The following is a 57,671-nucleotide window of genomic DNA, read 5'->3' on the forward strand; positions in this document are numbered from 1 at the left end:
TGCGGCGGTGTCGTCTTCTTCCACGCCATCGCCCAACACCCGACCGGGGAGACGGTGGTCCGGATCCTCGGCGGCGTCCAGGGCGACCTGCCGCTGTGGCTGGCCCTGCTGCGCACCCCGGTCTCCCTGTACGTTCCCGCCCTCGACCTGCCGGTGTGGGCCGGTATCACCCAGCTCTTCCTCGCCTTCGCCCTCGCCGAACTCGCCCTCGGCCGGCTCAGGACACTCGCCGTCGCCTACGCGGCCACCCTGGCCGGCACCCTCACCGTGCGGGTGATGATCGCGATGGGGCCCGGCTGGTGGGGGCTCGGACTGCCGCCCGAGGCGGGGCAGGTGCTCGACACCGGCCCGTCCGCGGCTGTCGTGGGGCTGTTCACCTATCTCTCGGTGGTGCGCCGCGCCCCCGTCGTGTTCTTCCTCACCGGCGGCTCGATGGTGGTCGAGTCGATCGCCAAGCCCAACCTGGCCGGCCGTGAGCATCTGATAGCCGTCGCCGCCGCCGTCGTTCTCGGTCTGTACCACGAACGCGCCCACGTCAGGCGGCTGTTCAGGGCTCCGGCGCTGCTGTCCGCCACGGCCCCGGAGGGCCCGCCGAGGCGCTCCACCTGAGATCTTGCTATGAATTCGTGCGTCGGTTGAACACTCCCGTGTCCCCCTGCGTATGGGGCGGGGGATTTCCATGTCCGGGCCGCCGACGGCGAATTCGTGTAGGAGCACTCCTTGGTACAGAACAGACGCAGACGCCCGACGGGCGGACGGTGGGCGACCCTCGCCGCGGTCGCCCTGATCCTCGGCGGCGGCGGGCTGATGGCGGTGAACGTCTACGCCTCGGCCACCTCCAACGGCGACACGGTGGAACTGACCGGCGGAGGCTCGGTCACCATCGACTGTCCCGACGTCGGCAACAGCCTCACCACCGTCCCCGACGGCGCCAGGTCCGAGGTCGACCGCGAACTCGCCGCCCTGGACCAGCAGATAGCCGCCGCCTACCAGCAACTCCAGGACCAGGCGCAGGCGGTACGGCAGGACTCCGGCTTCGCCGACAACGCGGTGATGAACCCGCTGAAGGAGAAGCGCGGCGCGACGATCGGCCGGATCGCGGAGGCCATCGACCGCGACGGCGACCGCCCGGACGGCCTGGACTCGCTCGCCGCCTGCTCCCTGCGCGTCACCGAGGAGCAGGAGCAGGGGCAGGGGCAGCAGGAGCAGGAGCAGGAGCAGCAGGAACAGGGCCAGGCGCAGGGGCAGAACGCAGGCCAGGGACAGGGCTCGGCTCAGGAGCCCGGTCAGAACGGCCAGCAGGGCAACGGCGGCCAGGCGGGCAACGGTCCCGTCGCCGGCGACTACGTCGACATCAGGACCGTCCCGGCCTCCCTCCGGCTCGACCCCCGCTCCGGCCCCTCCCGCGGCATCTTCGTCACGAGCTGCGGCGTGAACGAGAACGGCCTGTTCAACTCGGACAACGTCATCGTGGCCCCCGGTGTCGGCAACGGCGCCCACCACTTCCACGACTACATCGGCAACCAGTCGAACACCGCCTTCGCCTCCGACGAGGACCTGGCGAACGCCGAGACGAGCTGTGTGGACCAGGGCGACAGGTCCACGTACTACTGGCCGGTCCTGCGGCTGCAGAACGGCACCGAGGAGCAGGACGCCAAGAGCCCCGGTGGCGGTATCGAGGGCAACGCGGGCGAGATCGTCACCCCGAAGGACGTCACGCTGACCTTCGTCGGCAACCCGGTCTCCAAGGTCACCGAGATGCCCCGGCTGCTGCGCGTCATCACCGGTGACGCCAAGGCCTTCGTCAACGGCCCGGCCAACGCCAACGCCTCCTGGAGCTGCACCGGCTTCGAGGACCGGCAGCTGAAGGACAAGTACCCGCTGTGCCCGTCCGGCAGCGACGTGGTGCGCACCTTCCGCTTCCAGAGCTGCTGGGACGGCAGCAACATCGACAGCGCCAACCACCGCACGCACGTGGCCTTCGCCGCCCCGGACGGCACCTGCCCGGGCGGCTTCGAGGCCATTCCGCAGCTGGTGCAGCGCATCGTCTACGACGTCGACGCGCCGAGCCTCGCCGACGGGGGCCGTACGACGCCGCTGTTCGCGGTGGACTCGTTCCCCGAGCAGCTGCACAAGCCGGTGACGGACCACGGCGACTTCATCAACGTCTTCGACGAGGACCTGATGAATCAGATGGTCGACTGCATCAACGAGGGACGGACCTGCGGCGCCGGGACGGGCGACGACGGGGCCGGCGACGGCTCGGACAACGGTTCCGGCGACGGGGCCGGCCAGGGTGACGGGGCGAACGGCGGCGGTTCGGACGACAACCCGGGTGACGGTGGGCAGGAGCCCCCGGCCCAGTCCCAGGCCCCAGACTCCCCGGTGACCGAGTCCCCGGCGACCGAGCCCGCCGACACCGAGCCCGCCGACACCGAGCCCCAGAAGGGGAACACCGGCAACGGCGGCGCCTCGGCCGGCACGGACAGCCGCGACGACACCGAGCCCGACGCCGACGCGCCCAAGGCGGCCACCTCCGCCCCCGCCTCCAAGCCGGCCGGTGAGGTCGGCACCGCCGCGACGGCACCGGCCCAGTCCGAGGCCCAGGCCCCGACGGACCCGGACGACGACACCGGTACGCCGGCCCCGGCCGACCCCGGCGCCCAGGCCCCCGTCGACAGCGGCGCCCAGCCCCCGGCCGACACCGGCAACGTCACCGAGCCCCAGGCCGTCTCGGGCAGCCTCGCCGAGACCGGCGGCAACCTGTGGCCCGGGGCCGCCGGCGGCCTCCTGGTGGTCGCCGGGTTCGTCGTCCTCTGGAGGAACGTCCGCCGCACCCACTGAGACACCGGACCCACTGAGACACCGGACCCACTGAGAGACCGGACCCACTGAACCACCGGATCACGGCAGAGGGGCCCGTCGCAGCGCCGACGGGCCCCTCACCCCGTACGGGTGCTCCCGCCCCGAAGCCACCCGCCCGGCGCCGTCCCGCGCGGTATACGTCGCCCGAGCCGCCGACCGACGATGGGAGCACCATGGAATCCGTGGAGAACGTGCAGAACACGGACACGGACACGGACACGGACACGGGCACGGACGTGGATGGGGAAGCCGACGTCGACGTCGACTACTACGACCTCGGCAGCCACGGCCGGACCGTGACGACCCACTCCCCGGAGGCCCAGCTGTGGTTCGACCGCGGGCTGGTGTGGTCGTACGCCTTCCACCACGAGGAGGCCGTGGCCTGCTTCGAGACGGCGGCCCGGGCCGACCCCGACTGCGCCATGGCGTACTGGGGCATCGCGTACGCCCTCGGCCCCAACTACAACAAGCCGTGGGAGTTCTTCGACGACCACGACCTCGAGCGGACCGTGGCCCGCACCCACGCCGCCGTGGAGCTGGCCCACGAGAAGGCCGCCGGAGCCACCCCCGTGGAGCGGGCGCTGATCGGAGCCCTGCGCGCCCGCTATCCGCAGACCCGGCCCGCACCGGACTGCGCGGTGTGGAACGAGCCGTACGCCGACGCCATGCGCGCCGTCCACGAACTCGCCCCCGACGATCTCGACGTCGCCGCCCTCTACGCCGACGCCCTGATGAACCTGACCCCCTGGCAGCTGTGGGACGTGCGCACCGGCCGCCCCGCCGAGGGCGCCCGCACCCGGGAGGCCGAGGAGGTGCTCGACCGGGCGCTCGCCGACCCGGCGGCGGCCGTACACCCCGGCGTCCTGCACTTCTACGTTCACCTCATGGAGATGTCGCCCACCCCCGAGGCCGCCCTCCGGGTCGCCGACCGGCTGCGCGGGCTGGTGCCCGACGCCGGGCACCTCCAGCACATGCCCTCGCACCTGGACGTGCTCTGCGGCGACTACCGGCGGGTCGTCACCGACAACACCGCCGCGATCGCCGCCGACGAGAAGGTCCTGGCCCGCTCCGGCCCGATGAACTTCTACACGCTGTACCGGTGCCACGACCTCCACTTCAAGATCTACGGCGCGATGTTCCTCGGCCAGTGCGGCACGGCCCTGGAGACCGTGTACCGACTGGAGGCGACCATCCCGGAGGAGCTGCTGCGGGTGGAGAGCCCGCCCATGGCCGACTGGCTGGAGGCCTTCCTCGGCATGCGGTTCCACGTCCTGATCCGCTTCGGCCGCTGGGACGACATCCTCGCCCTGCCGCTCCCCGCCGACGCGGAACTCTACAGCTTCACCACCGCTCTGCTGCGCTACGCCCGCGGGGTCGCCCTCTCCGCCACCGGCCATGTTCCGGAGGCCGAGAGCGAACGCGGGCTGTTCCGGGCGGCGGCCGGACGGGTCCAGGAGACCCGCATGCTGTTCAACAACACCTGCGCCGACATCCTCGCGATCGCCTCCGCGATGCTGGACGGTGAGCTGGAGTACCGCAAGGGCCGCCACGACCTCGCCTTCGCCGCCCTGGAACGCTCGATCGCGCTGGACGACAACCTCCCGTACGACGAGCCGTGGGGCTGGATGCAGCCCACCCGGCACGCCTACGGCGCCCTGCTCCTCGAACAGGGCCGGGTCGCGGAGGCGGAGGCGGTCTACCGCGCCGACCTCGGGCTCGACGACACCCTGCCGCGCCCTTCCCAGCACCCGGGGAACGTCTGGTCCCTGCACGGCTTCCACGAGTGCCTGGTCCGCCGGGGCAAGGACGCGGAGGCCCTGATCGTCGCCCAGCAGCTGAAACTGGCGGCCGCACTGGCCGACGTACCCGTCCGGGCGTCCTGCTTCTGCCGTCTGGAGGCTTCCAACGACCCGGCGGTCACACCGGGTTGCTGTGCCATGGACAATTGACCGACTGCTGTCCACGGACGACGACGGACGACGACCTGTACGACAAGGGGACCCCGGAGCATGGCGGGCGCACGGTGAACGAGACGCTTTCGAAGTGGACCGCGGGGATGACGGCCAAGGACGCCGTCGCCCGCGCGCGCAGATGGGCCCGGCTCGCCCTGGCCCTGGTCCTCGGCTGTGCGGCGGTCGTCGCGGGCGGCGCCGGGTCCGGGGGCTGGGTGGTCCTGCTCATCGGCCTCGCCGGTCTCGCCCTCGCCGGGGCCGGCGTCTGGTGGACGCTGGCCCGCCGCGGCGGCGCCCGCATCCTCGGCGGGCTGCTCGCCGTCACCGCGCCCGTGGGCGTGCTGGTGCTGTACGCCACCTCGGGACTGTGGGTGGTCGCGGTCGGCGCGCTCGCCCTGTGGGGAGCCGCCCTCGCCTCGGCCCGCCAGTCGCTGCGCAGTCTGCGCCGCCCCAAGGGCACCCACGGCCGGCGCACCCCGCCGCCCCGTCGGCCGGTCCTCATCATGAACGTGCGGTCGGGCGGCGGGAAGGTCGCGAAGCACAACCTCGTCGCGCGCGCCGAGGCGCTGGGGGCCAAGGTGGTCCTGCTCGGCACCGGCGAGGGCTGGACCGACCCGGTCGCCGAGGCCCGCAAGGCCGTCGCCGAGGGCGCGGACCTGCTCGGCGTCGCGGGCGGCGACGGGACGCAGGCCCTCGTCGCGGCCGTCGCCGTCGAGCACGACGTGCCCTTCATGGTCATCGCCGCCGGCACCCGCAACCACTTCGCCATGGACCTCGGCCTGGACCGCACCGACCCCGCGCTCAGCCTCGACGCCCTCACCCAGGGCGTCGAACTCCGCGTGGACCTCGGGGACGTCGACGGGCGGGCCTTCGTCAACACCGTCTCCTTCGGGGCGTACGCGGAGATCGTGCAGAACCCCGAGTACCGCGACGCCAAGGCCGCCACCGCCCTGGAACACCTGCCCGACCTGCTGCAGGGCGCCACCGGACCGACCCTCGACGTCCGCGCGGACGACACCCTGCTCCACGCCCCGCAGGCCCTCCTGGTCAGCAACAACGCCTACGCCCGCGCAGATCCGTTCGGCGGCGGCCGCCGTCCGCGGCTGGACACCGGCCTCCTCGGAGTGATCGGCATCCGCGTGGAGGGCGCCGCCCAGGCCGCCGAACTCGCCCTCCTCGGCGAACGGGCCAGCGGCATCACCACGCTCACCCCCCACCGCGTGGTCGTCGAGTCCGACCGGGACCGTATCTCGGTGGCCGTCGACGGCGAGGCGCTGGAACTGCCCACCCCGGTGGTGTGCACCGTACGGCCCAGCGTGCTCCGGGTCCGGGTGCCCCGGCACCGCCCCGGCGCCGCCTACGCGCCACCGACGGTCGACTGGCGGCGCATCGTGCGCCTCGCCCTCGGCCATCACGACCCCCGGACGATCAAGGATGCCTACGATGTCTGACCGCCTGCCGAAGCTCACCACCCCGCCGCTGGTCCACGACCTCGCCACGCTGGACCAGGCGCTCTACGAGACGGTCACCATCACCAGAACCCCCACCCTGGACACCGCGCTGCGTCGGCTGTCCGCCGCCGCCGACCACTCCAAGCTGTCCTTCGCGGTCGCCGCCGGACTGACCCTGTGCGGCGGCCGCTCGCGCCGCGCGGCCGTACTGGGCGTCGCCGCGATCGGCGTGGCCTCGGCGACCGCGAACCTCGTCGGCAAACGGCTCGTACGGCGCCGGCGGCCGCACCGCTCCGAGGACTCGCCGTTCCCGGGCCGCCATGTGCCCATGCCGGAGTCCGCGTCCTTCCCGTCCGGGCACACCGCCTCGGCCGTCGCCTTCGCGGCCGCCGTCGGCCAGGCCCTCCCGGCCGCCGCCGTCCCGCTGGGCGTGCTCGCCTGCGCGGTCGGCTACTCCCGGGTCCACACCGGCGTGCACTACCCGGGCGACGTCATCGCGGGCGCGCTCCTGGGCACGGGTTCCGCGGCGCTGGTCCTGTCCCTCGCGGCCCGCACGGAACGCTGACGGGGGCTCGGGGTCCAGTACCTGCCGCAGTATTGCCGCAGTATGGGGGGCCTAGTTTCTGCCGCAGCAGAGGAAGAGGTGGGGTTCGGGCACGGCCTCCGGGTGGTCGGGGGTGAACAGTGTGTCCTCCTCGGCCAGCACGGTCAGGCCCGCCGCCCGGACCACCTCGACGAGATCCTCCCCGGCGAAGCTGGTGACCCGGACCGGTTGGCCCATGAACACCGCGTCCACGCCCTCCACGTCGAGCGGCACGGTGGCCAGCACCAGACTGCCGCCCGGCAGCAGCGCCCGCGCGAGACGGCCGATCAGCCGGGACTGCTCCGCACGGTCCATCTGGAGCAGCGAGAAGTACACACAGACCGCGTGGAACGAGCCCTCGTCCAGCGGAAGATCCCGTACGTCGACGCACTCGAAGCTCGCTCCGGGCACCTGCCGCCCGGCGATCCCGACCATGACCGGGGAGACGTCGACGCCCAGCACGTCGTGCCCCGAGGCCACGAGGGTCGCGGCCGTCGGCCGGCCCGTGCCGCTGCCGACGTCCAGCACGAAGCTGCCCGGCGCGAGCCGCCCGAGCAGCCACTCCAGGGACCTGCGATGCGCCTCCGAGTGCGCGAACGCCTTCTCGTATCCGGACCCCAGCGCGTCGAACACCGCCGCGGCGCGCCGCCCGTCGTCCTCGCCTGCCAAGTCGGCCCCCTTGCCTCGTGGTGAGCGGATCTCGGGCATTTTCTCAGGCCGTTGCCGAAACGGCTGGAATCCCATTTTCCGCTACCGTGAGTAACATGATCCACTTTCCCTCGTCGTGGGCCTACTCGCCAGTAGGTCCGTCGCCGCCCACCCGTCGTTTCGTTCGGAGGACCCCCCATGCCCTCTCCAGAGGACGCTCTGCACCAGGCCCGAGCCGCCTATGAGGAGCACACCCGCACCTGCCGTCAGTGCCACGTCGACAGGTCGCCCTGCGCGGTCTCCAAGCTTCTCCTGCGCGCCTACAACAACGCCCGCCGGGCGCAGGGGCGCACCGGCTCCGCGATGCGCTGAGGCGCCGGTCCGCGGTGAGGCGGTCCGCCCGGGCCGGGGCGGCCGTCGCGCGTCGGCCCGCGTCGTCACGCAGGGACGGTCACCGTGAGGTCCCGGATCTCGTAACCGCCGATCTCGTCCTTGAACGACACGCGTGGTACGCCGGTCGTCCGCAGTCCGTCGAGCGCGAACAGCCGGCTGAGCAGGACGTCAGCCTCCAGTACGGCGACGGAGGCGCCCGGGCAGCGATGGGCGCCGTCCCCGAACGCGAGCCCGGCCGCCCCCGGGCCCAGTCCCATCGTCCGGCCGGGACGCAGGCGACACGGCCCCTCGCCCACCACGCCCGGATCGGCGTTGGCCTCGTCCACATGCACCGTGATCAGCTCACCGGCCGCCACCGGCGTCCCGCCGACCGTCAGGGGCGCGGTCGTCCGGCGGGCCAGCCGCCCCACGACGGGCTCCAGCCGCAGGATCTCCTGCAGCAGCGCCAGCCGCTCCGGCTCCGCCGCCGCCCGGTAGCGCTCCAGCAGCCCCGGGTCGCCGAACAGATGCCAGGCGGCCACGCAGATGAACTCCCGGGTGGTGACCATGCCGGCCGCCGCGTACGTCAGGCACTCGCCGAGGATCTCGGCGTCCGAGCAGCCCTCGTCCAGCAGGTGCGAGATCAGGTCGTCCCGCTCCCGGCGGCGGTGCGCGCGGATCGCGGGGCGGACGTCGGCGAGGTGGATCGCCAGCCAGTTCGCGTTCCCCCGCACGGTCCAGTACAGGCCGCGCACGCTGGTCAGTCCCGGCCGCCCGAACTCCTCGGGGAAGAACCGCTCCAGCCGCCGCTTCAGGCCGGGGCGGCTGTGCGTGAGCCCGATGATCTCCCGCACCACCTCGATCGCCATGGTGAAGCTCAGGTCGGACAACTGCGCGGTCCCGGCCGCCCGCAGCGCCGCCACCTGCTCCACGGCGACCCGTGTCATGAGCGCGCGGTAGTGCTCGTCCACGCGCCGGGGCGTGAAGAACCGCGCGGTCTGCCGGCGCTGCTCCCGGTGCTCCGGCCCGTCCTGGTACAGCACCGGTCGACGGACGCGCCGCGGCAGCTTCTCCACCGTCTCGATCCCGAGACCCGCCTGGACCGTGTTCGTGCTGCGCAGCACCTCGCGAGCGGCCGCGTACCCGTGCACGACCCAACTCCCGTCCGCCGCACGGCTCATCGGACAGCCAGATGGCCCGGGCCCCCGGTCCACCTTCCGCACGCTCTCCCGCGCGTCCCCCACCGGACCGCCTCCCCTCACACCACAACGCCAGTGTGACGGCGACGTCCGGCCGCGCGATGCCCTTCTTTCGGCCAGGCGCGCCCGCTCGGCGGGACCCGTGGGCCCCGGCCGGTCACCTCACGAGGGCCGTACAGCGCCCCGGACCGTGCCCTCGCCGACGGCCATGATCGGCTCCTCGCGGATGGCCGCGCCGGGACCCGGGGCGTGGATCATCATGCCGCCGTCGGTGCACAGGCCGACATGGCTGAGGTCGTCGTGGAAGAACACGAGGTCACCGGGGCGGAGTGCGTCCAGACCGACCCGGGTGAAGGCCTTCGCCTGGTCGATCGCGGCCCGCGGCAGCATCACCCCGGCGGCCCGCCAGGCGGCCTGGGTGAGGCTGGAGCAGTCGTACGACTCCGGTCCCGTGGCGCCGGGAAGGCAGGGCCGCCCGATCTGCGCCCGCGCGAAGGCGAGTGCCTTGTCGGCCTTGCCGAGATAGGCCGTGCCGGTCCCGGCGAAGGTGGGGCCGGCGGGAGCGGGTGTAGGGGCCGGTGCGGGCATGGGCGCGGCGGCGGGCACGGGTGCCGGGGCGGGCATCGGCATCGGGGCGGCTGCGGGAGCGGCGAGCGGCTGCTGGGCGACCATGCCCATCGGCGGTGCCATCACGCCGGTCGCGGGTCCGGCCGTGCCCGGCACCGCGGCTGCTGCCATGCCCGGCATCGGAGCCGCCATGGCGGCCATGGGAGCGGCACCCACGAGGTCGGGGGTCGGGAAGCCCGCGGCGGCGGGCGCGGCCATGGCCGCTTCGGGCACGAGGACGCCGGACGGCGGGGTCATGGGGCCGGTCTGGGGCATGGGCGCACCCGGCGCGGGGGCGGCGTCGGGCATGGGGAAGGCGAACGAGCCGGTCATCGGGCCGGCTTGGGCCATCGGGGCAGCGACGGCGGGCCCGGCCGGAGCCGCTTCGGGGTACGGGAAGCTGAACGGCGGCTGCGCGACACCGAACTCGGAGGGCGGGAAGACCGCGCCGGGAGCACCGGCCCCCGGGACCGGCGTGCCGCCGGCGGGCGTGGAAGGGCCGGGAGCGGCGCCCGGCACGGGGAAGGTGAACGAACCGGTGCCGGGGCCGGTCTGGGGTATCGGGGTGCCGGGGGCCGGGGTGGCGGTGCCGGCGTCCGGCATCGGGAAGCTGAACGAGCCGCTCGCGGGGCCGCTTTGGGGCATGGGCGCACCCGGCGCGGGGGCGGGGGCGGCGGTGTCGGGCATGGGGAAGGTGAACGAGCCGGTGCCGGGGCCGGCCTGCGGCGCGGGGGCGGCCGCCGGTGCCGGTGTCGGTGCCGAGGGCGGGGCGTCGAAGTCGGGCAGGATGAACGTGCCGGTCGCGGGGTCGACTTCGGGCATCGGGAAGCTGAACGCGGGCTTCGGGGTGCCGAATTCGGACGTCGGGAAGGCGGGCGCGGGCCTGGCGCCCCGGGTCGCCGCCTTGCCGGCACCCGGGGTCATGATCTTGGCCTCGGGCATCTGGTCCGTGCCGCCCACGATCGGCTGCGGGCCCGTGTCGGAGCTCAGGACGGGCTGTGAGGACGTGCCCTGTCCCGCCCACGCGGCCGTGGCCTCGGCGCGGTACGCCTGCTGCGCCGCGGTGTCCCCGGGCCTCACCACGGGGGTGGCCGGAGGCCTCGCCGCCGGAGTCGCCATGGGCTGGGCGGCCATTGCCTGGGTGGGCATGCCGGGCTGCGGTGCCGTCGGCTGCTGCACCGTCATCTGCTGAGGTGCCATCTGCTGCGCCGTCACCTGCTGCGGCACCGTCGGCATCGCCATCGTCGCCGCGGGCGAGGGCTGAGGCGGCTGTGACGGCGCGGGCTCGAGGGCCGCGGGCGCCTGCTGAGGCACGGTGGGCGCCGGCGCGGGCGGCAGCGCGGCGACGGCCCGCGCGGGGAGTTCCGGCACCTGCCGTGCGGGCGCTTCGAGTTCGAGCCGTCGGCCCGACTCCAGCGCGAGCGGAGCGCGCTTCTCGAACGCCTCCTCCAGTTCCTTCGGCACCCTGGGGGCGGCCGGGCCGCCGAGGGGGCGGGCCGGCATGCGGTCGGCCGGGAGGACCGCGGCCACGGTGGGGCCGATGCTGTTGCGTGCCCCGTCGAACCACTTGCGGGACATGGCCTCGGTCGACGGGTCGGACCCGCGTCCGCCACGAGCGAGGGAGACACCGGAACGGCCGCCGCCGGCCTGGGCGCGCGTCACGTTGTACTTCCCGGTGTCGCTCTCGGCCCGGTCGTACAACGCGTTGACCGCCTGCTGGATCTCCGCCCGGCTCGGCTCGCCGACCTCCGTCGCCATGGAAGACGTACTCCTTCCGTGCTCCGCCGGGCCGTGCCCGCCCGCGGATCCGGACAACCCCGCGGAGGGGGTGCCCCAAGCTCAGTGCCCTGCCGGGCTGTTGGGCCGCCTGACCCGGTGGTGTTCGCCGGAGTCGATCGTGCGGTCTGGGCGTCAACCTAACCAACATGTGTGACTGGTGTGAAGATTGAAGCGTTAAATGTCCGATACGTATTCGTGACCTTCGTCTCTCATGTCTCCGAGCGGGCCCGCAATGACCGGTTCAACACCGTTCATGATCGCGCACGGGCGCCTTCATGACCAGCCCCGCGTTTCGACGCGACCCCTGGTGCGCCCATGCCGGCAGGCCCCGGCGGACACCTCGACCCACGCTCGATTCGAGCGTCATGACAGTCGAATCGAGCGTCGCGGCTTGCCGTCTCCGCGCTGACGACCGTAGATTCATCATATTCAGTCGCCCGATTCGACCCGGGATGTGCCATGGACCGTGCCCGACTCCGTCATCTCCTGGCCCGTGAGAGCGCGGACGCCGAGCGGCGCAACCCCCGCTCCCGGGACGCCTACGTGCGTGCCGGTCATCTCTTCGGCCGGGTGCCGATGACCTGGATGAACAAGACGGCCGGCGCCTTCCCCCGGTACCTGGAGTCCGCGCGGGGCGCCCGGGTCCGAGACGTCGACGGGCACGAGTACGTCGACTTCTGTCTCGGCGACACCGGCGCCATGGCGGGGCACTCGCCGGCCGCCGTCGCCGACGCCGTACAGCACCGCTTCACCACCCTCGGGGGCGCGACCGCGATGCTGCCCACCGAGGACGCCGAATGGGTCGGCGCCGAACTGACCCGCCGCTTCGGCCTGGCCCGCTGGAGTTTCGCGCTCACCGCCACCGACGCCAACCGCTGGGCGATCCGCCTTGCCCGGGCCGTCACCGCGCGCCCGAAGATCCTGTTCAACAGCTACTGCTACCACGGCAGCGTCGACGAGTCCCTGATCGTCACCGGCCCCGACGGCCACGGTGCCACCCGCCCCGGCAACGTCGGCGCCCCCTGCGATGTCACCCTCACCAGCCGGGTCGCCGAGTTCAACGACCTGGACCACCTGGAGCGCGAACTCGCCCACGGCGACGTGGCCGCCGTACTGATGGAACCCGCCCTCACCAACATCGGCATCGTCCTGCCCGAGCCCGGCTATCTGGAGGGCGTGCGCGAGCTGACCCGCCGGCACGGCACGCTGCTGATCAACGACGAGACGCACACCTTCTCCGCCGGACCGGGCGGCTGCACCGCCGTCTGGGGGCTGGAGCCGGACATGCTGACCATCGGCAAGGCCATCGCCGGCGGCATCCCCGCAGGCGCCTACGGTCTCTCCGCAGAGCTCGCCGACCGGCTGCTGGCCCGCGCCGACCTGGACCTCGTCGACATGGGCGGCGTCGGCGGCACCCTCGCCGGCAACGCGCTCTCCGTCGCCGCGACCCGCGCCACCCTCGAACACGTCCTCACCGACGAGGCGTTCGCCCACATGCACAAACTGTCCGAGCGCTTCGAGGCGGGCGTCCGCGCGGGCATCGACGCCCAGGCCCTGCCCTGGTCGGTCAGCCGCCTCGGCGCCCGCACCGAGTACCGCTTCACCGACCCCGCGCCCCGCACCGGCACCGAGGCCGCGGCCGCCGGCGACACCGAGCTGGAGGACTACCTCCACCTCTACCTCGCCAACCGGGGCATCCTCCTCACACCGTTCCACAACATGGCCCTGATGTGCCCCGACACCACCGAGCAGGACGTCGACACCCACACCGCACTGTTCGCCGCCGCCCTGGCCGAACTGGCCGGCTGACCACCGGGAAGGGACCACACGTGGACGACATCGACCGGGCCATCCTGCGCGAACTGCAGACCGACGGCCGTATCGCGTACGCCGAGCTCGGCCCCCGCGTCGGCCTGTCCGCGTCCGCCGCCCGCCAGCGGCTGCAGCGGCTGCTGGACTCGCGTGCCGTGCAGGTCGTCGGCGTCACCGACCCGATGGCCATGGGCGGCCAGGCCATGGCGCTCCTCGGCATCACCGTCGACGGCGATCCGCGCCCCGTCGCCGACGCGCTGGCCGCCCACCCCGAGGTGGTGTACTCGGTGCTCACCTCGGGCGGTTTCGACCTGTTCGCCGAGGTGGTCGGTCGCACCGCGAAGGACCTGCTCGACTTCGTCAACGACACCGTGCGGCCGACCGAGGGCGTCAGCGGCATCCAGTCCTTCCCCTACTTCGCCATCCACACCCACCGGTTCCTGTGGGAGGTGGGATGACCTGGGGCGACGACGGCATCGTAGGGTGGCCGGTATGCGCGTCGACATCGATCCCGAGACCCTGGGCGCGGGAGCCTTCTACCGGCTGCTCACCGCCGTCGTCGTACCCCGGCCGATCGCCTGGGTGTCGACCCTCTCGGCCGACGGCACGACCGCCAACCTCGCCCCGCACTCCTTCTTCACCGTCGCCTGCACCGACCCGCCGATCGTCCAGTTCACCTCCGTCGGCCGCAAGGACACCCTGCGCAACGTCGAGGCCACCGGTGAGTTCGTCGTCAACATCGCGCCCGAGCCGCTCTTCGAGCAGATCAACGCCACCGGCACCGACTTCCCCGCCGACGAGGGCGAGTTCGACGCCGTGGGCATCGAGCGGGAGCCCTCGCTGCGGGTGAAGCCGCCCCGCGTGGCCGCCTCACCCGTGGCGCTGGAGTGCCGGCTGCACTCCACCCTCGGTATCGGCAACTCCACCCTGGTCCTCGGCCAGGTGGTGCACGCCGCCGTACGCGAGGACGTCGTCGTCGACGGCCACCCCGACATACGGCGGCTGCGGCCGCTGGCCCGGCTGGGCCGCAACGAGTGGGGCACCGTCGGCGAACTCCACGACCTCGCCCGGATCGCCTACCGCGACTGGCCGCCCTCCTGACCGCTCCGGCCCTATCATCGGATCATGACGAGAGCGGTGGCGAAGCGTGACGGCGCGGACGGCTCCTGGCGTTCGCTGTGGTCGAGGAACTCGGCACTGTCGATCGGCTCGGTCGACTCCTTCCTCTCCATCGGCTCCGTGGGCAGTTCCCTGTCCGTCGCCTCCGTCGGCAGCTTCCTGTCGGTGGGATCCGTCGGCTCCGCCACGTCCATCGCCTCCGTGGGCTCCTGGCTCAGCGCCGGCTCGGCCCTGTCCGCCCAGTCCACCGGCGCGGTGCTGGCCTGGCGCTCCCGAGACGGCGGCGGCCGCGCGATCGGCGCGGCGGCGGCCACGCTCGCCGGAGTGGCGGTGCTCTACGCCTGGAAGGCGAGCCGCTCCTCGAAGTGAGGGCCGGCGGCCCTGGCAGAACACGATCCCACGCCCTCAGCCGACCGCCCCGGACCGCACCCACTCCCTCGGAGACCGTCCGTAGGCCGCCCGGAAGACCCGGCTGAAATGGGCCGGGTTGGCGAAACCCCAGCGCTGTGCGACGGCCGACACCGTGGGCGCCGCCGCGTCCCGCCGCGTCAGATCCCGGGCGCACTGCTCAAGCCGCCGCCGCTGGATGAGCCGGGCCACGGTGACCCCCTCCTCCTCGAACAGCCGGTGCAGATAGCGCACCGAGATGTGGTGCGCCGCCGCGATCGTCGCCGGGGACAGCCCGGGATCGGCGAGATACCGGTCGATGTGGTCCCGGATGCGGGGGACGAGAGGGTGGTTCACGTCGGCGGGGGAGGGCACGTCGACCGTCGTCCGCTCGTCCACCAGCGTGGCGAACAGGTCCACGACACTGGCCGCCAGCCTGGTCGCGACGGCCGGGGAGCACGCCGGCAGCGCTGCCGCGAGTCCGGTCAGGAAGGACCCGAGCAGCGCACCAGCCCCCTCCGCGCCCGCGATCGCGGTGCCGGTGACCCGCCGCAGCTCCTCCTCGGGCAGACCGAGCGCCCGCCGGGGCATGTGCAGCACCCGCGTCGAGAACCGCTGCGGATAGTCCAGGGCGTACGGGCGTGACGTGTCGTACACGACGAGGTCGCCCTCACCCACGCGCGCGTGCCGGCCGTCCTGGAGGAGCGTGGCCGTGCCCGCCGTCTGGACCCCGACGGCCACCCAGTCCGAGGCCGCGCGGGCGATCTGGGCGGGCGTGCGGCTCGCGCGCTGCGCGTCGGCCTCGACGGTGGCGATCCGCAGGGAACCGAGCCGTCGGGTGGAGATCCGGCCCGAGAAGGGGCCGTCCGCGGGGGCGGTGACGGTCATCGGCACCAGCGCTCTGCCCAGCGCGTCACGCCAGTACGAGAGCCGCTCCCCCTCGGGAACCCCATCCGTCGTCCACTCCCGGCCCACCCGGTTCTCCCTTCCAGCCGTACGAGGCACAGGAGAACGCGGAGCGGCGGCGGCCCGGTCTCCCCGCCTCCTGCAGCCAACCAGCGCGCCGGGACCGCCTCCAGGCAGGAAACAGGCAGGAACACTCCGGCCGCGGTCGTGCGCGCACGGAACAGTCCGGTGCGCTGCGGGACAAGACGCGGGGCAGCGGTGGCGACGAGGATGGGAACCACGGCGCGGGGACCTCGCCCGCCGGTGCCGCCTAGGGCGTGTCGAGGCGGGCGAGGGTGTCGCGGGCCGCCGCGACGCGCTGCGGGTCGGCGTCCGGGCCGAGACCGACACAACGGGCGAAGGCCTCCCGGGCCTCGGTCCGCCGCCCCGCGGACAGCAGAGTGTCGCCCAGATGGACGAGCTGGCGGCTCTCCATGGCCGTGTTGCCGCTGCTCCGCCAGATGGCCATGGCGCGGCGATGGTGCTCGACCGCGTCCGTCCAGCGCTCCATCAGGGCATTGCAGGAGCCCATGCCCGAGTGCATGCCGCCCCGGCTGAACTGGGCGATGTGCGGCGCCAGTCGGTCCTGGACCCGCTCCAGGAACGCCAGCGTCTCCTCGTACACCACCAGGGCCTCCTCGGGGCGGCCCGAGTCCATCAGGATCAGCGCGCGTCCGTGCCGCGCCTGGAGACTGCCGTGCAGATCGCCCGCGGCCTCGAACAGCGTGACCGCGCGGTGCATGTGGTCGGCGGCCGGGACGTGGTCGTCCAGTCGGCCGAACGCCAGCCCCCGATAGATGTGGGCCCAGGCATCCTGCCGTACGTCACCGGCCCGCCGTGCCGCCTCGAGCGCCTCCGCGGAGCGTTCCAGGCTGTCGTGCGGGCGTCCCTCGCAGGTGAGCAGCGCCCACGCGTGGTAGTTGAGGTGCGTCGCCTCCAGCAGCGGATCGCCCAGCTCGCGCGCGGAGCGGGCGGCCGTGCCGAAGACCTCGGGCCAGTGCCCCCAGAAGATCCACTGGTCGGAGAACCAGTGCAGCGCCTCCGCCACCTCCACCACGGTCGCGTGCGCCCCTCCGGCCGCCGCCGCGCGCAGGGCCGCCAGCCAGTTCGCTCCCTCGGCCTGCAGCCAGGCCCGGGCCCGGTCCGCGCTCGACAGATCGACCGCCCCGTCCCAGTCCGCCGGCGGCGCGCCGTGGTCCGGCTCGAACCAGCGCCCGGCCACGACCGTGGTCCCCAGCAGCCAGTCGTACAGGGCCGTACGCGCGCGTACGGCGTCCGGTGCGCTCTCCTCGGCCGCCAGCCGCGTACGGGCGTACAGGCGCAGCAGGTCGTGCAGCCGGTACCGCTCGCCGTACGCCCCGAGCAGCCCGGTCTCGACCAGCTCCTCCAGGGTGTCCTCGGCGTCGAACAGCGCCTGTCCGGTCAGCCGGGCGGCCCCGGCGGCCCCCGTGTCCGGGCCCGGGAGCAGCGCGAGCCGCCGGAACAACCGGGCGGCGGCGGGAGTGAGCTGACGGTACGACAGGTCGAAGGCGGCGGCGACACGCACGTCCCCCGCGGTCAGCGCGTCCAGGCGCCGGTCCTCGGCGGCCAGCCGGTCGGCGAGCCGGCGTACCGTCCAACCGGAGCGGGTGGCCAGCCAGTTGCCCGCCACCCGCAGCGCAAGCGGCAGATGCCCGCAGCGGTCGGCGACATCGGCGACGGCGTCCGGATCGGCCGCCGCCCGCTCGGCGCCGACCAGGGCGGTGAGGAACGCGGCGGCCTCCGCCGGGCTCAGTTCCCCCAGCGGCAGCCGGTGCACACTCTCCAGCCCGGTCAGCATGCGCCGGCTCGTCACGACCACCATGGCCGCGCCCGCCGCCGGCAGGAGCGGCCGTACCTGGGCCTCGTCGCGCGCGTCGTCCAGCACCAGCAGACAGCGCCGCTCGGCCAGCACCCGCCGGTACAGGGCAGGCTGGCCCTCCGGCCCGGCCTGGGCGAGATCCCGGTCGGCCACCCGGAGAGCCTTGAGCACCCTGAGGACGAGTTCCGAGGGGCCGGGCGGCTCGTCGTCCGTGCCGCACAGGTCGACGACCAACTGCCCGTCGGGGAACCGGTCGGCGAGCGCGCGTGCCGCGTGCAGCGCGAGGGTCGTCTTGCCCGCCCCCGGCGGCCCGGACACCGCCGCCACCACCGGCTGGACGGCGTCCCGCCGCTCAGCCAGTTCCGCCAGCAGTGTCAACTGCGGTTCCCGGCCCACGAAGTCGTCGATGCCGCGCGGGAACGCCCGTACACCCACCGGGCTGTATCCCGGCGCCCGCCCCGCCCGGGCGGCCGCGAGCAGCCGCTCCCGCAGCGCCGCGTCCAGCCCCAGACCGTCGGCGAGCGCCGCGACCGTACGCCGCTGCGGAGCCGCCCGCCGCCCCCGCTCCAGGTCCCCGATGCCCCGCACACTGACCCCCGACGCCTCCGCCAGCCCCTCGATGGTCTGCGACGCGGCCAGCCTCAACTCCCGCAGCAGCGGCCCGAACGCCGCACCCTCCCCGCTCAATCCCGTCCCTTCCGCCCGCCGGGCTGCCCGCACCCCGACCGTGATCATCCGGATTCTACGAGAGCCGACCGTTTGCGATGCGATCCCGACCGGGATGCGGACGGGCACGGCGCTGCACCCCGGACCGCACGGCCCGGAACTTCCCGCGGAGCCGCCGGGATTCGTTACCGGGCGCTGTTTCCGCAGGTCGGACGCGTTGTCAGTGGTCGCCGATAAGTTCATTGGTGTCGCGCCGCTCGGGTGCGGCGAATCCCCCTGTGCTGCGCCGATCCGGCGTGTGCAGCCGTGTGCCGCAAAGGAGATGGTGAGTTGTCGGACTGGGAGAACTGGGAGAGGGCGAGCACGGCCCGAGTGGTGCCGCCCGCCCGGCCGCGCAAGCTCGCCAAGGTCCCCTTCGTCGAACTGGCCGAGGGACGCCTGCAAGGGGTCGTCTCCAGCGGCTCGGACATCGAGCGGGTGTACGTCTCGTCGATCGCGGCCGGGACCTACGCCTTCGCGTGCAGCACCAACAACAACCGGCCCTGCGGCGGCGCACGCGGCTCGTTCTGCAACCACATCCGCGCCCTCGTCACCGAGGCGGTCCTGCAGTACGGCGCTCAGCGCGTCGCCCGCTATCTGCGCGTCGAGCCGACGGGCGGCGAGCCCGACGCCGCCGCGCTCACCGCCGCGATGACCGGCACCCGCCCGCAGCAGGCGGACGGCAAGGCGGCCGCCGCCCCCGTCTTCAGCCGGTTCCTGCGCCACCTCGCCTACCTCGAACAGGCGCCGGTCACGGACCCGTTGCCGGAGATGCAGTGGTTCGCGCCGACGCGTGCGGAGAGCATGGGGGAGTCCATCTCCGGGGCCGCGCGTCCCGGAGTCGAGGGCGCGGGGGAGTCCACCGGCGTGCTCGGCGCCCCGGTGGACGGGCTGGAGGAGGCCCTGGCCGCGGCCGACGCCTTCGACCGGTGTCTCGTCGCCGGGCTGCTGCGGCCCCGGGCCGAACAGGCCGCCGGTCTTGCGGAGCTCGCCCGCGCCGTCGCCGGCAGCCCGCTGGCCGCCCCGGTCACCGAGGCAGTCGAGAAGGCCGCCGCGGGCACCGCGGGCGAGGACCACCTCCTCGTCCTGGCCGCCGCCCGCACCGCACTTCTCGGCGCCGTCCACGACGCGCTCACCGTGCGCACCGACGCGTCCACGGGCCGCACCCGCACCGACGACACGGCCCCGGCCACAGGCGACCCGCAGCAGGTCAACCTGCTCGCCGCCGCCCGGACCTGGCTCGCCGACCTCGCCCGCGCCGGCTGGCAGGGCATCGACCACGAACTCGTCGGCGGCGCCGCCCAGATCGTCTCCGCGATGCTGCCCCGGCCCGAACTGCGCCGCCTGGCCGCCCTGCTCGACGGCTTCGCCGCCGAACTCGCCGCCTCCTGCCCCGGATCCGCCCTGGAGCGGATCCCGGCCCGCCGCTGGGGCGACCTCTGGGCGCGCGCCCTGCTGCTCACCCAGCCCGGCGCCACCCACCGGCCCACCCCGGGCACCGCCACCGGCCGGCTGCTGCCGCTCGGCATCGACCTGCACGAACACGCGACCGCCGCCCAGGCCCAGGTCCACGCCGTGTTCGAACCCGACGACGGCACGGCGCCCCGGCTGGTCCGCGCGAGCGTCTCGGTGCCCAAGCCGGACTCCGTGGTCGCGGCCGGCGTCTGGCAGCTGCTGCGACCGCATCTCTCGCTGCTCGCGGCCCTCGGCGAGGGCCGGGCGATGCACCTGGACGCCATGCCGCTCACCGCGGAGGGCGACCTCCTCTGGGACGGCACCCGGGCCCGTCCGGGCGACCCGGCCGACGCCTTCGCCACCGCCCGCGTCGCCCTGCCGACCGCCACCGCCGCAGCCACCGCGCCCCTGGACCGCCATCCCGCCCGCCTCGCCGAACCGGTGTTCCTGGAGGGCTACACCACCCGGCAGGACGGCGACGCCCTCGTGCTCACCAGCGCGGGCGACGACCTCGTCGTCGACACCGACCGCATCCCGGTCGCGGGCCCGCTCACCCCCGAGACCGTCGCGGCCTCCGGCGCCTGCATCGGTCTGCTCCGCTGGGACGGCGGCGCGTTCCGCCTCCAGCCGCTGGCCGTCGAGACCACCGTGCGCAAGAAGACCGTCGCCCTCCAGGCGGGCGCCTGGGCCGGCGGCACCACCGACAAGGCGGGCGTCAGGGCCGAGAAGGCCGCCACCGACGCGGTGACCGTCCTGCGGGAGCGAGCGGGAAGGCTGCTGCGCAAATGACCGACCCGACATTCGAGCCGACATCCGACCCGACATCCGAGCCGACCCCGGACGACAACCGTCGGCAGGTCCTGTACTGGCGGCTTCTCGCCCGCCTCTTCGACCCCGAGGAGCAGGCCGCCCTGGAGTCGGCGAGCCTCGCCGTCGTCGAGGACATCGGCCTGCCGCCCGCCCTGCTGGACCCGCAGGCCTCCGTCGACTCGATCGTGCAGCGCCATCCGCACCTGGCGGACGAGTTCGACGGCCTGATGGTGGCCGACGACGACGCGGCCGACGCCGACGGGCGTGACGGTGCCGCGGAAGTGCGCCGCGCGGCCCTCGTGTCCAAGGTGCTGCTCAACGTGTTCGCCACCGGCAACGGCGCCGTCACCGCGGGGCAGCTGTCCCGGTGGCAGTCCGACGCGGGCTGGCTGGAGCGGGCCCTGGGCTGCTCACCCGGCGACCTGCGGGGCGGACGCGGCGGACGCGGCGCGGGCCGGGGCGTGAGCCCCACCGGGACCGGCGGCCACCGCGCCACCCCCGACCTGGACAACCTCATCCCGGCGATCGGACCGGAACTGGGCGCCCTGGAGGGCGACCTCGTCCGCCGTATGCGGCTGCGCGAGGTGCTCGCCGACCCCGCGCTCGCCGCCCGCCTCACCCCGAGCATGTCGCTCATCGAGCAACTGCTGCGTGACAAGAACAACCTCTCCGGCGTGGCCCTCGCCAACGCGAAGTCGCTGATCCGACGGTTCGTCGACGAGGTCGCGGAGGTCCTGCGCACCCAGGTCGAGAAGTCCACCGTCGGAGCGATCGACCGCTCGATCCCGCCCAAGCGCGTCTTCCGCAACCTCGACCTCGACCGGACCATCTGGAAGAACCTCACCAACTACAGCCCCGAGGAGGAGCGGCTCTACGTCGACCGCCTCTACTACCGGCACACCGCCCGCAAGACGACTCCCCAGCGGCTGATCGTGGTCGTCGACCAGTCGGGTTCGATGGTCGACTCGATGGTCAACTGCACCATCCTGGCGTCGATCTTCGCCGGACTGCCGAAGGTGGACGTCCACCTCGTCGCGTACGACACCCGGGCCGTCGACCTCACCCCCTGGGTCCACGACCCCTTCGAGACCCTGCTGCGCACCCAGCTCGGCGGCGGCACCGACGGCACCGTCGCGATGGCCCTGGCCCAGCCGAAGATCGCCGAGCCGCGCAACACCGTCGTGGTGTGGATCTCCGACTTCTACGAATGGCACCACCAGCCGTTGTTCGACAGCATGGCCGCCCTCCACCGCTCCGGGGTCAAGTTCATCCCCGTCGGCTCGGTGACCAGCTCCGGGCGCGGCAGCGTCAACCCCTGGTTCCGGGAGCGGTTCAAGGACCAGGGCACACCGGTGATCTCCGGTCACATCCGCAAGCTCGTCCACGAACTCAAGACGTTCCTCGCCTAGAACCCCTCACCTGGAAACCCCTCACTCCTTTGAAAGGCACCGTGATGACCGACCTGTTGCGCGCCCCCGCCGAGATCAAGTTCGCCGAGGAGCTGGACTGGCTGGAGTCGATCGACGACAACCCCAAGCCGTTCTCGTGGAGGCTGTCGCCGAAGATGATCCGGGTGTTCATCCTGGGCTCCGAGCGCGCCGACGGTTTCGACCGGGAGATCGACCAGAAGTGGTTCGGCGACCGCAGTTTCGTCGAGCGGTCCATCGTGACCCTGGCCTCCGACCGCGGTCTGCTGCTCATCGGCGACCCCGGCACCGGCAAGAGCTGGCTCGCCGAACTGCTGTCGGCGGCGATCTGCCGCAACTCCACCCAGGTCGTGCAGGGTACGGCGGGCACCACCGAGGACCACATCAAGTACTCGTGGAACGTGTCCATGGTGATCGCCAAGGGCCAGTCGCGGGAGTCGATGATCCCCTCGCCGATCATGACCGCGATGGAGACCGGCACCATCGGCCGCTTCGAGGAACTCACCCGCTCCACCAGCGACGTCCAGGACGCGCTGATCTCGATCCTCTCCGAGAAGTACATCTCCGTCCCCGAACTGGACGGCGCCGGCGGGGAGAACATCGTCTTCGCCAAGCCCGGCTTCTCGATCATCGCCACCGCCAACAGCCGCGACCGGGGCGTCAACGACCTGTCCTCCGCGCTCAAGCGCCGCTTCAACTTCGTCCGCATCCCGGTCGTGACGAACAAGAAGAGCGAGGCGGAGATCGTCCGCTTCCGCACCGAGGAACTCCTGCGCCGCCACCAGATCGAACTCGACGTCCCGCCGACCCTGCTGGACGTGCTGCTGCAGAGCTTCGCCGACCTGCGCGCCTCCGCGGCCGCCGCCGGCAGCGACGACGAGAAACTGGAGTCCGCCCTGTCCACCGCCGAGCAGATCGGCGTCCTGGAGGACGCCATCCTGCACAGCAACTTCTTCGGCGAGCGCGCCCTGAACGCCCGTACCCTCGCCTCCTCCCTCGTCGGCTCCCTCGCCCGGCGCGAACCCGAGGACCTCGCCATCCTCAACAAGTACCTGCACGGTGTCGTCGAGCCGCGCAGCAAGGAAGAGGGCGGCTCCTGGCCGGAGTTCCTCGAAGGCGGCCGCGACGCGATCGCGACCCTGTCATGAGCGGCGGCACCTTCGAGGCCCTGCGCGGCCAACTGCACGAGGCCGCGACGGCGTTCGCCGACGGGCCAGGCGCCCTGGAGGGCATCCTGCGCGGCATCGTCGACGACGTCGAACGCGCGGTGCGCGAGCCGCTGGAGATCTTCCCGGTCTGCCACCACTCACCGGCCTCGGCGATCGCCATGGCCCGCCGGCTGCGCGAGAAGCAGCCGAAGGTCGTGTATCTGGAGCTGTGCGAGGACATGGCCCCCCTCCTCACCGAACTGCGCAACTGCCGTCTCCCGGTGGCCGTGCAGGCGTTCGCGTCGGAGGTCGAGGGCTTCCCCGCCGACTGGTCACCCCTGTCGGTCGTCGCCCCGATCACGGAGGCCTCCGCCGAGTACCAGGCCATCGCCTACGCCCTGGACACCCCCGGGGTCGAACTGGTCCTCGTCGACCGCTCCTCGGACCACGTCTTCCAGTGGGAGATCCGGGACGAACCCACCCCCTCGGACTCCGACGCACCGGCAGCCGGCGAGGAGAGCGCCCTGCACGGCGACGCCGTCGGCGTGGAGATCGGCGACCTGCGCCCCCGCTTCGCCGAACTGGAGGAACACCTCCTGCGCCACGGCCGGGTCCGGCACTGGTCCGAGTGGTGGCACCAGTACGTGGAGCTGCCCCTCGGCGACAGCGACCACGACACCTACCGCCAGGTGATGCTGCTCATCGGCAGCCTCTTCCGGCGCCTCGCGCCGGGCGCGGAGCACAGGGTCCGCGTCGACGAGGACCGCGAGCGCCATATGTGGACCCGGATGCGTGAGCACCTCGCCGCCACCGGCACCGACCCCGCCGACTGCCTCTACGTCTGCGGAGCGTTCCACGCGGCCAGCCGGGTCGCCGAGTTCGGCGTGCACGGCAGCGACACCTTCACCATCAGCCCGCCCAGCGGCACCACGTGGCGGCACGGCCTGATCCCGTCCAGCCACGCCGCGATCGAGGCCCAGTTCGGTCTGGCCGCCGGCTCGGTCTCGATCGCGGCGACGGAGTGGGCCAAGAACCTCAAGCGCACCCGCGTACGGCCGTACCGGCTGGCGGGCCAGGCGGGCGCGAAGCCGAAGAAGAGCCTCGCCGCCCCGATGCCCGCCACCACCCCGGCGCCGCCCGCCGACAAGCTCACGGGCTTCCTCCAGCGGCCCCCGGTCCTCGACTCCCTCGACGAGGCCGAACTGCTCGGCTGGTCGGTGGAGATCGTGCGCGCCGCCCGTCGCAACGGCTATCTCGCCTCCACCGCCGACGCCATCGCCGTCTTCGAGACGTCGATCCTGCTGGCCGGCATGCGCGACCGCGCCAAGCCGACGCCGTACGACTTCCAGGACGCGGCCGTCACCTGCATCGAGAAGGACCGCATGCCGGGACGGCGGGACGTGGGCCGACTGGTCGAGATCATGATGGGCGGCGACCGCGTCGGCCAGGTCGGCTACGACGCGCTGCCGCCGCTGGCCCGTGACGTCCACGACCGGCTCGCCCCGCTGAACCTGAAACTCCAGCAGCGCGGAGTGCAGCGGGCCCTGCTGGACATCGCCGCCCAGCCCGAACTCGCCCACTGCTCCGACGTGTTGTGGATGCTGCGCCGACTGCTGCCCGAGGGCGCCGCCCGGCCCATCATGGGCGACCGCAGCCTAGGCGAGCGCCCCATCCAGGAGTCCTGGGACCTCTCCCTCGGCACCCACCAGCGGTCGCTCATCGAGCTCGGCTACGAGGGCGTCAGCATCGAGCAGGTCCTGGAGCAGCGGCTGCGCCGCACGGCGTACGCACAGCAGGCCACGGCGGCGACCGTCCTCGCCACGGTCGAGGACGCGATCCTCTATCTGCGCAGCCGCAGGCTCGCCGACGAACTGGGCACCCGCGCCCTGGAGGTCCTGGCGGCCGAGCGCAGCGTCGACGGCGCCCCGGAGGTGCTGGGCCGCGTCCGCCGGCTGCTGGCGTACTACCGCACGGGCGAACCGGTCCTGCCGTCCTGGATCGAGTCCTTCGTCAAGACCGGCTACGCGCACTACTGCACGCTGCTGCCGACCGCGTTCACCGACGAGGACGCGACCGTCCGTCAGGTCGCCGCGATGCTGGGCTTCCTGTTCAGCATGGAGAGCCTCGCCCTCTCCCTCGGCTGCGACCGCACCCAGCTCGAACTGGCCCTGGCCCAGTCCCACCCGGCCGACCCCGCGCGCACCGCCCTGCTGTGGGCGGCCCAGACCCACCTGGGCACCCTGCCCCGGACGGCCCTGCGGGAACGCTGCGACGAACTGCTCGCCAACCCGCTGGTGGTCCCGGCCTATCCCCGCTACCTCAGCGGCTTCGTCCACGCCCTCGAACCGGTGCCGGCCCTGGCCGACTTCGTCGTCGAGGCGGTGTCGAACGCCTTCGCCCGCCTCCCCGACCGGGTCCTGCTGCCCTGGCTGCCGACTCTCATCACCACCCTGCGCGCGGGCGGCACCGAACTGGCCCCGCTGATCGTCCGCGAGGCCGGCCGGATCTTCCCGGCACGCCTCGCGGAACTGGACACGTGGGTGCCGCCGTGGCGGCTCCCGGAGGCACCGCCCCTGGCCATACCGTCCGCGCACAGCGGCGGTGGCGTGGCACTCCTCGCCACCCACCCCGCGACCTGCGACGCGCTGGCCGGACTGCTGGGCTGCGAGGGCAGCTGGGAGACGGCGGAACCGGGCGGCGCGGAACTGCTCACGCGCCACCCGGGAACCGCGCGGGCACTCGAAGCCCTGCTGGCCGTCAGCTGACCGGCAGCGCCGCCGCCACCAGCCGCCGGATGGCCTCCACGCCCAGCGCCGGGTTGGCGGCGGCGTGCTGCACCAGCTCCTCGTCGTCGAGCAACTCGGCCAGCCGGGCGGACGGAAGATTCGGATGCCGGGCGAGAGCGGCCCGTACACCGGGATCCGGGTCCCGGGTCAGCCGCTCCACGACCTCCGGCGGGGTCCGGGGATCGCGGGCGGCCAGGGCACGGACCGCCGGATCCTCGTGGTCGGCGTACACGGCCAGCCCGTCGGTCGGGAAGCGCGGCCGGGTGAGGAGGTGGTCGCGTTCCCAGCCGGTGTACTCCAGGAAGCTGCGGAGCACGAGGTCCGCCGGGGCGTCCGGGTGGTTCTGCGCGAGGAGCACACGCACGCCGAGATCGTCGTCGACGGCCAGACGGCCCACCAGGTCCGGCGGCAGCTCGTGTTCCTTCGCCGCCCTCCGGCGCAGCATCGGATGACCGGAGAGAGCGTCCTGCCGGACGGCCTCGGGATCGCGGGGCCACAACCGCTTGGGGTAGAACCCGAACGCCTCGTCCATGGGCACCTCGTAGTCGATCCCCGCCCGTTCCTCCTCGCTCCACGCGGGGTGGACGGACACGGCGAGCCGTACCTTCGGCTCGGGGTCGACGGCGAGCGCCCGGAGCTGCTCGGGCCGGAGATCCTCCCGGCAGGCGATCGACTTCCGCACCTCCGGGTCCGGATCCGACGCGAGGAGCACCACGACGTCGGAAGGCAGCGAGGGGTTGTCCGCGATCATCGAGCGCTCCTCCGGCCCCGCCGGAGCGGTGAGGACGCCGTCGACGACCGCCCTGGTGAGGGGCAGGTTCATCAGGGTGAAGGTCCGCGCATGGCAAGGGCGGTCCGGCAGGTTGCTCTCCACCCACACCGGATCCTTGAACTTCTCGTCCCGGGCGCCGCCCCAGACGCGGACCCTGGGGTCGGGGTGCGTGGGCAGGGCCCGCCGCAGTTCGTCGGAGAACTGCCTGTAGACAGAGTTGCCCAGCTCTTCGTTGGTGTAGGTCGTGAGCATGTGGACGACCGTCTCGTCCGGCAGGGGCCTGGGCCGGAGAAAACCGGTGGTCCGGGGCCCCTCGGAGAGGTGTGCGCGGACGAACCAGTCCTCGTCGTCCACCAACCGGGCCCGTTGGGCGGGGTCGACGTGAGGATTGCGGGCGAGGAAGCTACGGGTGCAGGTGTCCGGATGGTCGATCACCGCGTCGACGACCGCCCCGGGCAGATCACGGTCCCGGCACAGCACCATCCGCGCCGCGAGCGGGGCGTCGGCGAGCAGCCGGAGCAGGACGTCCTCGGACGTGGCCGGGTTGAGCGCCAGCCCGGCCAGTCGGCGGGTGGGCAGATCGGCTTCGTCCCAAATCGCCTCGGGTGTGGGCATGCTGTTATCTCCCCCTGAACACAGCGCGTGGGCCCCCTGCGACGCAGGGGGCCCACGACCTTAACCCGGTACTAGCGGCGGTGCGTGCCGATCGTCACGGTGCCGGGCTTCACCCCCGCCCCCGTGTCGAGGACGACCGTGCCGTCGGACTTCTTCCAGATCCGGATGGCGAACGTGTCGGGATCGTCCGTGGCCGTGACCCGGAAGCCGTAGCCCTTCTTGCCGTCGACCGTGCCCGAGCCCTCGAGGACGGCCTGGGAGCCGGTCACGACGAGCCAGTCCAGGCCGGTGGAGCGGAACTTCACCCGGGCCGGGACGGAGTCGAAGGTGACCAGGCCGACCGGGGTGACCGCCTGCGGGAGGTAGCCGGCGGCGAGGGTGAAGAAGCCCTGGGTGCCGACGACACCCGTGCCGGCCACCGGACCCGCCGTGCGGTCGTACACGATCAGCTCGGGCAGCGTCCTGCTGTCCGACGCGCCGTCGTCGTCCGTCACCGTGACCACCGGCCGGCGGATGCCCGCCGAGGTGTAGGTGTGCTCGGCGCGGCAGCCGGTCGCGGTGACCGTGCCGGCGGCCGGGTCGGTGCCGTCCTTCCAGTCGATGGCGCAGGTGTGGGTGTCGGCGGTGCCCGGGTCGGTGAAGGAGGCCGTGACGGCCGTACGGCGGCCGGCCGGGACCGGGCCCGTCGGGCCGGTGGCGGAGGTGACCGCCGGGGCCGCGTTCCTCACCGTCACGACGGCCGTGTCGGTGCTGCGCCCGCCGGTCAGGGTGAGGGTGAACGTGCCGTTGTCGGCGCAGGTGACCGTGGTCCGGGCGGCAGCCGGGTCGGCGACCGTGCAGGGCGCGTCCTCCTCGACCGTCCACTTCGGGCTTCCCGCCCCGGAGAGCGTGCCGTTCAGGGCGATCGCGTCGCCCTCCGTGCCCTCGGCGTCCGGCCCGGCGTGCACGATGCTGACCGGGTCGATGCTGGTCAGCGTGGGCACGACCTTCTCGATCAGGCCGTCCGCGTCGAACTCCATCGTGTCGATGGTGGTCTCACGGTGGGTGCCGTCACCGCCGGGGATCGCGAAGCGGTGGTAGGCGATGTACCAGTCGTCCGTGCCCGGCACGTGGACGACCGAGTGGTGTCCGGTGCCCAGGATGCCCTGGGAGGCGTCCTTCTCCAGGATCACGCCCCGCTTGGTCCAGGGGCCGGTGGGGGAGGAGCCGGTGGCGTAGGCGACGCGGTAGTTCTCGTCGCGGGTGTCGTTCTCCGACCACATGAAGTAGTAGGTGCCCTTGCGCTTCACCACGAAGGAGCCCTCGTTGTAGCCGCTCGGGGTGATGTCCTTGATCTGCGCGGTGTCGATCGAGGTCATGTCGTCGTTCAGCGGCGCCACGTACGCGTGGCCGTTGCCCCAGTAGAGGTACGACTTCCCGTCGTCGTCGGTGAACACGGCCGGGTCGATCATCTGGCCGCTCAGCCGGCCCGCCTTGAGCAGCGGCTGGCCGAGCGCGTCCGTGAAGGGACCCGTGGGCGAGTCGGAGACGGCGACGCCGATGTTCGCGTCGGCGCAGAAGTAGAAGTAGTACTTGCCGTCCTTCTCGGCCGTCGTCGGCGCCCAGGCCCTGCTGTCCGCCCAGCTCACGTCGGGACCGAGGTCGAGGATGACGCCGTGGTCCGTCCAGTGCACCAGGTCGGTCGAGGAGTACGCCTTGAACTGCGTACCGCTCCAGCCGGCGAAGCCGTCGGTCGTCGGATACATGTAGAAGGTGTCGCCGAAGCGGACGATGTTCGGGTCGGCGTTGAGCCCCGGCAGCACCGGGCTCTTCATCTCCAGCGCCGAGACCGTCCAGGTGCGCTTCTTGCCGTCGGAGCCGGTCACCTCGTACGTCACGGGCTCGGTGAAGTCCTGCACACTGCCCGAGGCGGGGCTGATCGCCGCGCCGTGGGCGAGGGTGAACTCCGGTGCGAGCGCGGTGAGGTCGGTGCCCTCGCTGAGGGGCAGGGTGATGCGGCTCTTCGCGTTGTCGATCAGGGCGTCGACCTTGAGCGCCGGGTGGGTGGCGCGCGCGATGCCCGTGGTGTTGCCGCTGAGCTCCATCACCTCGGTGGCCGAGAGCGCGCGGTCGTAGATCCGGAAGTCGTCGACCTCACCGCCGAAGTAGGGGTCGGCCGCGTACAGGGAGCGGCCGATGTAGCCGCTGTAGTCCTTGTCGGCGTCGTACAGCTCGGACGGCATGACGGTGACGCCGGTCGCCCGGGCCGCCTCGACACCGTCCACGTACAGGATCATCGTGTCGGTCGAGTCGTCGAGGGTGACGGTCACGTGCCGCCACTCGCCGGCGGTGAGCTGCGAGCCCGCCGTCAGCTTCGACTCCGCCGACCAGCTGGCCTTGGTGATGGCCGAGTACAGCTTCGAGGAGCCGTTGGAGGGGCTGGCGAAGAGGTACTTGTTGCTGTCCGGACCCAGTCCGAACAGCCACTGCCAGTTGCTGCCGCCCTTCCACTTCGCGTACGTGGAGACGGTCACGCTGTCGGCGTTCTTCAGGACGCCGTTCGGGATCTTCACATACGGCGAGTCGCTCGCGCCGGACATGCTGAACGATCCGCCGTCCACGCCGGTGCCGAAGGCGGGCGTACGGGCGTACGTGCCGTGGTAGCCGTGGCCGCTGGAGTCGACGGCGATGTTGCCGGACGTCTCGTCGAAGCCGTAGTGCAGCAGCAGGTCGGCGGGCACGTCGGCGCCCTCCTCGGAGACCGTCACCTTCGCCTGCACGGGGATCGCGGCGCCGTCGGGCAGGCTGCCCGTCACCGTGAACTCACCGGCCTGCGCGTACGCCGACTCCGGGACGTCCTCCCAGCTCACCGCCACGGGCCGCTCGATGCCGTCGGCGTAGGTGGCGATCACGGTCGCGGGCAGCACCGGCGCCTCGCCGATCCGCGTCTTCACCGAGACGTCCTCGACGCCGGTGACGAGCTGGTCGGGCTGGTAGGCGGTCAGCAGCCGGTCGTACTCGGCCTGGGTGACCGGCAGGACGGTGCCGTGGCGGGGCCGCGAGGGCAGGTCGTAGTCGGCGACCGGCGTCCAGTTCCCGGAGGCGAGGTCGGTGGTCTCGAACGGGATGTAGCCGCGGCCGCCGAACTCGTCGAGGAACGCGTACCACTTGTCCGCGGTGTTCGACTTGAACACCAGCGGGCCCTCGGCCGCGCTCATCGCGCCCTTGCCGATGCCCTCGGCGACCGCGTCCCAGGACAGGTTCAGCAGCGAGTCGCTCTTCTCCTCGAAGATGAACTTGCTGTTGGGCGTGGAGGAGGTGTTGTTCCGCTCGTCCTTGGAGAGGCGGAAGTAGGTGCCGTCGTGCTGGATGACCGTGGAGTCGATGACCGAGTAGCCGCGGTCGATCCAGACCTTCGGCTCGCTGAAGGTGTAGAAGTCACGGGTGGTGGCGTACATCATCCGGTTGTAGGTGTCACCGGAGTGCGCCTCGTTGTCGTACAGCTTCGACGCCCAGAACACCACGTACTCGCCGAGGTCGCTGTCGTAGTACGCCTCGGGCGCCCAGGTGTTGCCGGCGCTGTCGGGGGAGACCTTCACCAGGCGCTGGTTCGTCCAGTGCACGAGGTCGGTGGACTCCCAGACCATGATGGACTTGCTGCCGGTGCGCTGGGCGGCGTCCCAGTCGCCGTTGCCGTAGATCCTCAGGTCGGTGGCGATCTGGTAGAACTTGTCGCCCTCGGGGGAGCGGATGATGAACGGGTCGCGCAGGCCCTGCTCGCCGAGCGTCGAGGTCAGCACGGGCTCGCCGTCGTTCAGCTCACGCCAGTGCAGCGGGTCGTTGCCCTTGCTGAGCGCGGCGTAGAGCTGCTCGCCGTTCGCGGTGCCCTCGCCGGTGAAGTAGCTGAACATGTAGCCCTTGAGGGCTTCCTTCTCGGGGAGTTCGGGGACCTTCGCGGTGAACACCCGGGTCGTCTTCGCGTCGCCCTTGGTGACCGTCGCCGTCAGGTCGACCGTGGTGGCGCCCGCGCCGTGCGCGGGGCGGTGGACCACGCCGTCGGCCGAGACGACGTCCGGGTCGGCGGACGACCAGGTGACGTCCGTGCCGTACGTGCCGGAGGACGGCAGGGTGAGGTTGCCGCGCGCGTCGTCGAGGTTGTGGACGGTCAGCGCCTCGGCGGCCTGTTCGGTCGCGGTCTGGTCGTCGAACGCCGCGAGGACCGTGACGTCGAAGGACTTGGTGGCGGTGACCGTGCCCTTCTTCAGGGTCGCGGTGAGCGTGGCGTGTCCGTCGGGCTGACCGGCGGTGGGGCGGGTCACCTTGCCCGCGTCCGTCACCACGTCGGTGTTGTCACTGGCCCAGGTGATGGTGGAGCCGCCGGCCGAACCGGTCCTGGGGAGCGTCAGATCGGCGGTGACCGCGCTCGTGTCGCCCAGGTCGAGAGCCGTCTTGTCGTCCTCGACGCCCTGGGTGGCGACGGGGAGCGAGAGCTGCTCGACCTCGGACGCGGCCAGGGCGCGATCGTACACCCGGAAGTCGCGCATGCTGCCCTTGAACAGCTTGTCGCCCGAGTAGACCGACTTGCCGACGTAGTTGGCGGTGGTCGTGCCGGAGCCGATCGCGCCCGGGGTGATGGTCACCGAGGTGTTGCGGGCGACCTCGACGCCGTCCTCGTACAGGACACCGGTGGTGCCCGTCTGGGTGTAGGTGACGTTCTTCCACACCGAGCGGGTCAGATTGCGCGAGTCGGAGGGCTTGGTGGTCTGCTCCGTCGACCAGTTGCCGGTGGCGATCGAGGTGCGCAGGGAGTTGCCGGTGGCGAAGAGGTAGCCGTTGCCGGTGCCGCTGCTGGTGTTGCCGAAGCCGTAGAGGAAGTACGGGGTGGTCTGCGCGGCGTCGATCTTCACGTCGAACGCGACGCTGATCGACGTCAGCCCCTTCATCACGTCGTTCGGCACCTTGACGTAGGTGTCCGAGCCGTTGAAGGCGAGCCCCTGACCGGACCAGTCGGCGGTGCCGTTGAGGGTGCCGTCCAGGCCATGGCCGGAGGCGTCGGGCACGGTCGTCGTGCCGGAGGCGCCGTCGAGCTTGTACCAGAGGGCGAGTCCGTCGGTGATCTCGTCCGCGGCCTGTGCCGGGGCGGCCGTCGTGGTGAGACCCATGAGGAGCGATACGGCGGTCAGTGCGGCCAGTCGGCCCGCCCCGCGTCTCGCACGGAAGCGGAAGCGTTTTCTATGCGTCATAGGGGACCGCCCGTTTCAGCCGTGTGACGTGATGTTGCGAGAGTGTCAAACGGTGTACCGGGTCGCGTCAAGACTTCTCGAACAATGTCCGACAGGTCGAACAAAAAGGCGCCGGATGCCAAGCCCGCCTGTTCAGTGGTGTGTTGCCGACTCCAGCCACGCGGTGAGAGCCCACCACCAGTGCAGCGCGGCGAGCGGGCCGCCGTCACCGTCGGTGAGTGAGGCGGAGGTGATCTGGCGGAGCCGGCCGAGGCGGTAGCGGACGGTGTTGGGGTGGGTGAACAAGGCAGCCGCGGTCTGGTCGATCCGGCGCCCGTTGTCCAGGAACGCCAGTGCGGTGAGGGCGAGTTGGCGGTGGAAGGAGTCCGCCGGATCCAGGCCTTGGAGGAGCCGTCGGCTCAACAGCACACCCAGGTAGGGCTGTTCGGCGAGAGCGATCCGGCCGGCGAAGTCCGTCACGTCGTACAGGCCGTGCAGACCCTGCTGCCGACCGAGGTCCACGGCGCGCACCAACAGCCGGTACAGTCCCGGCAGTTCGGGCAGGGCGGCGGAGGGCGCGACCACCACCAACGCCTCCGGCGCGACCTCCCCGGGCTCCGGTGGACGCGGGCCGAGGCCCGCCGTGCGGCCGTCGAGCGGCACGGTCACCACATGCGCCGACCGCACCGCCCGGGCGCGCGCGGGCGCGGCGACCAGACAGTGGTAACGCCCTTCGGTGTCCGCCCGGATTCCCGCCCGCGCCAGCTCCTCCTCCCGTGGCGCGACGTCACCGAGCAGGGCCTGGTGCAGTAGCCGGGTGCGTACGGCACCCAGCGCGCGCGGCGCGTCGTGCTCGGCGGCGCGATAGCCGTGGATCACCTGCCGTTCCACCGCGGCGCCGTACTCCTGCAGCCGCAGCACCAGCGACAGCAGGGCCCGGTCCGGCACACCCGCCGAGCGGCAGCGGTCCACGACGATCTCGGCCACCCGCGCCAGCGCCGCCTGTACGCCCCGCAGCACGACCGTCATCGGCACACCCTGCACGGCCCGGTCGGCGCCCAGCAGCAGGGCGGCCGTGAAGTCCTGCTCGTCGACCGGCCCGGCCTGCTCGGGTGCCGTGAACCAGGGGGCCGCCGCCCGCAGCACCGCCGTCACATGCGACCGGGTCGCCTCCTCCGTCAGCCGGGACAGCTCGGGGGAGCGGCTGCGGGCCGCGCGCGCGAGCTCGCCGTACACGTCCGGGTCGTCGGCCATGCCGCGCAGCACCGCCGAGACCGGTTCCGATCCGCGCACGACCGCCATGGTCCCCTCTCCGCCCGGCCGCTGTCTGCGGGCCACAAGCAAGCGCTTGTCACGTTGGCGCCCACGCACTACCGCACCGCTGTGACGACCTGGTTTCCTGTTGGGCTACCGACGGTAACAGTGCAGCCGTCCCCGGCGCACCCCTTCTCGCGCCACCCAGTGGACCGACCAAGGCTTTCCCAAGCACCGCCCAAGTACGGCTTCGAGTACCGCCTCAAGTACCGCCCCACCACGTACCCCCCACGTACCACGCCCCCACCTACTGCCCCCAGTGACGCCTCCAGGAGGGCCGCTCATGGACACCCCCGAAGTCGCCGGAATCACCCGCCGCCGTGCCCTCACCGTGGCCGGCGGGGTCGTCGCGGGCGCGACCCTCGCCGCCCACGCCTTCCCGGCCTTCGCCGCCGAGTCGCAGGACGCGGACGCCATCGTCGTGGGCCACGGGCTCGCCGGACTGGTCGCCACCGCCGAACTCGCCGCCGCCGGACGCAAGGTGCTCCTCCTCGACCAGGAACCCGAGGCGAGCCTCGGCGGCCAGGCCTTCTGGTCCTTCGGCGGACTGTTCTTCGTCAACTCCGACGAACAGCGTCTGATGGGCGTCAAGGACACCTACGACCTGGCCTGGCAGGACTGGCAGGGCACGGCCGGCTTCGACCGGGGCGTCGACGACCCCACGGGCCAGGACTACTGGGCCTACCAATGGGCCAAGGCGTACGTCGAGTTCGCCTCCGGCGAGAAGCGGTCCTGGCTGTCCGGGCTCGGCGTGCAGTGGTTCCCGATCGTCGGCTGGGCCGAGCGCGGCGGCGGCCTCGCGACCGGACACGGCAACTCCGTGCCCCGCTTCCATGTCACCTGGGGCACCGGACCGGCCGTGATCGAGCCCTTCGAGAAGAAGGTGCGGGCAGCGGTCGACGCGTCCAAGGTCACCTTCAAGTTCCGCCACCGCGTGGACGAGATCGTCACCACCGGCGGAGTCGTCACCGGGGTGCGCGGCGCGGTCCTGGAGCCCAGCGACGTGGCCCGCGGCAAGCCCAGCTCCCGCACGGTGACCGGCGACTTCGAACTGCGCGCGCCGGTCGTCGTCGTCACCTCCGGCGGCATCGGAGCCAACCACGACCTGGTCCGCCAGAACTGGCCCGCCCGGATGGGCACCCCGCCGACGTACATGGTCACCGGCGTCCCCGCGCACGTCGACGGCCGTATGCTCGCCATCACCGAGAAGGCGGGCGGCCGGATCGTCAACCCGGACCGCATGTGGCACTACACGGAGGGCCTGAGGAACTACGACCCGATCTGGCCCGGCCACGGCATCCGCATCCTGCCCGGCCCCTCCTCGATGTGGTTCGACGCGACCGGCAAACGCTTCGACACACCCGACATCCCGGGCTACGACACCCTGCACACCCTGCGGACCATCACCGCCTCCGGCTACGACTACTCCTGGTTCGTCACCACCCAGAAGATCATCGCCAAGGAGTTCGCGCTCTCCGGTTCCGAACAGAACCCGGACCTCACCAACAAGAACGTCTGGCAGTTGCTGTCCCGCATCTGGCAGACCCCCGAGCCGATCGAGAAGTTCAAGAAAAACGGCGAGGACTTCGTCGTCGCCACCTCGCTCGCCGACCTCGTCACCGGGATGAACAAGCTGACCGGCGACAACCTCATCGACTACGCCGACCTCAAGCGGCAGATCGAGGCCCGCGACCGCGAGATCGACAACCCGTACACCAAGGACGTCCAGGTCATGGGCATCCGCAACGCCCTCAACTACCCCGGCGACACCCTCAGCCGTACGGCGTCCGTCCACCGGATCCTGGACTCGAGCGCCGGACCGCTGATCGCCGTACGCCTCAACGTCCTCACCCGCAAGACCCTCGGCGGCCTCCAGACCGACCTCTCCGGCCGGGTCCTGGACGCCTCCGGCAACCCCGTGCCCGGGCTGTACGCGGCCGGAGAGGTCGCCGGCTTCGGCGGCGGCGGGATCCACGGCTACCGCTCCCTGGAGGGCACCTTCCTCGGCGGCTGTCTGTTCTCCGGACGCCAGGCGGGCCGGGCCGCCGCCGAGGCCACCGCCACCTGACTCGCTGTGCGGAACACGTCTCATTGGGCGAGACATGCCGATGAGTGGCCCGACTCACATGGCGAACACGGTCGGTGACCGACACCATGGGTCCCGTCAACGGCAGGCCGAAGGGGTCCAGGATGTTCCGCAAGGTGCTGGTCGCCAACCGTGGTGAGATCGCGATCCGTGCGTTCCGCGCCGGCTATGAGCTGGGCGCGCGCACGGTCGCCGTCTTCCCGCACGAGGACCGCAACTCACTTCACCGGCTGAAGGCCGACGAAGCCTACGAGATCGGCGAACCCGGGCATCCGGTGCGCGCCTACCTCTCAGTGGAGGAGATCGTGGGCGCCGCCCGCCGCGCGGGCGCCGACGCCGTCTACCCGGGCTACGGGTTCCTCTCCGAGAACCCCGAACTCGCGCGCGCCTGCGAGGAGGCGGGCATCACCTTCGTCGGCCCCGACGCGCACACCCTGACGCTGACGGGCAACAAGGCCAGCGCCGTGGCCGCGGCCCGCGCGGCGGGCGTCCCCGTCCTCGGCTCCTCCGCGCCCTCCACGGACGTCGACGAACTGGTCCGGGCCGCCGAGGAGATCGGCTTCCCCGTCTTCGTGAAGGCGGTCGCGGGCGGCGGCGGGCGCGGTATGCGCCGGGTCGAGGACCCGGCCGCGCTGCGCGAGTCCATCGAGGCGGCCTCCCGCGAGGCGGCGTCCGCGTTCGGCGACCCGACCGTCTTCCTGGAGAAGGCCGTCGTCGACCCCCGCCACATCGAGGTGCAGATCCTCGCCGACGGCGAGGGCAACGTCATCCATCTCTTCGAGCGCGACTGCTCCCTCCAGCGTCGCCACCAGAAGGTCATCGAGCTGGCCCCCGCGCCCAACCTGGACCCGGAGCTGCGCGAGCGGATCTGCGCCGACGCCGTCCGCTTCGCCCAGCAGATCGGCTACCGCAACGCGGGCACCGTCGAGTTCCTCCTCGACCGAGAAGGCAACCACGTCTTCATCGAGATGAACCCCCGCATCCAGGTCGAGCACACGGTCACCGAGGAGGTCACCGACGTCGACCTCGTCCAGGCCCAGCTGCGCATCGCCTCCGGCGAGACCCTCGCCGAACTCGGCCTCTCCCAGGACACGGTCACCCTGCGCGGCGCGGCCCTGCAGTGCCGTATCACCACCGAGGACCCCGCCAACGGCTTCCGCCCCGACACCGGCCGCATCAGCGCCTACCGCTCCCCGGGCGGCTCCGGCATCCGTCTCGACGGCGGAACCACCCACGCCGGTACGGAGATCAGCGCCCACTTCGACTCCATGCTGGTGAAGCTCACCTGCCGGGGCCGGGACCTCGAGGCCGCCATCCGGCGCGCCCGGCGTGCCGTCGCCGAGTTCCGCATCCGCGGCGTGGCCACCAACATCCCGTTCCTCCAGGCCGTCCTTGACGACGCCGACTTCCAGGCGGGGCGGGTCACCACCTCGTTCATCGAGGAGCGCCCGCACCTGCTGACGGCCCGCTCCTCCGCCGACCGCGGCACCAAGCTGCTCACCTACCTCGCCGACGTCACCGTCAACAAGCCGCACGGCGAGCGGCCCGAGCTGATCGAGCCGACCACCAAGCTGCCCCCGCTGCCCGCCGGTGAGCCGCCGGCCGGTTCCCGGCAGCGGCTGGTCCGGCTCGGCCCCGACGGCTTCGCCCGCCGGCTGCGCGAGTCCCCGACCATCGGCGTCACCGACACCACCTTCCGCGACGCCCACCAGTCGCTGCTGGCCACCCGGGTACGCACCAAGGACCTCCTCGCCTCCGCCCCGCTGGTCGCCCGCACCCTGCCGAACCTGCTCTCCCTGGAATGCTGGGGCGGCGCCACCTACGACGTGGCCCTGCGGTTCCTCGCCGAGGATCCCTGGGAGCGGCTGGCCGCCCTGCGCGAGACCGTGCCCAACATCTGTCTGCAGATGCTGCTGCGCGGCCGCAACACCGTCGGCTACACCCCGTACCCGACCGAGGTCACCGACGCCTTCGTGCAGGAGGCCGCCGCCACCGGCATCGACATCTTCCGCATCTTCGACGCCCTCAACGACGTCGGCCAGATGCGCCCCGCCATCGACGCCGTACGCGAGACGGGCACCGCGGTCGCCGAGGTCGCCCTCTGCTACACCTCCGACCTGTCCGACCCGAACGAGCGCCTCTACACCCTCGACTACTACCTGCGGCTCGCCGAGCAGATCGTCGAGGCCGGCGCCCACGTCCTGGCCGTCAAGGACATGGCGGGCCTGCTGCGCGCCCCCGCCGCCGCCACGCTGGTCTCCGCGCTGCGCCGTGAGTTCGACCTGCCGGTGCACCTGCACACCCACGACACCGCGGGCGGCCAGCTCGCCACCTACCTCGCCGCGATCCAGGCGGGCGCGGACGCCGTCGACGGCGCGGTGGCCTCCATGGCCGGTACGACCTCCCAGCCCTCGCTGTCGGCGATCGTCGCCGCCACCGACCACTCCGGGCGCCCCACCGGCCTCGACCTCCAGGCCGTCGGCGACCTGGAGCCGTACTGGGAGAGCGTCCGCCGCATCTACGCCCCGTTCGAGGCGGGCCTCGCCTCCCCCACCGGGCGCGTCTACCACCACGAGATCCCCGGCGGCCAGCTCTCCAACCTGCGCACCCAGGCCGTCGCGCTCGGCCTCGGCGACCGCTTCGAGGACATCGAGGCGATGTACGCCGCCGCCGACCGCATCCTCGGTCACCTGGTCAAGGTCACCCCCTCCTCCAAGGTGGTCGGCGACCTCGCACTGCACCTGGTCGGCGCCGGGGTCTCCCCGGCGGACTTCGAGGCGGCCCCGAACCGCTACGACATCCCCGACTCGGTCATCGGGTTCCTGCGCGGCGAGCTCGGCACCCCGCCCGGCGGCTGGCCCGAGCCCTTCCGCAGCAAGGCCCTCGAAGGCCGCGCCGACGCCAAGCCGGTCAAGGACCTCACCGCCGAGGACCGCGACGGCCTGGAGAAGAACCGCCGAGCCACCCTCAACCAGCTGCTGTTCCCGGCTCCGACCCGCGAGTTCGAGGCACACCGCCAGGCGTTCGGCGACACCAGCGTCCTGGACAGCAAGGACTTCTTCTACGGGCTGCGCCCAGGCAAGGAGTACTCCGTCGACCTGGAACCCGGCGTCCGGCTGCTGATCGAGCTCCAGGCGGTCGGCGAGGCCGACGAGCGCGGACTGCGCACGGTGATGTCGACCCTCAACGGCCAGCTGCGGCCCATCCAGGTCCGCGACCGGGCGGCGGCCTCCGACATCCCGGTCACCGAGAAGGCCGACCGCGCCAACCCCGGCCATGTCGCCGCCCCGTTCGCGGGCGTGGTGACGCTCGCCGTCGCCGAGGGCGACCAGGTCGCGGCCGGGGCCACCGTCGCCACCATCGAGGCGATGAAGATGGAGGCCACCATCACCGCGCCCAAGGCCGGACGCGTGAGCAGGCTCGCCATCAACCGGATCCAGCAGGTGGAGGGCGGCGACCTGCTGGTGGTCGTCGACTGAGCCGGCCGGGCCGGGCGGCCGCCGGCGGTGGGCTCACTCGCCGGCGGCCACGTACCGGCTCTCGTCCTCCTCCAGCTCCACCTTTTCGGACACGTCGACCTTCACCCCGTGCGGCTCCAGCGTCTGCCGCACCCGTTCCGCCATCTCGTCGGACAGATAGTGGTGGTGCAGGTCCAGTTCCTTCAGATGCGTCAGCGGCTGACCGGTCAGCAGCGCCTCGGCCCCGTCGTCCGTGAGGGTGCCGCGGCCCAGGTGCAGGGCGGTCAGCCGGGCCACCACCGGGGCCGAGGCGACGGCGGCGGCCACCTCGTCCTGGATGTCGGCGTTCTGAAGGCCCAGCCGGCGCAGCGCGGGCAGTCCTGAGCCGTCCAGGAACGGCGCCAGGTCCTCGACGGTCGCGCTACGGCCGTACCACTCGGCGCCCAGCCAGATGTCCAGGTGCTCCAGGGCGGGCAGCTCCGAGGCGGCGAGCCCGTGCAGCACGTGCGCGGGCAGCCCGCCGTTCTCGAAGCGCAGGACACGCAGCCCGTCATGGCTGATCGGCTTGAACTCCAGGCCCGGACCGTCGCCGAAGCCGTCGGTCGAACCGCGTACCGCCAGCTCCCGCAGCCGGGGATAGGCCTGGAGGATCGGGCTGACGTCACCCTGGACGATCCAGGACAGCTCCGACTCCTCGAACATGAGGTCGGCGAGATAGAGGGCCTGAAGACCGGTCAGCCGGTCGGCGGCTCCGGCGAGCAGCTCCGCCGTCTCCCCGGGGTCGCAGCCGTCCAGGTCACCGCCGTAGGCGCCGCCGCCGAGGACCAGGGCGCGCACCCCCGCCAGGTCCACGGTGTCCAGGAAGCGCTGCCAGTACTCGTCGAAGTCCTCCTCGTCGGTACGCAGGCCGCTCACCAGCTTCCAGGCGACCGTCCCGGCCTCCGGCAGCGGCTGTTGCCCGGCGCCGGCCTGCGGGAAGACGTGCACGGGCAGGCCGTGCAGCTGGGAGATGTGGGCGAGGGACACGACGGGATCCTTCCGAGCGCGGACGACGGCCGGCACCCGAGGTCCAGGCCTGTGGCGGCTCTTTCTACCAAGACCCCCGGCAGGACACCGCCGACCGGTTCTGCCCCTGCGGGCAGCGGTTGTGCCCTCGCGTCCGCTGACACCGGCCCCGCCACGGGCTACCGTCCGCCCGTGAACAACTGCACACTCCCCGCTGAGCTCTCCGCGTGAGCGAAGAGCACGCCGTCGACACCCCCGTGCGGGACACCGGGCCCGGAGCACCGGCGCAGACCCCGCCGCCCCCCTCGCCCCGCCGGCGCGGTCCCGGCCCCGTCGTCTTCCTGGTCCTTCCCGGACTGCTCACCCTCTCCGCCGTGGCCGGAGTCCTGGCCCTGACCGGCGGGCTCCCCGACGACTGGACCCCGGGCGGCGGCACCCAGCAGGACGCGGTGTCCGGCGTCAACGACACCTACGGCCCCTGGCTGCGCAAGGCCGCCGACGCCTGCAACGTCGTCACCCCGTCCGTGCTCGCCGCCCAGATCGACCAGCTCACCGGCTGGGACAACGCCACGGCCGGCGCCTCCGGCGGACAGGGCATCGCCGCCTTCACCGACGCCCAGTGGCGGACCTGGGGCAAGGACGACGACGGCAACGGCAGCTCCTCGCCCGGCGATCCGGCCGACGCGATCATGGCGCTCGGCCGCCAGGACTGTTCCCTCGCCCGAAAGGTCACCGACCTCAGAACCGACGGAACCGTCAACGGGGACCTGGTCGACCTCACCCTCGCCGCCTACGCCGTCGGCACGGACGCGGTGGAGGAGGCCGGCCGCGTCCCCGCCGACGCGAAGACCTACCTCACCGAGGTCAAGTCCCTGTTCGCGAAGTACGCGGAGTTCGACAGGGAGGACCCCGCCGGGGGCAGTGCGGGTGCCCAGGCGGACGCCATCCTCTCCCCACCCGTCACCACCCTCACCATCACCTCCCCCTACGGCTCCCGCAAGCACCCCCTCACCGGCGTCACCAAGCTCCACACCGGCGTGGACTTCGGCGCACCCCAGGGCGCCCAGGTCTCCGCGGCCCGCGCGGGCACGGTCGTCTTCGCGGCCATGACCAAGGCCTACGGCAACCGGGTCGTCGTCGACCACGGCACCATCGAGGGCAAGCGGCTGCAGACGACGTACAGCCATCTCTCCCGTATCGACGTCACCGCGGGCCAGAGCGTGCAGACCGGCACCCCGGTCGGACGGGTCGGCTCCACCGGTCTGTCCACCGGCCCGCACCTGCACTTCGAGGTGATCTACGACGGCTACTACACCGATCCGCAGCCCTGGCTGGCACCCTCCTGACGGGATCTCGGCCGTGAGCCGGCTCAGACCGTGAGCCGGCTGCCGATCGACCGGGCGACCTCGGTGTGGGAGAGGTACTCCACGATGCTGTGGGCCCGGTCGCGGGCGTTGAGGACGGCGAGGTCGACGAGGCCGTCCGCCCAGTCGTCGCCCAGGGGGCAGCCGATGGCGACCGCGTCCGTCGGGCACCAGGCGTTGAGCCAGTCCGCCACCTTGTCGGGACGCTTCGGCCCGCCGACCAGCAGCCTGCTGTACACGCCGTCCAGACCGAGCGGACTGCCCGCCGTGGTCAGATGGACCGCGTTCACGCCGGGCGACAGCCGGGTGACGAGATCGAGGCCGACGACCGTGCCGAGGCTGTGACCGACGAGGACCACGTCTCCCGAGTCCGGCACCGTCTCCAGCACGCAGTTCAGGACCTCGTCCCGGACGGGCCGCTCCGCGTCGAGATACGCGGCCACGTCACGGAAGACCAGGGCGATGGCCCAGGCGTCGAGATCGCTCCTGGCGGCGAGCCAGCTCAGCCGTTTCTGCAGCGCCCCGAGGACGTCTCCGAAGCCGATCCGCTCGGTGGCGAGCTGATGCTCCTGCGGCATGTCCCACTTGGCGGCCGCCTCGCCGAGGATCTCCTCGTACACCGTGCGGGCGGACGGCGAGGAGGGGGCGACCACCTCCGCCGCCGTGGCGCTCGGCGCCTCCACCGTGTGGGGCACGGCCTCGTGCGTGGTCAGGGACTGCACGAGGGTGTCGCCGTAGTACGGGAACCAGATGTCCTCCGGGTCGACGGGCGCGAGCCCGGCCCGCACGAGCCCCTGGTTGAGACCGGCCGCCCATTCCCGGCGCAGCTTCTCGGGGTCCTTCTTCTCCTGGGACCGGCCGTGCAGGAAGACCAGATGCCGGTGGCCGCCGAAGGCTCCCGCCCGGGCGCGCAGCCCGGTGAGCACGGGTGTCCGCTCGGTCGCCGGAAGCGGCGTGACCGAGGGCGCCGCGGTGGCAGCGGCAGCGGGCGCGGCGGTGGGCGTGGCGGTGGCGGGGGCCGCGGCCTGCGTCTGGACCAGGCCCGACTCGGTGCCCATCTCGTCCAGCGGCGACGGCCGGGCGGTACGCGGCAGCGCGGCGAGATGCCGGAGGACGGAGGTGATGCGGACGCCTTCGTTGGCGACCCAGTCGATGGCGTCGTCGCCGTCCCCCGGCCGCCAGACCTGACCGTCGGTGCGCAGCACACGGCCCTGCTCGTCCGTTCTGGGCACCCCGCTGTGGTGCAGCGCGACCACCTCCCACTGGTCGTTGTAGACGGGGGAACCCGAGTTCCCGGGCTCGGTGTCCGTCTTGTAGTGGAGGAAGTCGTCCAGGCGCACCTGGAGCGTGTTGTCGCGTACCGCGATCTCCTTCAGCCGGCCCATCGGGTGGCCGACGACATTGACGGGTTCGCCGATCACCAGCTTTCCCGTCTGCGCGCTCAGCCGGTTCCAGCCGAACGTCTCCCCGGGCGGCCGCCCGTCCGGGCCCGGGGGCACGAGCACCAGGGCGAAGTCGAGGCGTTCGTCCGCAGTGAAGAACCCGTCGGGATCGAGGGGCAGCCGGGTCGCCGCCTGGGGCGTGTTGTCGACGCTCACCTGGGCCTCGAACTCCACGAAGCACTGCCGGGCGGTGTCCGCGTCGGGCAGGACGTGATGGTTGGTCATCAGCAGCCGCGGCGACACGAGGAAGCCGGTGCCGAGCGGAAGCTCGCGGCCGTTCTCCCGCACCGAGATCCGGGCCACGGTACGGGCCGCCCGGGCGCCGCGCGGCAGGAAGCTCCAGGCCTGCAGTTCGGTGGACGCCCCGAGGATGCGTTCGTACGCGGCTGTCGCGGCCAGCGGTTCGGCGCGGACGGCCTCCACCGCCAGCGTGGGGGACACCGCGTGCCGGTCGAGCAGCCGGGCCGCGCGGGCGGCGAGCGCCTGCTCCGAGTCCGGGAAGGTGACACCGGCGTCCTGCCGCCGCTCGACGGCCTGCCGCTCCTGCGTGGTCTCGTCGTACCGCGCGGCGGCCGCCTCGGTCTGGCGCTGCCGCTCCTCGCGGGTCCTGTCCGCCGTCAGCATGTCAGTCCACCGTCCTTCCAGCGGTGTGCCACGGCTCGAAGGCGTTCTTCAGCCCCGCCAGAGCCGTGCGCAGCTCGGGGTGGTGGCGCAGCAGCACCGTGATCATGCTGTTGTCGTCGATCCAGGCCATGCCGGCCCTGGAGTACACCTCGGGCGTGTAGTACTCGGTGAAGAAGCGGTCGCTGTTCAGCCGGCGCGAGGCCATCAGGATGAAGATGCGGAACGCCGTGTCGCTGAAGGCGAAACCGGCCGGCAGCTTCTCCGCGTACAGCCCGACCGTGAGGTCGACCTTCTCGATGTCGCCGTCGTAGACCTGCTCGATCTGCCGCGCCCACTCCTCGTCGGGCGTCAGCTCGGTGAAGGTGGCGGCCGGCTTCAGGCGCAGCAGCCGCCGGAACTCGTTGTAGCGGGGGACGCCCAGCTCGCGGGAGCGCAGGATGTCGGTCGCCGCGAGGTCCTGGAGATGGCCGTCCGGGCGTTCGAACTCCTGGAGGAACCTGGGGAAGTTGTGCAGGGTGACCAGACCGGGGTGCAGGGTGCCGAAGCTGTAGAGCAGATCGGCCATCCCGGTGGTCTCCAGGACCTTCAGTGCCCCGGGCCCCGAGATGTCCCGCAGGGTGCAGTGGCGCAGCGTCCCGTCGTCCTCGGCGGAGCGCAGATGCCACTCGTCCCGGATCAGCGGATGCATGCGGTACACCGCGACGAACTCCTCGGTGAGGGAGTACGGGACGCCGTAGTGGTCGGTCTCAGCGCCGGGGATTCCGCTGATCACCTCGCTGTCGCTGATCCGGCCGAACAGCTTGTGGACGCGTTCGCCCGCGATGCCCCACCAGTTGGCGCGCAGGGCCTTCACGGTGGTGGGGTGGCTGATCACGGCCGGGGTCCACTCGACAGTGTGGATCTTGGCCAGCAGCGCGGCGTTGACCAGCCTGGCCCGCTGGAACAGCTCCTCGTCGCTCCACGACGGGTACGCCACGTGGAGGTGGTCGCAGATCGCGTTGTGCTCCCGGGCGAACAGGCTCTGCATCATCGCCAGCCCCAGCCAGAAGCCGGGCACCTGGGAGGGATCGTGGGCGGGCTCCGAGGGGAACGGGGACTGCTCGTCGTCCCACAGATGCAGCTTGCCCAGCTCACCGGTGCGCATCAGCCGCTGTTCCGACTCGTTCGTGCCGTAGATCTGCGAGGCGTCCCACCAGTGCGAGGAGACGTTGACCCGGGTGTCGGGCGTCCCGGCGGGCGCCGACGGGTCGCGGGTCGGGTCGTCGGGCGTCCGCATGATCCGCATGGGCTGTTCCGGCCACGGGTCGTCGTCCATGAGGGGCACTTCCCAGGGCCGGTCCGTGGGGCTCGTCCCGTGACTGAACCAGTCGCGGACCATGAACTGCAGCCAGGCGGCGACCAGCGAGTTGACCGACTCGGCCGGTGTCATCGCCTCCCGGGTGAGCAGGGCGCGGCTGACCTCGCGGGGGCTCGGCTCGGCCAGGACGTCCTCGGGCGTCGTCGGCGCGATGCGGTCCAGCGGGATGTTCCGGCCGAAGCGGGTGCCCGCCATGCCCATCCTCGGCTCGCCGAGGTCGTTGTGGCTGCCGTCCGCGGTCCGGTTGACCCTGTGCCGTTCGGACGGCGGCGCGGGATCGGGCAGGTTCACCGAGGGGATCTCGCCGGTGTCGTGGAGGTTCCTCTGCCGGAGCCTGACGCGCAGCCCGAGGAGTGTCAGCAGGCCGGGCAGCACGGGCAACTTGTCCCAGCCGACGCGCCGGTCGACGTACTCCGCTGCGGCGGTGATGATCCGCCAGGGCAGCGAGGTGCGGTATCCGGCCGTGGAACGTCGTGCGGTGTGTCGTCGCTTGCTCATCGCGGTACTCCTTGCGGTACTCCTTCGGCGGCGCGGATCACGCCGCCCGCCGGTCGGCGAGGATCACGTCGCTCGCCTTCTCGCTGATCATGTAGACGGGTACGGCGACGAAGAACCCGGGAATACGGGGGAACACCGAGGCGTCGACGACGCGCAGCCGGTCCACTCCACGCACCCGGAAGGCGCTGTCGACGACGGCCGAGGGATCGTCCGACCGCCCCATCCGGCAGGTGCAGGACGCGTGATGGCCCCACGCCTCGTCCCGCACGAACCGGCGTACGTCCTCGCGGCCGCCGACCTGCTTGCCGGGCCACAGTTCCTCGCGGATCACCGAGCCGGCCCTGCGGTTCATACCGCGCACGAACTCCACGGCGTCCGCCATCGCCTCGAGATCCAGGTCGTCCTTGTCGGTGCCCTCGGCGAAGTAGTGGAAGTTCACGAGCGGGGTGTCCCGGAAGTCGGCGGAGCGCAGGCGCACCCGGCCCCCGGTGTTGTGGGTGCGGCTCTTGAGGACGGCCCAGGTGAAACGGTCCCGGTGCCGCGTCAGGTCGAGGGAGTAGCCGGGCCGGTAGCCGCGGAAGTCGAAGGGCCCGCCGAACACGAACAGATCGGGAACGTCCAGCTCGGGGCGGGACTTGCGGGTGACACCGACGACCGCGCCATTGGTCGTGTACAGGCCCTCGCCCCGCTGCCAGGCCCGGTAACAGCGGTCCGGCTCGGTCCCGGGCCGCGGCGCGTGGAAGTCGCAGTCCGCGACGACGGGGAACTCCCGGTCCATCCGGCTGACCACGCCCACCTCGTACCGGTCCTGCAGATGCGCTCCCACGCCCTGCAGATCGACCCGTACCGGGATGCCGTGCCGGCTCAGCTCCTCACGCGGTCCGATGCCCGACAGCATCAGCAGCTGCGGTGAGTTGAACGCCCCCGCCGCCAGGATCACCTCCCGGGAGGCGAGGACCCTGCGCAGGACCGGCGGCCCGGCGGCGGGCCGGCTCGCCGGGTCCGCCCGGTAGGCGTGCGCCTCGTCCAGGTAGTCGACGCCCGTCGCCGCCCCACTCCCGTCCAGCACCACCCGGGCCGCCAGGGCGTGCGTACGGACCACCAGAAGGCCCGGATGGTCGCGCTCCGCCGCGCGGACCCGCTCCCGTACGGCGCTGCGCCGCCCGTCGGCCGTGGACAGGGGGATCTGCCACAGCCCTTGCAGGGCCCGCGTCTGCGCCTGCCAGTCGTTGGGGTCGACGAACGAGCCGAGCCCCTCCAGCGGGGACAGCGGCCGGTCGAGGAAGTCTGCGAGAGCGCTCTCCGCCGCGGAGAGGAGCACCTTCAGCAACTGCTCGTCCTGGACGATCAGCGCGGGGTCGGCCAGGGCGGTCGGCAGCCAGCCGTCGAAACCGTGCCGCGCGGTGTTGCGGTACCGGCCCGCGAGGAAGGGCAGCGCCCTCAACAGCGCCGCCAGCAGCGGGTTGGCGGGCGGCTCCTTGGGCCTGGGCCGGTAGGTGCAGCGCTCCAGCCGCTCGAAATACCGGCGCATGGCCGTGCTGTGCCAGCTCGCGTCGCCGGTCTCCTCGGCGATCGCGTCCCAGTCGCGGTTGTACGGATAGACCGTGATCAGCGCGTGGTGTGCGGTGCAGCCGCCGACGGTCCCCGCGCGCGGGTAGAGGACGCCCCGGTCCGAGACGACCTTGCTGTCGCGCCGCTGCTGCCGCTCGTCCTCGTAGTGCCGTACGAAGTAGTTCCAGCACTGGGCCGGGTCCTCGGAGGCGTCGGCGTGGAAGGCGGGGACCAGGTAGGTGTCGTTGTCCGTGGCACCGCCCGCGTCGAGCAGCAGGGTGCGCCGGCCCGCGGCGGCGAGGTTGGCCGCGAGCGGCCCGCCTCCGGCACCGGCGCCGACGACGACGTAGTCGAAACCCGTCTCGGCGTCCGTCCCGGCCGGGGGAGCGGCATCGGGCCCGGCGGTCACTTCCGCCCGCCCTCGGAGGAGTTGGGCGGCGCGAGGCCGGCGGTCGCGGCCAGGACCGTGTTGGTGGCCGAGATGAGCGTGGTCAGGATCGCGGTGCGCGGCGGGAGCCGGCCGCTGAGGCCGAGCAGGGCCGCCGTAGCGGTGTCACTGGCGTGGATCAGGATCCCCTCGCGCAGGTCCTCCCGGAGCTGCTCGCCGTGGTGGGTCAGCAGGTCCAGGCCGAGCAGGACGGTGCGGATGCCGAAGAGCCGGAAGGCGTAGACGGCGGCGGGGCTGTGCGGCTCGCGGCCCGGGTCCAGACGCCGGATGAGCAGCGTCGGCGCCAGCAGACCGGTGGCCCCGTTGAACACGCGGATTCCCGCGAGGGCGTAGACCGGGGCGGAGCGGGGGAGGGCACGCTTCACGGCCATGATCTCTCCTGAAGCTGCGGTGAAACGAAGCTGCGGTGAAACCCCCCTCGAAAACACCCGAATACCAGTCTAGGAAATCCGCTGCTCACCTGCATCTCAGGAATCTCAGGGATCTTCGGGATCTGCGGGATCTGCGGGCCGGAACGCATTCAAGTTGAATTTCACACTTCTGTCCGCCCCTTGCCTTTGTTCCGAACGGGCAGCGGCAACCCGTTCGGCCTAGTGTGACAAGGGGAGGGATTCTTTCCGGAGCCGACGGACGGGAGAACGGAAATGGGCAAGGTCGCCACCAACACGTTCCAGACGTATCGAGCGGTCGCCAGTTTCGAACGGGCCAGGGAAGTCGCCAGAACCACGTCTCCGTTCACCATCGAGGTCCGTTTCCTCGGCGGACTGACGAGCAATCAGCAGGACGCCTTCGCGGCGGCGGCCGACCGATGGGCGCGGGTCATCGTGGGTGACCTGGACACCGCGGTCGTGGGCGGGGACATCATCGACGACCTGCTGATCGAGGCCGAAGGCGTGACCATCGACGGCCCCGGCCGCATCCTGGGCATGGCCGGACCCACCGATTTCCGCGACGAAACCGCGCAGTTCGGCGCGAATCTGCCGGCGAAGGGCGTGATGCGTTTCGACTCCGCCGATCTCACCCAGATGGAAGCGGAGGGCACACTCGTCGACGTGATCACCCACGAAATGGGACATGTCCTCGGCATCGGCATCCTCTGGACGCCGTTCGGGCTCCTCAAAGGCGCCGGCACACGGAACCCCACCTTCGTGGGCGAGCGGGCCATGGCCGAGTTCGCCGCACTCCTCGGCGAAGAGGAGCCCGTCCCGGTACCGGTCGCCAACTTCGGCGGCCCCGGCACCCAGGACAGCCACTGGCGTGAGGCCGTCTTCGTCAACGAACTCATGTCGCCGTTCATCTCCGCCGCGGGCAACCCGCTGAGCCGGATGACCGCGGCGAGCCTCGGCGACCTGGGCTACCAGGTCGACCTCGACGGCGCGGAACCCTACAGCCTCCCGGATCTGCTCCAGATCGCCCGTGAAGGCGCCCTGGTACCGCACACCGCGCCGATCGGCGACGGCATGATGCTGCCGGTCGTACCCACCCGACTGCCCGCCGCGACCCCTTAGGAGTTCCGCCGCCGGTGGCGGCACTCGGGCCCTTCTGATGGCTGTGCGACCGCGGAGGACCGGTGTGCTCCGCGGTCAGCGCACGACGCCCTCCCAGGTGTCCACCGCGTAGTGCACGGTCATCCCGTGGCGGGCGTACAGCCGGGGCGCGCCCGTGGCGTTGGAGGTGTCCACGCCGAGCCCCACCGTGTCCCGCCCCCGGGCGGCGAACGCCGCGAAGGCGTGCCGCAGCATCAGCCCGGCGAGACCGCGCCCCCGCGCCTCGCGCAGCACACCGAGGCTGCGGATCCAGCCCATCGCCTCACGGTCGTCGCGGGCCAGCAGGAACCCGGCGTCCCCGAGCTCGTCCGTGCCGACGATCCACACCAGCGACCAGTCGAGCCCGTCGGCGTCCACGTCGTGCAGCCACTGCTCGTAGCCGCGCGGCTGGAAGTCGAAGTGCTCGGCGAACGTGGCCTGGTACAGCTCGTGCACCCGGGTCCGGTCCGCCTCCGTGGCGCAGGACCGAAGCCGCACCCCGGCGGGCAGTGCCGGCACCGTGTCCTCGGCACCGTCCAGGGGCCGGCGCAGCACGTGATAACGCCGTACGACGGACCAGCCGCGTTCCGTGAGCAGTGAAGTGTCCAGCGTGGGCGCGATGTTGAGGTTCAGGTGCACCACGGCGCGCCCGGCGCCGTTGTCCCGTGCCTGCTGCAGCGCCCGCGCCTCCATCGCCTCCAGGACGAGCCGTCCCGCGTCCTGCCGGTCGGGCAGCACGTAGTGGTCGATGTCGATGCGCTCGCCGCCCGAGTTGTCCCACAGCAGCCCGTAGGCCACCAGCCGGCCCCCGTCGAAGGCGAGCCACGTGTCCCGCTCGAGGTCGGTCTCGGGATGCTTCAGATCGGCCTCGACGGTGTGCAGATCCGTCTCGGGCCGGCCGATCTCGATCAGGTCGACGGCGTTGAGCAGTTCGGTCACGGCGGGCGCGTCGGCGAGAGCGGCGGGGCGCAGGACGTAGGACATGGGGCAAGGGTCGGCAGCGGCGGAACCGGCCGCAACGCATTTTCCCTCGGCACGCGGTGCCGCCATGAGCCCTGTATGCGCCCCCGTGCGCCTGGGCAGAATCCGTTCTGCCATTGATCACGCGGGGGAGTGACACGTGCCTCCCCTCGAACTACCCGGGAAGGCAGGTCGGTTGTCGTGCAGTTGCGTCTTCCCGCCTCCATATCCGAAGCACAGCAGTGTCTGGCCGAGGGGGCGGTACCGATCGGCGGGGCCACACTGGTGTGGGCCGCCTGGCAACGGGACGGCTTCCCGGAACAGGCGGTGTCCCTGCGCAACGTGCCGGAGGCGAACGTCGTCGGCTCCGAGGAGCTCGGCGGTGCCGTCCTGCTGCACCGCGTCGACACCACCCTGCCCGAGGTGCTGCACCGGGCGGCCTCCGGCATCGGAACCGGCGCGGTGCGCCGCACCGCCACGGTCGGCGGCAACATCGTCGGCAGCACCCTGCGCTGTCTGCTCCCCGCGGCGCTCGTCCTCGACGCCCGCGCCACGGTCCTGGAACCCGACAGCGTGTACGACACCGATCTCACCGAGCTGGTGACCAAGCGTCCGCTGCTGCTCGGCCTGCGCTGGCGCACCCCACTGGTGACCGGCTACCGCAAGGTGGAGGGCGAGGCGGGCGGCCCTCCGCCGCTCGTCGTGGCCGCCGCGGTACACGCCGACGGCGACGGCAACCGTCCCGGGCAACTGCGCGTGGCCGTACGCGACGGCTACGAGGTGCTCAGCGAGAGCACCCCCTTCGACACGGACGCCGACCAGGTGCTGCACGCCCTGGAGCGCACGGACCTCGCCGCCCTGCCCGCCGAGGCCCGGGAACAGCTCCGCGAACAGGTCACGGACGTCCTGGCCCGCGCGGGCCAGGTCTGAGGCCCGGCGGTCGCGAGCCTCCTGCTGCGGGGATATGACACAGGCTCTGACGCCCGACGACGTTCACCCTCACGTCTCCTGCAGCGGCTGATACACGTCCGCCCCCAGACCGAACGTCCAGGCGACCCCCTCGCGTGCCTTCATGGTCGACGGCGGTACCCGCAGCCAGTACGTGCGCCGGGTACCGTCCGGCTCCGGGGTGGAGTTGAGGACCTCCACCATCACCACGGGCTCGTCGTTCGCGAGGTCGATCCGCCACAGCGTGCCCGTCTCGTCCCGGTGGACGGGGCGGGCGCCGGAGTCCGCCAGATAGCGGTCGTAGCCGTAGTACTCCAGCATCACCCGGCGCAGTTCGGCGTTCTCCTCGGCGCGGATCCGCTCCGGGGTGAGCGCCGGCAGTTCCGCCAGGAAGCCGGCCGGCACCGGCATGCCCCGCCAGGCGTACAGGGCGAAGCCGTCGGGATAGGCGAGCGCCGGACCGTCCCCGTGGTCGAGCCGCCCCGCCTCGTCGCGGTGCAGGGCCACGGGCCGCTCGGACACCACCGCCACCCGCGCGAACGGCCACCACCACCCGGCGCTGCGGGACACCGAAGCCAGCCCGTCGAGGGGACCGCCGTCCGTCGGGAACGCGGCGAGCCACGGCGCGTCGTGCTGCCCCAGCACCGCGTCCAGCAGGATCAGCCGTATCTGCGCGGCCTCCTTCCCCGAGTCCCCGCCGGCCAGTTCCTCCAGGATCCCGGTGCGGATCCGGTCCACCAGCGCCTGGGTGGAGTCCCACAGCCGGCCACCGGTCGCCGCCCAGTGCGCCGGCCAGCCCGCCGGGCCCAACTCCGCGTGCAGCCGCTGCCGTTCCCCCGCCCAGGGGGCACTGCGCACGGTCTCGCGCACGCTCGGACCGGTGTCCGTCATCGCCCGGATCAGCGTCACCGCCCCGCGCGGCGAGCCCGCCCACACCACCTGCTCCGGCTCGGCGAGCCCGGCCTGCCGGTAGGCACGGCGCACACCGGCCTCGGCCGCCGCCCGGTCGGCGGGACCGGTCGCCGCGGCGCACGCACGCCACGCGGCGACACTCCCGTCGGAAGCCACTGCCGTCACCTGAACACCCGTCGTCGTCATCTGCGCTTCCCCCACTCCCTGTTCAGTCCGCCACGATCCGCACGGAACCCGGCACGTACTCCCGCTGCCGGATCACCCGGAACCAGCCCTTCGGCAGGGCGATCACCGCGTGCTCCTCGTGCACCACCCGGCCGCCCTGCGGCAGATGCAGCAGCAGCGGACCGAACGGCCCCGGCTCGCGCACCAGATCACCCGGCCCCACCACCGCGTGGGCGTGCCCGGTGACCTCGCCCAGCGCCAGCACCAGCCGCCCCCGCCCGTCCCGGGCCTCCCGCGGCGCCTGCGCCACGTGCGGCGGCACCGCCTCCGCGTCCACGGGCACGATCAGCACGTCTCCCTGCCGGTACATGACTCTCCCCTCACCGCCTGGTGCACCACGCACCGGCCTCATGACCACGACCGTACGGGCCACCACTGACAACGCCCTCGAACCGGCCCTCGAACCGGCCCCGAACCCGGGCCCCGCCGCCGGGCGTTGTCAGTGCCTGTTGGTACAACTGCGGGCATCAGGGATCGCACACACTTTCCGCACAGGAGCAGCCGCATGTCCTACGCCCGCCACCTCGTCTCGCTGTACCGGCTGCCCGCCCACGACTTCCCGGGCCCCAAGGGACGTACGGACGACCTGCCCGACCCGGACGGCTTCGCGTGGCGGATCACCAGCGACGTCTACGACGCCGACGAGGAGTGGCCGGCGGCCTTCGCCCGCTTCTGCGCCGCCGTGGACACCACCCGTGTGCGGGCCCTGATCGTCGGCGCCTGGAAGGAGGCCTACGAGGAGGACCCGTCCGAGGTCATCGAGGCCCTGGTCGCCGCCCGCGACCGCTTCCCCGCGCTGCGCGCCCTGTTCCTGGGCGACATGGAGTCGGAGGAGTGCGAGATCTCCTGGATCAACCAGACCGACGTCACCCCCCTGCTGACCGCCTTCCCCGAGCTGGAGGAGTTCGGGGTGCGCGGCGGATCCGGGCTGCGGTTCCCCGCGGTGAGTCACGGCGCGCTGCGCAGACTGGTCGTCGAGACCGGCGGGCTGCCCGCCGAGGTCGTGCGGGGCGTCGGCGGCAGCGACCTGCCCGCGCTGGAGCACCTCGACCTGTGGCTGGGGACCCCCGAGTACGGCGGCGACAGCGAGCCTGCCGACCTGGAGCCGATCCTGTCCGGTGCCCGCCTGCCGAGCCTGCGTCACCTGGCCCTGCGCAACAGTGAGACGCAGGACGCCGTCGCCGCGGCCGTCGCCTCCGCGCCGGTCGTCGCCCGCCTGGAGGTCCTGGACCTCTCCATGGGCATCCTCACCGACGAGGGTGCCGCCGCCCTCCTCGGCGGCCAGCCCCTCACCCACCTCAGGAAACTCGACCTGCACCACCACTACCTCACCGAGCCGCTCCAGGACCGCCTGCGGCAGACCCTGGCGGGTGTCGAGCTGGACCTCGACCGCGGCGGTGCCGACGAGGACGCGGAGGACGACGGCAGGGTCTGGCGCTGGGTCGCCGTCGGCGAGTGAGCGCACCGCACCGGGACCTGCCCCGCTTCGCGGTGGTCGGCAACCCCGAGAACCGACGTGTCACCCTCTTCGCGGACGCGGTGCGCACGGCCGGCCTGCCCGCGCCGCGCGTCGTCCCCTGGACGGACGTCCTGCGCGACGGGGGAGCCGACTTCACCGGCGACGAGACCGTCCGCATCGACTCACCCGGTGAGAACAGCGAGGTGGACCGCCTCCTGCGGGGCGTCGACGACCCCACCCGCGTCGAGGGCTCGGGCCGCTGGTACGCCGGGTTCACCGCCGCGCTGCACGGACTGCGCGGCGGCGCGCGCCTCGACGACCCGGAGGACCTCGCCGTCCTGTTCGACAAACGCCGCTGCCACGCCGTCCTCGACGCCGCCGGGGTCCCCGTACCCGCCTCGCCCACCTCGGGCCCGGGCGCGGCTCCGGTGCGCGGCTGGGACGACGTACGGGCGCTGATGCGCGAGCACCGGATGCACCGGCTGTTCGTGAAACCCGCGCACGGATCGTCCGCGTCGGGCATCCTCGCCGTGGAGGCGGGCGGCGGCCGGATCAGGGCCACCACCCCCGTGGAGCTGGCCCCGGACGGCCGCCTGTACAACTCCCTCAAGGTGCGCCGCTACGAGAGCGAGCGCGACATCGCGGCCGTCGTCGACGCCCTCGCCCCGGACGGCCTGCACCTCGAACGCTGGCTGCCGAAGGCCTCCCAGGAGGGCCGCGCCACCGATCTGCGGGTCGTCGTCGTGGCCGGCCGCGCCACCCACGCCGTCGTCCGCACCAGCCGCTCACCCATGACCAATCTCCACCTCGGCGGCAGCCGCGGCGACCTCGACGCCGTCCGCCGCTCCTTCGAGGCGGCGGGCACCCGCTGGGCCGACGTCCTCGGGGTGTGCGAGAGGGCCGCGGCCTGCTTCCCGCGCACCCTCTGCGTCGGCGTCGACCTGCTCCCGGCCGTCGGCTGGCGCAGCGCCGCCGTCGGCGAGGTCAACGCCTTCGGCGACCTGCTGCCCCGCCTGACCGGCCTGCCCGGCAGCGGCGCCGAGGACCTGGACACCTACGGCGCCCAGGTGGCCGCCGTACTGCACGACCGGCACAACAGAGGAACACCCCATGCCTGAGCCCGACATGAAGGAAGTCGTCGGCAGTCACGACATCCTCCTGGTCACCCTCGACACCCTGCGGTACGACGTGGCCGCGGAGCTCGCGGAGGCGGGTCGCATCCCGAACCTCGCCCGTCGTCTCCCCGGCGGCCGCTGGGAGAAGCGGCACGCCCCGGGCAGCTTCACCTACGCCTCCCACCAGGCGATCTTCGCGGGATTCCTGCCGACCCCGGCCGCCCCCGGACCGCATCCGCGCCTGTTCGCGGCGAGCTTCGCGGGCAGCGAGACCACCGCCGACGGCACCTTCGTCTACGACACCCCGGACCTGGTCTCCGGACTGGCGAAGGCCGGCTACCACACCGTGTGCGTCGGGGGAGTGGGCTTCTTCAACAAGCAGGGCCCGCTCGGCTCGGTCCTGCCCGGACTCTTCCACGAGTCCCACTGGGCACCGGAGTTCGGCGTCACCTCACCGCACTCCTTCGAGAACCAGATCGCCCGCGCGGAACAAGTGACCCGTGAACTCCCCGCCGACCAGCGACTGTTCCTCTTCGTGAACGTCTCCGCCCTGCACCAGCCGAACTGGTTCCACCTACCCGGCGCAACCCGCGAGGCAGGAGACACCCGCGCGACCCACGCCGCCGCCCTGGAGTACGTCGACCGGCACATCGGCCGGCTCCTCGCCGCCGCGAGCAGCAGACGCCGCTGCTTCGCGATCGTCTGCTCCGACCACGGCACCGCCTACGGCGACGACGGCTACACCGGCCACCGCCTCGGCCACGAGTCCGTGTGGACCGTGCCGTACGCCCACTTCTTCCTGGACCCCGAGGCCGCCGTATGACCACCGCCCAGCTCACCAGCCCCTACCAGCACTACGTCTACGCCTACCCGCACAAGACGGCCTACCGCAGACTCCACGACCGGCCACCGCTGGCGAAGCTCTGGGCGGACGAACCCAAGGACGCCCTCTCCCTCTACCTCCACATACCGTTCTGCGAGGTCCGCTGCGGCTTCTGCAACCTCTTCACCCGCATCGGCGCCCCCGACGGCCTGACCGGCGCCTACCTGGACGCCCTGGACCGGCAGGCGAGCGCCGTACGGGAGGCCCTCGGGGACACCGGCGAGGTCCGGTTCGCCACGGCCGCCTTCGGCGGCGGCACACCCACCTTCCTCACCGCCGCCGAGCTGGAGCGGCTCTGCGACATCGCCGAGCACCGCATGGGCGCCGACCTCGGCGCGGTCCCGCTCTCCGTCGAGGCGTCGCCCGCCACGGCCACCGCCGACCGGCTCGCCGTCCTGGCCGGGCGCGGCACCACCCGGCTCAGCCTGGGCGTCCAGAGCTTTGTCGAGACCGAGGCCCGCGCCGCCGTACGCCCACAGCGCCGCGCCGACGTCGAGACCGCCCTCACCCGCATCCGCGAAGCCCGCATCCCGGTCCTCAACATCGACCTCATCTACGGCATCGACGGCCAGACCGAGGACAGCTGGCTGCACTCCCTGGACGCGGCCCTCGCCTGGCGCCCCGAGGAGCTGTACCTCTACCCGCTCTACGTCCGCCCCCTCACCGGCCTCGACCGGCGCGGCACGAACAGTCCCGACCCGGCCTGGGACGAACAGCGTCTGAGCCTCTACCGGACCGGCCGCGACCATCTCCTCGCGCACGGCTACATCCAGCAGTCCATGCGGATGTTCCGCCGCGCCGACGCCCCGCCCCAGGGCGCCGACGACTACGCCTGCCAGACCGACGGCATGATCGGCCTCGGCTGCGGAGCCCGCTCCTACACGGCCGGACTGCACTATTCCTTCGACTACGCGGTCGGCATGCACGAGATCCGCGGCATCATCGACGACTACGTGGGCACGACCGACTTCGCGCACGCCGAGGTCGGCCACCCCATGACCCGCGAGGAGTCCCGCCGCCGCCACCTCCTGCAGTCCCTGCTCCAGGCCGAGGGGCTCGGCGTCGACGACTACCGCGCCCGCTTCGGCAGCACCCCCACCGAGGACTTCGGCCCCGAACTCGCCGGATTCGCCGACCGGGGCTGGCTGACGGACGACTCCGGGCTCCTGCGGCTCACCGCCGAGGGCCTCGCCCACTCCGACGCCATCGGCCCCGGGCTGTTCTCCCCGGCCGTGCGCGCCGCGATGGCCGCCTACGAGCGGAAGTGACCGGCCGGCCATGGACCTGACCCTCCTCTACCGGGGCCCGCTCGCCTCCTGCGACTACGACTGCCCCTACTGCCCGTTCGCCAAGCGTCGCGACTCGACAGCCCAACTACGCGCCGACCGCGCCGCGTTGGAACGATTCGCCGCATGGGCCACCGACCGGACCGACGACCGGCTCTCCCTCCTGTTCACCCCGTGGGGAGAGGGCCTGGTCCGCTCCTGGTACCGGCGCACCCTCGCCGAGCTGTCCCGCCTCCCGCACATCCGCCGGGTCGCCATCCAGACCAACCTCAGCTGCCGCACCGACTGGCTCGCCGACGCCGACCCGCAGACGCTGGCCCTCTGGTGCACGTACCACCCGGGCCAGACCCCCTACAACCGCTTCCTCACCAAGTGCCGCGACCTGGCCGACCGGGGCATCCGCTTCAGCGTCGGCGTCGTCGGCCTGCCCGAGCACCTGGAAGCGGCCCGCCGCCTGCGCGCCGACCTGCCCGAGCACGTCTACCTGTGGATCAACGCGGCCGACGGCCACACCTACGAGGACGCCGACGCCGAGCGGTGGACCGCCCTCGACCCGCTCTTCCCGTACAGCCGCCACCCGCACACCAGCGCCGGACTGCCCTGCCGCACCGGCGAGTCGGTGATCTCGGTCGACGGCGAGGGCACGGTCCGCCGCTGCCACTTCGTCCGCGCCGAACTCGGCAACCTCTACGACGGCTCCTACCGCACCGCCCTGCGCCCCCGCCCCTGCCCG

At 72.4% G+C, this 57,671-nt stretch carries 40 protein-coding genes and 1 pseudogene (2 of these 41 cut by a window edge); 25 read left to right on the forward strand and 16 right to left on the reverse strand.

Annotation, left to right across the window (positions count from 1 at the left end; genetic code table 11):
• The 5 genes from ACLZN2_RS03110 to ACLZN2_RS03130 all read left to right on the forward strand — a co-directional run.
• Positions 1-609, forward strand: the 3' portion of a protein-coding gene (locus ACLZN2_RS03110; RefSeq protein ID WP_416976817.1) for a hypothetical protein. It extends 198 nt beyond the left edge of the window; 609 of the gene's 807 nt are visible here — the last part of the coding sequence; its start codon lies off the left edge, out of view; its stop codon occupies positions 607-609.
• Between the two features lie 198 nt (positions 610-807).
• A complete protein-coding gene (locus tag ACLZN2_RS03115) occupies positions 808-2,844 on the forward strand; it encodes a DUF1996 domain-containing protein (RefSeq protein WP_416976818.1) in 2,037 nt (678 codons plus the stop codon).
• Between the two features lie 257 nt (positions 2,845-3,101).
• Positions 3,102-4,814 (forward strand): hypothetical protein, encoded by a 1,713-nt coding sequence (locus ACLZN2_RS03120; protein ID WP_416976819.1) that lies wholly within the window; start codon positions 3,102-3,104, stop codon positions 4,812-4,814.
• A gap of 107 nt (positions 4,815-4,921) precedes the next feature.
• Positions 4,922-6,268 carry a diacylglycerol/lipid kinase family protein gene (locus ACLZN2_RS03125; protein ID WP_416976820.1) on the forward strand — a complete coding sequence of 449 codons (1,347 nt, stop codon included), beginning with the start codon at positions 4,922-4,924 and terminating at the stop codon, positions 6,266-6,268.
• Entirely contained in the window at positions 6,261-6,833 is a 573-nt protein-coding gene (locus ACLZN2_RS03130) for a phosphatase PAP2 family protein (RefSeq protein WP_416976768.1), read from the forward strand. The genes ACLZN2_RS03125 and ACLZN2_RS03130 overlap by 8 nt, the downstream gene beginning before the upstream one ends.
• Positions 6,834-6,884: 51 nt before the next feature.
• Here ACLZN2_RS03130 and ACLZN2_RS03135 read toward each other — a convergent pair whose 3' ends face one another.
• The gene (locus ACLZN2_RS03135) at positions 6,885-7,559 is read right to left on the reverse strand and encodes a class I SAM-dependent methyltransferase (protein WP_416976769.1); all 675 of its coding nucleotides are present in this window, start codon (positions 7,557-7,559) and stop codon (positions 6,885-6,887) included.
• Positions 7,560-7,697: 138 nt separating this feature from the next.
• On the opposite strand from ACLZN2_RS03135, the gene ACLZN2_RS03140 reads away from it, so the two are divergent.
• On the forward strand, positions 7,698-7,871 hold the full coding sequence (locus ACLZN2_RS03140; RefSeq protein WP_416976770.1) for a hypothetical protein: 174 nt from the start codon (positions 7,698-7,700) through the stop codon (positions 7,869-7,871).
• 65 nt (positions 7,872-7,936) lie between these two features.
• On the opposite strand, the gene ACLZN2_RS03145 is transcribed toward ACLZN2_RS03140, so the two are convergent.
• Positions 7,937-9,115: a cytochrome P450 gene (locus ACLZN2_RS03145; protein WP_416976771.1), complete on the reverse strand. Its 1,179-nt coding sequence runs from the start codon at positions 9,113-9,115 to the stop codon at positions 7,937-7,939.
• A 117-nt stretch (positions 9,116-9,232) separates the two neighbouring features.
• Positions 9,233-11,434, reverse strand: a complete 2,202-nt coding sequence (locus ACLZN2_RS03150; RefSeq protein WP_416976772.1) for an NlpC/P60 family protein — start codon at positions 11,432-11,434, stop codon at positions 9,233-9,235.
• A 480-nt stretch (positions 11,435-11,914) separates the two neighbouring features.
• Here ACLZN2_RS03150 and ACLZN2_RS03155 point away from each other — a divergent pair, with 480 nt between their 5' ends.
• Genes ACLZN2_RS03155 through ACLZN2_RS03170 form a run of 4 tightly spaced genes read left to right on the forward strand, consistent with a single transcriptional unit; the run spans position 11,915 to position 14,755 of the window.
• A complete protein-coding gene (locus tag ACLZN2_RS03155; protein WP_416976773.1) occupies positions 11,915-13,264 on the forward strand; it encodes a transaminase in 1,350 nt (449 codons plus the stop codon).
• A 20-nt stretch (positions 13,265-13,284) separates the two neighbouring features.
• On the forward strand, positions 13,285-13,725 hold the full coding sequence (locus ACLZN2_RS03160; RefSeq protein ID WP_416976774.1) for an Lrp/AsnC family transcriptional regulator: 441 nt from the start codon (positions 13,285-13,287) through the stop codon (positions 13,723-13,725).
• A 34-nt stretch (positions 13,726-13,759) separates the two neighbouring features.
• Positions 13,760-14,368 (forward strand): flavin reductase family protein, encoded by a 609-nt coding sequence (locus tag ACLZN2_RS03165; protein ID WP_416976775.1) that lies wholly within the window; start codon positions 13,760-13,762, stop codon positions 14,366-14,368.
• 24 nt (positions 14,369-14,392) lie between these two features.
• Positions 14,393-14,755, forward strand: coding sequence for a hypothetical protein (locus ACLZN2_RS03170; RefSeq protein WP_416976776.1), 363 nt, complete (start codon positions 14,393-14,395; stop codon positions 14,753-14,755).
• Positions 14,756-14,791: 36 nt separating this feature from the next.
• Here ACLZN2_RS03170 and ACLZN2_RS03175 read toward each other — a convergent pair whose 3' ends face one another.
• Positions 14,792-15,748 (reverse strand): helix-turn-helix domain-containing protein, encoded by a 957-nt coding sequence (locus ACLZN2_RS03175; RefSeq protein ID WP_416976777.1) that lies wholly within the window; start codon positions 15,746-15,748, stop codon positions 14,792-14,794.
• A 241-nt stretch (positions 15,749-15,989) separates the two neighbouring features.
• Entirely contained in the window at positions 15,990-18,245 is a 2,256-nt protein-coding gene (locus tag ACLZN2_RS03180) for an ATP-binding protein (RefSeq protein WP_416976778.1), read from the reverse strand.
• A 309-nt stretch (positions 18,246-18,554) separates the two neighbouring features.
• Here ACLZN2_RS03180 and ACLZN2_RS03185 point away from each other — a divergent pair.
• The 5 genes and pseudogenes from ACLZN2_RS03185 to ACLZN2_RS03205 all read left to right on the forward strand — a co-directional run.
• A pseudogene (locus tag ACLZN2_RS03185) lies at positions 18,555-19,061 on the forward strand (hypothetical protein); the annotation flags it as partial.
• A gap of 6 nt (positions 19,062-19,067) precedes the next feature.
• Positions 19,068-20,507 carry a hypothetical protein gene (locus ACLZN2_RS03190; protein WP_416976821.1) on the forward strand — a complete coding sequence of 480 codons (1,440 nt, stop codon included), beginning with the start codon at positions 19,068-19,070 and terminating at the stop codon, positions 20,505-20,507.
• Positions 20,504-21,937, forward strand: coding sequence for a VWA domain-containing protein (locus tag ACLZN2_RS03195; RefSeq protein WP_416976779.1), 1,434 nt, complete (start codon positions 20,504-20,506; stop codon positions 21,935-21,937). The genes ACLZN2_RS03190 and ACLZN2_RS03195 overlap by 4 nt, the downstream gene beginning before the upstream one ends.
• Positions 21,938-21,981: 44 nt before the next feature.
• On the forward strand, positions 21,982-23,103 hold the full coding sequence (locus tag ACLZN2_RS03200) for an ATP-binding protein (RefSeq protein ID WP_416976780.1): 1,122 nt from the start codon (positions 21,982-21,984) through the stop codon (positions 23,101-23,103).
• Positions 23,100-25,868: a hypothetical protein gene (locus ACLZN2_RS03205; RefSeq protein WP_416976781.1), complete on the forward strand. Its 2,769-nt coding sequence runs from the start codon at positions 23,100-23,102 to the stop codon at positions 25,866-25,868. Before ACLZN2_RS03200 ends, ACLZN2_RS03205 begins: the two co-directional genes overlap by 4 nt.
• Here the strand turns inward: ACLZN2_RS03205 and ACLZN2_RS03210 are convergent.
• The 3 genes from ACLZN2_RS03210 to ACLZN2_RS03220 form a co-directional block, all read right to left on the reverse strand.
• Positions 25,861-27,276 carry a hypothetical protein gene (locus ACLZN2_RS03210; protein WP_416976782.1) on the reverse strand — a complete coding sequence of 472 codons (1,416 nt, stop codon included), beginning with the start codon at positions 27,274-27,276 and terminating at the stop codon, positions 25,861-25,863. The genes ACLZN2_RS03205 and ACLZN2_RS03210 overlap by 8 nt on opposite strands.
• Before the next feature lie 71 nt (positions 27,277-27,347).
• Positions 27,348-32,498, reverse strand: a complete 5,151-nt coding sequence (locus ACLZN2_RS03215) for a family 43 glycosylhydrolase (RefSeq protein ID WP_416976783.1) — start codon at positions 32,496-32,498, stop codon at positions 27,348-27,350.
• Positions 32,499-32,630: 132 nt separating this feature from the next.
• Entirely contained in the window at positions 32,631-33,779 is a 1,149-nt protein-coding gene (locus ACLZN2_RS03220; protein ID WP_416976784.1) for a helix-turn-helix domain-containing protein, read from the reverse strand.
• A gap of 295 nt (positions 33,780-34,074) precedes the next feature.
• On the opposite strand from ACLZN2_RS03220, the gene ACLZN2_RS03225 reads away from it, so the two are divergent.
• Together ACLZN2_RS03225 and ACLZN2_RS03230 are read left to right on the forward strand one after the other, a co-directional pair.
• Entirely contained in the window at positions 34,075-35,859 is a 1,785-nt protein-coding gene (locus tag ACLZN2_RS03225; RefSeq protein WP_416976785.1) for an FAD-binding dehydrogenase, read from the forward strand.
• 122 nt (positions 35,860-35,981) lie between these two features.
• Positions 35,982-39,356 carry a pyruvate carboxylase gene (locus ACLZN2_RS03230; RefSeq protein ID WP_416976786.1) on the forward strand — a complete coding sequence of 1,125 codons (3,375 nt, stop codon included), beginning with the start codon at positions 35,982-35,984 and terminating at the stop codon, positions 39,354-39,356.
• 33 nt (positions 39,357-39,389) lie between these two features.
• Here the strand turns inward: ACLZN2_RS03230 and ACLZN2_RS03235 are convergent, their stop codons facing one another.
• A complete protein-coding gene (locus ACLZN2_RS03235; RefSeq protein ID WP_416976787.1) occupies positions 39,390-40,361 on the reverse strand; it encodes an STM4015 family protein in 972 nt (323 codons plus the stop codon).
• Between the two features lie 206 nt (positions 40,362-40,567).
• Between ACLZN2_RS03235 and ACLZN2_RS03240 the strand changes: the two genes are divergently transcribed.
• The gene (locus tag ACLZN2_RS03240; RefSeq protein WP_416976788.1) at positions 40,568-41,686 is read left to right on the forward strand and encodes a M23 family metallopeptidase; all 1,119 of its coding nucleotides are present in this window, start codon (positions 40,568-40,570) and stop codon (positions 41,684-41,686) included.
• Positions 41,687-41,709: 23 nt separating this feature from the next.
• Here the strand turns inward: ACLZN2_RS03240 and ACLZN2_RS03245 are convergent, their stop codons facing one another.
• Genes ACLZN2_RS03245 through ACLZN2_RS03260 form a run of 4 tightly spaced genes read right to left on the reverse strand, consistent with a single transcriptional unit; the run spans position 41,710 to position 47,995 of the window.
• The gene (locus tag ACLZN2_RS03245; protein ID WP_416976789.1) at positions 41,710-43,770 is read right to left on the reverse strand and encodes a trypsin-like serine peptidase; all 2,061 of its coding nucleotides are present in this window, start codon (positions 43,768-43,770) and stop codon (positions 41,710-41,712) included.
• Position 43,771: 1 nt separating this feature from the next.
• Positions 43,772-45,625: a peroxidase family protein gene (locus ACLZN2_RS03250; RefSeq protein WP_416976790.1), complete on the reverse strand. Its 1,854-nt coding sequence runs from the start codon at positions 45,623-45,625 to the stop codon at positions 43,772-43,774.
• 37 nt (positions 45,626-45,662) lie between these two features.
• On the reverse strand, positions 45,663-47,585 hold the full coding sequence (locus ACLZN2_RS03255) for a GMC family oxidoreductase (protein WP_416976791.1): 1,923 nt from the start codon (positions 47,583-47,585) through the stop codon (positions 45,663-45,665).
• Entirely contained in the window at positions 47,582-47,995 is a 414-nt protein-coding gene (locus ACLZN2_RS03260) for a hypothetical protein (protein ID WP_416976792.1), read from the reverse strand. Before ACLZN2_RS03260 ends, ACLZN2_RS03255 begins: the two co-directional genes overlap by 4 nt.
• Positions 47,996-48,268: 273 nt before the next feature.
• Here ACLZN2_RS03260 and ACLZN2_RS03265 point away from each other — a divergent pair, with 273 nt between their 5' ends.
• The gene (locus tag ACLZN2_RS03265; protein WP_416976793.1) at positions 48,269-49,132 is read left to right on the forward strand and encodes a leishmanolysin-related zinc metalloendopeptidase; all 864 of its coding nucleotides are present in this window, start codon (positions 48,269-48,271) and stop codon (positions 49,130-49,132) included.
• A gap of 75 nt (positions 49,133-49,207) precedes the next feature.
• On the opposite strand, the gene ACLZN2_RS03270 is transcribed toward ACLZN2_RS03265, so the two are convergent.
• Entirely contained in the window at positions 49,208-50,134 is a 927-nt protein-coding gene (locus ACLZN2_RS03270) for a GNAT family N-acetyltransferase (protein ID WP_416976794.1), read from the reverse strand.
• A gap of 177 nt (positions 50,135-50,311) precedes the next feature.
• Here ACLZN2_RS03270 and ACLZN2_RS03275 point away from each other — a divergent pair, with 177 nt between their 5' ends.
• The gene (locus ACLZN2_RS03275) at positions 50,312-51,040 is read left to right on the forward strand and encodes an FAD binding domain-containing protein (RefSeq protein WP_416976795.1); all 729 of its coding nucleotides are present in this window, start codon (positions 50,312-50,314) and stop codon (positions 51,038-51,040) included.
• A gap of 69 nt (positions 51,041-51,109) precedes the next feature.
• Here the strand turns inward: ACLZN2_RS03275 and ACLZN2_RS03280 are convergent, their stop codons facing one another.
• Positions 51,110-52,156: a DUF6745 domain-containing protein gene (locus ACLZN2_RS03280; RefSeq protein WP_416976796.1), complete on the reverse strand. Its 1,047-nt coding sequence runs from the start codon at positions 52,154-52,156 to the stop codon at positions 51,110-51,112.
• A 22-nt stretch (positions 52,157-52,178) separates the two neighbouring features.
• Positions 52,179-52,505: a hypothetical protein gene (locus ACLZN2_RS03285; protein WP_416976797.1), complete on the reverse strand. Its 327-nt coding sequence runs from the start codon at positions 52,503-52,505 to the stop codon at positions 52,179-52,181.
• A 195-nt stretch (positions 52,506-52,700) separates the two neighbouring features.
• Between ACLZN2_RS03285 and ACLZN2_RS03290 the strand changes: the two genes are divergently transcribed.
• The 5 genes in view from ACLZN2_RS03290 to ACLZN2_RS03310 are tightly spaced (at most 10 nt apart) and all read left to right on the forward strand, a layout consistent with a single transcriptional unit that may run on beyond the window.
• Positions 52,701-53,654, forward strand: coding sequence for an STM4015 family protein (locus tag ACLZN2_RS03290; RefSeq protein ID WP_416976798.1), 954 nt, complete (start codon positions 52,701-52,703; stop codon positions 53,652-53,654).
• On the forward strand, positions 53,651-54,772 hold the full coding sequence (locus ACLZN2_RS03295; RefSeq protein WP_416976799.1) for an STM4014 family protein: 1,122 nt from the start codon (positions 53,651-53,653) through the stop codon (positions 54,770-54,772). The genes ACLZN2_RS03290 and ACLZN2_RS03295 overlap by 4 nt, the downstream gene beginning before the upstream one ends.
• Positions 54,773-54,779: 7 nt before the next feature.
• Positions 54,780-55,592, forward strand: coding sequence for an STM4013/SEN3800 family hydrolase (locus ACLZN2_RS03300; protein WP_416976822.1), 813 nt, complete (start codon positions 54,780-54,782; stop codon positions 55,590-55,592).
• Positions 55,589-56,920, forward strand: coding sequence for an STM4012 family radical SAM protein (locus tag ACLZN2_RS03305; protein ID WP_416976800.1), 1,332 nt, complete (start codon positions 55,589-55,591; stop codon positions 56,918-56,920). The genes ACLZN2_RS03300 and ACLZN2_RS03305 overlap by 4 nt, the downstream gene beginning before the upstream one ends.
• Positions 56,921-56,930: 10 nt before the next feature.
• A protein-coding gene (locus tag ACLZN2_RS03310) for an STM4011 family radical SAM protein (RefSeq protein WP_416976801.1) crosses the window boundary here: on the forward strand, positions 56,931-57,671 show its 5' portion. It continues 144 nt past the right edge of the window; only the first 741 of its 885 coding nucleotides appear in the window; the start codon lies at positions 56,931-56,933; its stop codon lies beyond the right edge, outside the window.

The organism is Streptomyces sp. T028, assembly GCF_048159505.1.
In the GTDB taxonomy this organism is placed as follows: Bacteria; Actinomycetota; Actinomycetes; order Streptomycetales; family Streptomycetaceae; genus Streptomyces.

Excerpts from the sequence above, each read along its gene's own strand:
- ACLZN2_RS03115 (WP_416976818.1), top strand. The coding sequence starts at position 808 with ATGGCGGTGAACGTCTACGCCTCGGCCACCTCCAACGGCGACACGGTG.
- ACLZN2_RS03125 (WP_416976820.1), top strand. The coding sequence starts at position 4,922 with ATGACGGCCAAGGACGCCGTCGCCCGCGCGCGCAGATGGGCCCGGCTC.
- ACLZN2_RS03130 (WP_416976768.1), top strand. The coding sequence starts at position 6,261 with ATGTCTGACCGCCTGCCGAAGCTCACCACCCCGCCGCTGGTCCACGAC.
- ACLZN2_RS03135 (WP_416976769.1), bottom strand. The coding sequence starts at position 7,559 with ATGCCCGAGATCCGCTCACCACGAGGCAAGGGGGCCGACTTGGCAGGC.
- ACLZN2_RS03140 (WP_416976770.1), top strand. The coding sequence starts at position 7,698 with ATGCCCTCTCCAGAGGACGCTCTGCACCAGGCCCGAGCCGCCTATGAG.
- ACLZN2_RS03150 (WP_416976772.1), bottom strand. The coding sequence starts at position 11,434 with ATGGCGACGGAGGTCGGCGAGCCGAGCCGGGCGGAGATCCAGCAGGCG.
- ACLZN2_RS03155 (WP_416976773.1), top strand. The coding sequence starts at position 11,915 with ATGGACCGTGCCCGACTCCGTCATCTCCTGGCCCGTGAGAGCGCGGAC.
- ACLZN2_RS03165 (WP_416976775.1), top strand. The coding sequence starts at position 13,760 with ATGCGCGTCGACATCGATCCCGAGACCCTGGGCGCGGGAGCCTTCTAC.
- ACLZN2_RS03170 (WP_416976776.1), top strand. The coding sequence starts at position 14,393 with ATGACGAGAGCGGTGGCGAAGCGTGACGGCGCGGACGGCTCCTGGCGT.
- ACLZN2_RS03190 (WP_416976821.1), top strand. The coding sequence starts at position 19,068 with ATGGGGGAGTCCATCTCCGGGGCCGCGCGTCCCGGAGTCGAGGGCGCG.
- ACLZN2_RS03195 (WP_416976779.1), top strand. The coding sequence starts at position 20,504 with ATGACCGACCCGACATTCGAGCCGACATCCGACCCGACATCCGAGCCG.
- ACLZN2_RS03200 (WP_416976780.1), top strand. The coding sequence starts at position 21,982 with ATGACCGACCTGTTGCGCGCCCCCGCCGAGATCAAGTTCGCCGAGGAG.
- ACLZN2_RS03205 (WP_416976781.1), top strand. The coding sequence starts at position 23,100 with ATGAGCGGCGGCACCTTCGAGGCCCTGCGCGGCCAACTGCACGAGGCC.
- ACLZN2_RS03210 (WP_416976782.1), bottom strand. The coding sequence starts at position 27,276 with ATGCCCACACCCGAGGCGATTTGGGACGAAGCCGATCTGCCCACCCGC.
- ACLZN2_RS03215 (WP_416976783.1), bottom strand. The coding sequence starts at position 32,498 with ATGACGCATAGAAAACGCTTCCGCTTCCGTGCGAGACGCGGGGCGGGC.
- ACLZN2_RS03220 (WP_416976784.1), bottom strand. The coding sequence starts at position 33,779 with ATGGCGGTCGTGCGCGGATCGGAACCGGTCTCGGCGGTGCTGCGCGGC.
- ACLZN2_RS03225 (WP_416976785.1), top strand. The coding sequence starts at position 34,075 with ATGGACACCCCCGAAGTCGCCGGAATCACCCGCCGCCGTGCCCTCACC.
- ACLZN2_RS03230 (WP_416976786.1), top strand. The coding sequence starts at position 35,982 with ATGTTCCGCAAGGTGCTGGTCGCCAACCGTGGTGAGATCGCGATCCGT.
- ACLZN2_RS03245 (WP_416976789.1), bottom strand. The coding sequence starts at position 43,770 with ATGCTGACGGCGGACAGGACCCGCGAGGAGCGGCAGCGCCAGACCGAG.
- ACLZN2_RS03250 (WP_416976790.1), bottom strand. The coding sequence starts at position 45,625 with ATGAGCAAGCGACGACACACCGCACGACGTTCCACGGCCGGATACCGC.
- ACLZN2_RS03260 (WP_416976792.1), bottom strand. The coding sequence starts at position 47,995 with ATGGCCGTGAAGCGTGCCCTCCCCCGCTCCGCCCCGGTCTACGCCCTC.
- ACLZN2_RS03265 (WP_416976793.1), top strand. The coding sequence starts at position 48,269 with ATGGGCAAGGTCGCCACCAACACGTTCCAGACGTATCGAGCGGTCGCC.
- ACLZN2_RS03270 (WP_416976794.1), bottom strand. The coding sequence starts at position 50,134 with ATGTCCTACGTCCTGCGCCCCGCCGCTCTCGCCGACGCGCCCGCCGTG.
- ACLZN2_RS03280 (WP_416976796.1), bottom strand. The coding sequence starts at position 52,156 with ATGACGACGACGGGTGTTCAGGTGACGGCAGTGGCTTCCGACGGGAGT.
- ACLZN2_RS03285 (WP_416976797.1), bottom strand. The coding sequence starts at position 52,505 with ATGTACCGGCAGGGAGACGTGCTGATCGTGCCCGTGGACGCGGAGGCG.
- ACLZN2_RS03290 (WP_416976798.1), top strand. The coding sequence starts at position 52,701 with ATGTCCTACGCCCGCCACCTCGTCTCGCTGTACCGGCTGCCCGCCCAC.
- ACLZN2_RS03300 (WP_416976822.1), top strand. The coding sequence starts at position 54,780 with ATGAAGGAAGTCGTCGGCAGTCACGACATCCTCCTGGTCACCCTCGAC.
- ACLZN2_RS03305 (WP_416976800.1), top strand. The coding sequence starts at position 55,589 with ATGACCACCGCCCAGCTCACCAGCCCCTACCAGCACTACGTCTACGCC.